The 57280-nt window shown below is 55.8% G+C and carries 58 protein-coding genes (2 of these 58 running past the window's edge); 12 read left to right on the top strand and 46 right to left on the bottom strand.

The window, feature by feature from the left end; all coding sequences use genetic code 11:
- Both fabA and fabB read left to right on the top strand, forming a co-directional pair.
- Nucleotides 1–69, top strand: partial view of a 3-hydroxyacyl-[acyl-carrier-protein] dehydratase FabA gene (gene fabA, locus J1C54_RS02195; protein WP_229144334.1) — the end only. The gene continues 486 nt to the left of window position 1, outside the view; the window shows 69 of its 555 coding nt (coding positions 487–555); its start codon lies beyond the left edge, outside the window; it ends in the stop codon at nt 67–69.
- A gap of 12 nt (nt 70–81) precedes the next feature.
- A complete protein-coding gene (gene fabB / locus J1C54_RS02190) occupies nt 82–1296 on the top strand; it encodes a beta-ketoacyl-ACP synthase I (protein WP_229144192.1) in 1215 nt (404 codons plus the stop codon).
- Nucleotides 1297–1358: 62 nt separating this feature from the next.
- On the opposite strand, the gene J1C54_RS02185 is transcribed toward fabB, so the two are convergent.
- From J1C54_RS02185 to cysM, 7 genes are all read right to left on the bottom strand, one after another.
- A complete protein-coding gene (locus J1C54_RS02185) occupies nt 1359–2075 on the bottom strand; it encodes a putative porin (RefSeq protein ID WP_229144191.1) in 717 nt (238 codons plus the stop codon).
- Nucleotides 2076–2356: 281 nt separating this feature from the next.
- Nucleotides 2357–3358 carry a porin gene (locus tag J1C54_RS02180; protein WP_229144190.1) on the bottom strand — a complete coding sequence of 334 codons (1002 nt, stop codon included), beginning with the start codon at nt 3356–3358 and terminating at the stop codon, nt 2357–2359.
- 172 nt (nt 3359–3530) lie between these two features.
- Complete coding sequence (mazG, locus tag J1C54_RS02175) at nt 3531–4307, bottom strand: nucleoside triphosphate pyrophosphohydrolase (protein WP_229144189.1); 777 nt, start codon at nt 4305–4307, stop codon at nt 3531–3533.
- A gap of 17 nt (nt 4308–4324) precedes the next feature.
- Nucleotides 4325–6571 carry a GTP diphosphokinase gene (relA, locus tag J1C54_RS02170; RefSeq protein ID WP_229144188.1) on the bottom strand — a complete coding sequence of 749 codons (2247 nt, stop codon included), beginning with the start codon at nt 6569–6571 and terminating at the stop codon, nt 4325–4327.
- A complete protein-coding gene (rlmD, locus tag J1C54_RS02165; protein ID WP_229144333.1) occupies nt 6571–7893 on the bottom strand; it encodes a 23S rRNA (uracil(1939)-C(5))-methyltransferase RlmD in 1323 nt (440 codons plus the stop codon). Before rlmD ends, relA begins: the two co-directional genes overlap by 1 nt.
- Nucleotides 7890–8666 carry a 3'-5' exonuclease gene (locus tag J1C54_RS02160; RefSeq protein ID WP_229144187.1) on the bottom strand — a complete coding sequence of 259 codons (777 nt, stop codon included), beginning with the start codon at nt 8664–8666 and terminating at the stop codon, nt 7890–7892. Before J1C54_RS02160 ends, rlmD begins: the two co-directional genes overlap by 4 nt.
- A gap of 64 nt (nt 8667–8730) precedes the next feature.
- Complete coding sequence (gene cysM, locus J1C54_RS02155) at nt 8731–9624, bottom strand: cysteine synthase CysM (RefSeq protein WP_229144186.1); 894 nt, start codon at nt 9622–9624, stop codon at nt 8731–8733.
- Between the two features lie 89 nt (nt 9625–9713).
- On the opposite strand from cysM, the gene J1C54_RS02150 reads away from it, so the two are divergent.
- Nucleotides 9714–12407, top strand: a complete 2694-nt coding sequence (locus J1C54_RS02150) for a response regulator (protein ID WP_229144185.1) — start codon at nt 9714–9716, stop codon at nt 12405–12407.
- Here J1C54_RS02150 and acpS read toward each other — a convergent pair.
- The 13 genes from acpS to rpoE form a co-directional block, all read right to left on the bottom strand.
- Entirely contained in the window at nt 12368–12742 is a 375-nt protein-coding gene (gene acpS / locus J1C54_RS02145; RefSeq protein WP_229144184.1) for a holo-ACP synthase, read from the bottom strand. The genes J1C54_RS02150 and acpS overlap by 40 nt on opposite strands.
- A complete protein-coding gene (pdxJ, locus tag J1C54_RS02140; RefSeq protein ID WP_229144183.1) occupies nt 12739–13479 on the bottom strand; it encodes a pyridoxine 5'-phosphate synthase in 741 nt (246 codons plus the stop codon). Before pdxJ ends, acpS begins: the two co-directional genes overlap by 4 nt.
- On the bottom strand, nt 13479–14174 hold the full coding sequence (recO, locus tag J1C54_RS02135; RefSeq protein WP_229144182.1) for a DNA repair protein RecO: 696 nt from the start codon (nt 14172–14174) through the stop codon (nt 13479–13481). The genes pdxJ and recO overlap by 1 nt, the downstream gene beginning before the upstream one ends.
- Nucleotides 14161–15063: a GTPase Era gene (era, locus tag J1C54_RS02130; protein WP_229144181.1), complete on the bottom strand. Its 903-nt coding sequence runs from the start codon at nt 15061–15063 to the stop codon at nt 14161–14163. Before era ends, recO begins: the two co-directional genes overlap by 14 nt.
- Nucleotides 15053–15742 carry a ribonuclease III gene (rnc, locus tag J1C54_RS02125; RefSeq protein ID WP_229144180.1) on the bottom strand — a complete coding sequence of 230 codons (690 nt, stop codon included), beginning with the start codon at nt 15740–15742 and terminating at the stop codon, nt 15053–15055. Before rnc ends, era begins: the two co-directional genes overlap by 11 nt.
- The gene (locus J1C54_RS02120; RefSeq protein WP_229144179.1) at nt 15739–16125 is read right to left on the bottom strand and encodes a DUF4845 domain-containing protein; all 387 of its coding nucleotides are present in this window, start codon (nt 16123–16125) and stop codon (nt 15739–15741) included. Before J1C54_RS02120 ends, rnc begins: the two co-directional genes overlap by 4 nt.
- Nucleotides 16122–16973: a signal peptidase I gene (gene lepB / locus J1C54_RS02115; RefSeq protein ID WP_229144178.1), complete on the bottom strand. Its 852-nt coding sequence runs from the start codon at nt 16971–16973 to the stop codon at nt 16122–16124. The genes J1C54_RS02120 and lepB overlap by 4 nt, the downstream gene beginning before the upstream one ends.
- Nucleotides 16974–16975: 2 nt before the next feature.
- A complete protein-coding gene (lepA, locus tag J1C54_RS02110; RefSeq protein WP_229144177.1) occupies nt 16976–18772 on the bottom strand; it encodes a translation elongation factor 4 in 1797 nt (598 codons plus the stop codon).
- Between the two features lie 124 nt (nt 18773–18896).
- Nucleotides 18897–20252 (bottom strand): DegQ family serine endoprotease, encoded by a 1356-nt coding sequence (locus tag J1C54_RS02105; RefSeq protein WP_229144176.1) that lies wholly within the window; start codon nt 20250–20252, stop codon nt 18897–18899.
- 19 nt (nt 20253–20271) lie between these two features.
- Nucleotides 20272–20721: a SoxR reducing system RseC family protein gene (locus J1C54_RS02100; protein WP_229144175.1), complete on the bottom strand. Its 450-nt coding sequence runs from the start codon at nt 20719–20721 to the stop codon at nt 20272–20274.
- Between the two features lie 16 nt (nt 20722–20737).
- A complete protein-coding gene (locus J1C54_RS02095) occupies nt 20738–21712 on the bottom strand; it encodes a MucB/RseB C-terminal domain-containing protein (protein ID WP_229144174.1) in 975 nt (324 codons plus the stop codon).
- Nucleotides 21712–22275: a sigma-E factor negative regulatory protein gene (locus tag J1C54_RS02090; RefSeq protein WP_229144173.1), complete on the bottom strand. Its 564-nt coding sequence runs from the start codon at nt 22273–22275 to the stop codon at nt 21712–21714. The genes J1C54_RS02095 and J1C54_RS02090 overlap by 1 nt, the downstream gene beginning before the upstream one ends.
- Before the next feature lie 56 nt (nt 22276–22331).
- Nucleotides 22332–22913: an RNA polymerase sigma factor RpoE gene (gene rpoE / locus J1C54_RS02085; protein ID WP_229144172.1), complete on the bottom strand. Its 582-nt coding sequence runs from the start codon at nt 22911–22913 to the stop codon at nt 22332–22334.
- A 137-nt stretch (nt 22914–23050) separates the two neighbouring features.
- On the opposite strand from rpoE, the gene nadB reads away from it, so the two are divergent.
- Entirely contained in the window at nt 23051–24658 is a 1608-nt protein-coding gene (gene nadB, locus J1C54_RS02080) for an L-aspartate oxidase (protein WP_229144171.1), read from the top strand.
- Here nadB and J1C54_RS02075 read toward each other — a convergent pair.
- Nucleotides 24642–25031, bottom strand: a complete 390-nt coding sequence (locus J1C54_RS02075) for a hypothetical protein (RefSeq protein ID WP_229144170.1) — start codon at nt 25029–25031, stop codon at nt 24642–24644. The genes nadB and J1C54_RS02075 overlap by 17 nt on opposite strands.
- Entirely contained in the window at nt 25015–25272 is a 258-nt protein-coding gene (locus J1C54_RS02070; RefSeq protein ID WP_229144169.1) for a succinate dehydrogenase assembly factor 2, read from the bottom strand. Before J1C54_RS02070 ends, J1C54_RS02075 begins: the two co-directional genes overlap by 17 nt.
- Before the next feature lie 77 nt (nt 25273–25349).
- Here J1C54_RS02070 and J1C54_RS02065 point away from each other — a divergent pair, with 77 nt between their 5' ends.
- A complete protein-coding gene (locus tag J1C54_RS02065; RefSeq protein WP_229144168.1) occupies nt 25350–26321 on the top strand; it encodes a folate-binding protein YgfZ in 972 nt (323 codons plus the stop codon).
- Between the two features lie 11 nt (nt 26322–26332).
- Here J1C54_RS02065 and mmsB read toward each other — a convergent pair whose 3' ends face one another.
- The 4 genes from mmsB to J1C54_RS02045 all read right to left on the bottom strand — a co-directional run bounded on the left by mmsB (nt 26333) and on the right by J1C54_RS02045 (nt 31108).
- Nucleotides 26333–27220 (bottom strand): 3-hydroxyisobutyrate dehydrogenase, encoded by an 888-nt coding sequence (mmsB, locus tag J1C54_RS02060; protein WP_229144167.1) that lies wholly within the window; start codon nt 27218–27220, stop codon nt 26333–26335.
- On the bottom strand, nt 27217–28314 hold the full coding sequence (locus J1C54_RS02055; RefSeq protein WP_229144166.1) for an enoyl-CoA hydratase/isomerase family protein: 1098 nt from the start codon (nt 28312–28314) through the stop codon (nt 27217–27219). The genes mmsB and J1C54_RS02055 overlap by 4 nt, the downstream gene beginning before the upstream one ends.
- Before the next feature lie 88 nt (nt 28315–28402).
- Nucleotides 28403–29542, bottom strand: coding sequence for an acyl-CoA dehydrogenase family protein (locus tag J1C54_RS02050; RefSeq protein WP_229144165.1), 1140 nt, complete (start codon nt 29540–29542; stop codon nt 28403–28405).
- Between the two features lie 78 nt (nt 29543–29620).
- A complete protein-coding gene (locus J1C54_RS02045) occupies nt 29621–31108 on the bottom strand; it encodes a CoA-acylating methylmalonate-semialdehyde dehydrogenase (protein ID WP_229144164.1) in 1488 nt (495 codons plus the stop codon).
- Between the two features lie 92 nt (nt 31109–31200).
- Here J1C54_RS02045 and J1C54_RS02040 point away from each other — a divergent pair, with 92 nt between their 5' ends.
- A complete protein-coding gene (locus J1C54_RS02040) occupies nt 31201–32109 on the top strand; it encodes an AraC family transcriptional regulator (RefSeq protein ID WP_229144163.1) in 909 nt (302 codons plus the stop codon).
- Here the strand turns inward: J1C54_RS02040 and J1C54_RS02035 are convergent.
- Nucleotides 32101–33345: a diguanylate cyclase gene (locus J1C54_RS02035; protein WP_229144162.1), complete on the bottom strand. Its 1245-nt coding sequence runs from the start codon at nt 33343–33345 to the stop codon at nt 32101–32103. The two genes, J1C54_RS02040 and J1C54_RS02035, sit on opposite strands and share 9 nt — an antisense overlap.
- A gap of 156 nt (nt 33346–33501) precedes the next feature.
- Between J1C54_RS02035 and J1C54_RS02030 the strand changes: the two genes are divergently transcribed.
- Nucleotides 33502–34278 (top strand): TenA family transcriptional regulator, encoded by a 777-nt coding sequence (locus tag J1C54_RS02030; RefSeq protein ID WP_229144161.1) that lies wholly within the window; start codon nt 33502–33504, stop codon nt 34276–34278.
- A gap of 6 nt (nt 34279–34284) precedes the next feature.
- On the opposite strand, the gene pap is transcribed toward J1C54_RS02030, so the two are convergent.
- Complete coding sequence (gene pap, locus J1C54_RS02025) at nt 34285–35766, bottom strand: polyphosphate:AMP phosphotransferase (protein WP_229144160.1); 1482 nt, start codon at nt 35764–35766, stop codon at nt 34285–34287.
- 60 nt (nt 35767–35826) lie between these two features.
- On the bottom strand, nt 35827–36273 hold the full coding sequence (locus tag J1C54_RS02020) for a BLUF domain-containing protein (protein WP_229144159.1): 447 nt from the start codon (nt 36271–36273) through the stop codon (nt 35827–35829).
- 153 nt (nt 36274–36426) lie between these two features.
- Between J1C54_RS02020 and J1C54_RS02015 the strand changes: the two genes are divergently transcribed.
- The gene (locus tag J1C54_RS02015) at nt 36427–36750 is read left to right on the top strand and encodes a hypothetical protein (protein ID WP_229144158.1); all 324 of its coding nucleotides are present in this window, start codon (nt 36427–36429) and stop codon (nt 36748–36750) included.
- 111 nt (nt 36751–36861) lie between these two features.
- On the opposite strand, the gene J1C54_RS02010 is transcribed toward J1C54_RS02015, so the two are convergent.
- Nucleotides 36862–37182 (bottom strand): hypothetical protein, encoded by a 321-nt coding sequence (locus tag J1C54_RS02010; protein WP_229144157.1) that lies wholly within the window; start codon nt 37180–37182, stop codon nt 36862–36864.
- A gap of 116 nt (nt 37183–37298) precedes the next feature.
- Here J1C54_RS02010 and yegQ point away from each other — a divergent pair, with 116 nt between their 5' ends.
- Together yegQ and J1C54_RS02000 are read left to right on the top strand one after the other, a co-directional pair.
- Entirely contained in the window at nt 37299–38627 is a 1329-nt protein-coding gene (gene yegQ / locus J1C54_RS02005; RefSeq protein ID WP_229144156.1) for a tRNA 5-hydroxyuridine modification protein YegQ, read from the top strand.
- A gap of 76 nt (nt 38628–38703) precedes the next feature.
- Nucleotides 38704–39510: an SDR family NAD(P)-dependent oxidoreductase gene (locus tag J1C54_RS02000; RefSeq protein ID WP_229144155.1), complete on the top strand. Its 807-nt coding sequence runs from the start codon at nt 38704–38706 to the stop codon at nt 39508–39510.
- A 48-nt stretch (nt 39511–39558) separates the two neighbouring features.
- On the opposite strand, the gene J1C54_RS01995 is transcribed toward J1C54_RS02000, so the two are convergent.
- The 4 genes from J1C54_RS01995 to J1C54_RS01980 form a co-directional block, all read right to left on the bottom strand.
- A complete protein-coding gene (locus J1C54_RS01995; protein WP_229144154.1) occupies nt 39559–40557 on the bottom strand; it encodes a cytochrome d ubiquinol oxidase subunit II in 999 nt (332 codons plus the stop codon).
- On the bottom strand, nt 40557–41927 hold the full coding sequence (locus J1C54_RS01990) for a cytochrome ubiquinol oxidase subunit I (protein ID WP_229144153.1): 1371 nt from the start codon (nt 41925–41927) through the stop codon (nt 40557–40559). The genes J1C54_RS01995 and J1C54_RS01990 overlap by 1 nt, the downstream gene beginning before the upstream one ends.
- A 289-nt stretch (nt 41928–42216) precedes the next feature.
- Complete coding sequence (locus tag J1C54_RS01985; RefSeq protein ID WP_229144152.1) at nt 42217–42639, bottom strand: hypothetical protein; 423 nt, start codon at nt 42637–42639, stop codon at nt 42217–42219.
- Between the two features lie 148 nt (nt 42640–42787).
- Nucleotides 42788–43816, bottom strand: coding sequence for an AraC family transcriptional regulator (locus J1C54_RS01980; protein WP_229144151.1), 1029 nt, complete (start codon nt 43814–43816; stop codon nt 42788–42790).
- Nucleotides 43817–43945: 129 nt separating this feature from the next.
- Here J1C54_RS01980 and J1C54_RS01975 point away from each other — a divergent pair, with 129 nt between their 5' ends.
- The gene (locus J1C54_RS01975) at nt 43946–44377 is read left to right on the top strand and encodes an SRPBCC family protein (RefSeq protein WP_229144150.1); all 432 of its coding nucleotides are present in this window, start codon (nt 43946–43948) and stop codon (nt 44375–44377) included.
- A 68-nt stretch (nt 44378–44445) separates the two neighbouring features.
- Nucleotides 44446–47016 carry an RND family transporter gene (locus tag J1C54_RS01970; protein ID WP_229144149.1) on the top strand — a complete coding sequence of 857 codons (2571 nt, stop codon included), beginning with the start codon at nt 44446–44448 and terminating at the stop codon, nt 47014–47016.
- A gap of 133 nt (nt 47017–47149) precedes the next feature.
- Here J1C54_RS01970 and J1C54_RS01965 read toward each other — a convergent pair whose 3' ends face one another.
- The 12 genes in view from J1C54_RS01965 to J1C54_RS01910 are tightly spaced (at most 51 nt apart) and all read right to left on the bottom strand, a layout consistent with a single transcriptional unit that may run on beyond the window.
- Nucleotides 47150–48052: a cation diffusion facilitator family transporter gene (locus J1C54_RS01965; RefSeq protein WP_229144148.1), complete on the bottom strand. Its 903-nt coding sequence runs from the start codon at nt 48050–48052 to the stop codon at nt 47150–47152.
- The gene (locus J1C54_RS01960) at nt 48052–48807 is read right to left on the bottom strand and encodes a peptidoglycan DD-metalloendopeptidase family protein (protein WP_229144147.1); all 756 of its coding nucleotides are present in this window, start codon (nt 48805–48807) and stop codon (nt 48052–48054) included. The genes J1C54_RS01965 and J1C54_RS01960 overlap by 1 nt, the downstream gene beginning before the upstream one ends.
- Nucleotides 48808–48856: 49 nt before the next feature.
- Nucleotides 48857–49750 carry a DUF368 domain-containing protein gene (locus tag J1C54_RS01955; protein ID WP_229144146.1) on the bottom strand — a complete coding sequence of 298 codons (894 nt, stop codon included), beginning with the start codon at nt 49748–49750 and terminating at the stop codon, nt 48857–48859.
- On the bottom strand, nt 49747–50418 hold the full coding sequence (locus tag J1C54_RS01950) for a protein-L-isoaspartate(D-aspartate) O-methyltransferase (protein WP_229144145.1): 672 nt from the start codon (nt 50416–50418) through the stop codon (nt 49747–49749). The genes J1C54_RS01955 and J1C54_RS01950 overlap by 4 nt, the downstream gene beginning before the upstream one ends.
- A gap of 51 nt (nt 50419–50469) precedes the next feature.
- Nucleotides 50470–51219 (bottom strand): 5'/3'-nucleotidase SurE, encoded by a 750-nt coding sequence (surE, locus tag J1C54_RS01945; RefSeq protein WP_229144144.1) that lies wholly within the window; start codon nt 51217–51219, stop codon nt 50470–50472.
- Complete coding sequence (gene truD, locus J1C54_RS01940) at nt 51197–52204, bottom strand: tRNA pseudouridine(13) synthase TruD (RefSeq protein WP_229144143.1); 1008 nt, start codon at nt 52202–52204, stop codon at nt 51197–51199. Before truD ends, surE begins: the two co-directional genes overlap by 23 nt.
- Nucleotides 52197–52673: a 2-C-methyl-D-erythritol 2,4-cyclodiphosphate synthase gene (gene ispF / locus J1C54_RS01935; protein ID WP_229144332.1), complete on the bottom strand. Its 477-nt coding sequence runs from the start codon at nt 52671–52673 to the stop codon at nt 52197–52199. The genes truD and ispF overlap by 8 nt, the downstream gene beginning before the upstream one ends.
- A 2-nt stretch (nt 52674–52675) precedes the next feature.
- Nucleotides 52676–53389, bottom strand: a complete 714-nt coding sequence (gene ispD, locus J1C54_RS01930; protein WP_229144142.1) for a 2-C-methyl-D-erythritol 4-phosphate cytidylyltransferase — start codon at nt 53387–53389, stop codon at nt 52676–52678.
- Nucleotides 53373–53684: a septum formation initiator family protein gene (locus J1C54_RS01925; protein WP_304504396.1), complete on the bottom strand. Its 312-nt coding sequence runs from the start codon at nt 53682–53684 to the stop codon at nt 53373–53375. Before J1C54_RS01925 ends, ispD begins: the two co-directional genes overlap by 17 nt.
- A 36-nt stretch (nt 53685–53720) precedes the next feature.
- Nucleotides 53721–55013 (bottom strand): phosphopyruvate hydratase, encoded by a 1293-nt coding sequence (gene eno / locus J1C54_RS01920; protein ID WP_229144140.1) that lies wholly within the window; start codon nt 55011–55013, stop codon nt 53721–53723.
- A gap of 24 nt (nt 55014–55037) precedes the next feature.
- Complete coding sequence (kdsA, locus tag J1C54_RS01915; protein WP_370635597.1) at nt 55038–55886, bottom strand: 3-deoxy-8-phosphooctulonate synthase; 849 nt, start codon at nt 55884–55886, stop codon at nt 55038–55040.
- Nucleotides 55879–57280, bottom strand: the 3' portion of a protein-coding gene (locus J1C54_RS01910) for a CTP synthase (protein ID WP_229144139.1). 227 nt of this gene lie beyond the right edge of the window; the window shows 1402 of its 1629 coding nt (coding positions 228–1629); its start codon lies beyond the right edge, outside the window; it ends in the stop codon at nt 55879–55881. The genes kdsA and J1C54_RS01910 overlap by 8 nt, the downstream gene beginning before the upstream one ends.

Here is a 57280-nt window from a genome sequence, read left to right as displayed (position 1 = left end):
GACGGCCGTGACATCTATCATGCCGAAGACCTGCGGGTAGGCCTGTTCACCTCCACTGACGGATTCTGACGGAGTAGCTCCATGCGCAGAGTAGTAATCACTGGTTTCGGCATCGTTTCGTGCCTCGGCAATGACGCTGACAGCGTAACCCGCGCCCTCAAAGAGAGCATCTCTGGCATTCGTTTCCGTGAACCCTACAAAGAGATCGGTATGCGCAGTCAGGTAGCCGGTATACCGACTATTGATCTGGACGAGCGCATTGACCGCAAGGCCCGCCGCTTTATGGGCGACTCTGCAGCATTTGCCTATGTTGCTATGGATGAGGCCATTCGTAACGCCGGGCTCAGCCCCGAGCAGGTCAGCAACGAACGTACTGGCTTGATCGCCGGCTCGGGTGGTCACTCTTCCATGAATCAGGTTGAGGCCGCCGATATCGCCCGTGAAAAAGGTGTTAAACGGGTGGGCCCCTACATGGTGCCGCGGGTTATGGCGAGCACGGTTTCCGCCTGTTTGGCGACACCGTTCAAGATCAAGGGCGTGAACTACTCAATTGCCTCTGCCTGTGCTACCAGCGCTCATTGTATCGGCAATGCCATGGAGCTGATTCAGCTTGGCAAACAGGACATCGTATTTGCCGGTGGCGGCGAAGAAGAACACTGGACACTGAGCATCCTTTTCGATGCCATGGGCGCCCTGTCAAGCAAGTACAACGACACCCCGGAAAAGGCTTCCCGCGCCTATGACGCTGACCGGGACGGCTTTGTCATAGCCGGTGGCGGCGGCATGCTTGTGGTGGAAGAGCTGGAACACGCCAAGGCTCGTGGCGCTAATATTCTCGCCGAGATCGTCGGCTACGGCGCCACCTCGGACGGCCATGATATGGTCGCCCCCAGTGGTGAAGGTGCGGCGCGCTGCATGCGTCAGGCCATGGCCACCGTGGATACGCCAATCGATTACATCAACACCCACGGCACTAGCACACCAGTGGGTGATGTGGCCGAACTACGAGCCATTCGTGAAGTGTTCGGCAGCAACATTCCGCCGTTCAGCTCCACTAAATCGCTGTCCGGACATTCGCTTGGCGCCGCCGGTGTCCAGGAGGCAATTTACTCGCTGCTGATGATACAAAACGGTTTTATTGCAGGCTCCGCCAATGTCGCCAATCTGGACCCGGAGGCAGAAGGCTGCCCGGTGGTTACTAAAAGCCGCGACGCCACTGTGAATACGGTAATGTCTAATAGCTTTGGCTTTGGTGGCACCAACGCAACCCTTGTTTTGCGCCGTTATCAGGCCTAGAGCGGCTGCCACGCAGACAAAAAAATGCCCGCTTTCGCGGGCATTTTTTTTAACTGGAACAATCAGAAGCGATAAGCCACACGAGCAGAGATCAGATCATCTGGATTGCTTTCGGTCTTCTCATAGCCAACTTCACCACTAAATACCGGGGTAAAGAAGTAGCGAGACTGAACACCAAAGGTGCTAGCACCACGCTCTGCCTTATCTACGGAAGCACCAACGCTGAAGCTGTTGTTGATGTAGTAATCAGCCAACGCGCTAACAGCAACGGTATCATTCACGTCGTCGGACTGGCTCACTTCCACTTCTACGTTAAGACTATCGGCAACGTACTTGGTACCAAGCAGGATAGTGCTCAAAGCTGCCGCATCGTCATCGTTGTAGCCGGCATAGATAAGGAAGCCATCTTGCAGCATATAGCCCAAGCGGAGAGTCATGTCCTTGTCGCCGTCATTGTCGCTGACATCGGCCGCAGCGTAGATGTCTTCGAACCACCACTCAACACCCAGTCCCATGGTGTCTTCAAGGGTGTCATCATCCGGGGTGTAATAGAACGCCGAAATATTGCTGTTGCGACCCAAAAATGCGGCCTCCGCCAGAGGACGATCTGCGGTGGTTACCGTGTCGATGTGATAGGTGAAGTCTACGGCCATATCGCTGACGGTATTGCCATCATCGAAGTAGTTCAGCCCGGCTTCCATCTGATAGTCCTGTGCCTGAGCAGCACCGGCAACGGAGAATGCTGCTGCGATGGCCGCTGCAAGATAGGTCTTTTTCATTCTGAGATCTCCCTGTTCCATATGTTGTCATCGAACGTTCGAACCGACGTCTTATTTCATCGGTGTGTCGAATATATGACGATAACTTGAACATGAAAAGACCTGTTTTGGTGCAATTGTCACAATATGCACCATTACAGACCGGAAACCGCACCATAATAAGGCGAAATTAGTAGGTGGAAAATGACACAAAAAAGGCCCGCTACGCGGGCCCATGAGGGGGTGCCAAGGACATCCCATGGCACAGGCAGCATCCTTGCTGCCAAGTTTTGGGGCTTAACTCAGAACTTGTGCTCGAGGCCCACTGCCAGGAAGGTTTCTTCGGTATCGGCCAGGTCTGCCTGATTAACCGTGTAGTAAGCAAAAACCTTGCTCGCCTTGGCCAGCTTGTAGTCAGCCCCGAAAGACAGTGAGGTCAGCTCTTCGTCAGACTGGTCGCCGTCGGTCATACCATACTGAAGCTTCAGCTTGACGCGATCCATTTTGAAAGCACCACTAACCAGAATGGAGGTTTCTTTACCGTTGCTCTCGGTATCTTCCGCCATTTGGTAAATTGCGCCCAGTTCCAACGCGTCGATCTTATAAGCACCGGTCAGGCGGGTGATATCGATCGGGCCAACGCTCGGGTCTGCATCCAGACCTTCATAGTCGTTGTCAATATCCTGAGCGAGCGCGGCGTACAAAGAATCGGTTTCATACACTACGGACACGGAGATAGTGTCGGTCAGGCCGTTTTCATTTTCACCGTTACCATCGAAGTCACTTTGATCTTCGTTCGGAATGAAAGCAGCATTGATGGTAATCGCATCTGCCAACTTCGGAGAAGTATATTGCACGATGTTGTTGGCCCGTTCGTCACCGGTCATGAACGAGGAAATGTCACCGTCCAGATCGTTAAACTGGTCAACTTTGCCCTGGGAAGTCTTCATTGGGGTGTCGAACTTACCAGCCTTGATCGTACCGAAGCCGCCTTTCAGGCCAGCAAAGATGTTTCTTTGGCTGAATGGACCCGCACCATCGTCAACGTTCATGCCGAACTCAGCCTGATAAATAGCGGACAGACCGCCGACTTCGAGATCGTAGTCACCCTTGACACCAAGGCGTGACGAGTTGCTGTCCAGTACCCAAGCGCTGTCATTATCCGGGGCAGCCGGGGCTGGATCAACGGTGTTCATTTCCAGCGTGATGTTCATCTTGCCGTATACAGTCGGGCCTTCGGCCAAAGCAACGGCGGGAAATGCAACAGCAGCACCTACGGCGATGGCAAGCAGCTTCTTGTTCATTCGAACTTCTCCTAATTCAGGCAACGTTATATGCAGGTAACAGTGTTGGCGGAACCTCTATCACCAGTTCCTGACTGCTGAGGCGCAGTATGCGGAGGACGAATGACGGCAAAGTTTCACCAATGTGAAGTTTATGTGACACACGAGGAAATAAGGAACTATTTGAGGCGGGTCAGATATCCGACAGGTGAGCCTTGGCCCGGCGCCACAGATCTTCCAGCTCTTCACTATCAAGACTGGCAAGATCCGCCAGCCCCTCCATATGCCGAAAGCGCCGACTGAACTTGTCGCTGGCGCGGCGCAGGGTCAGGTCAGGATCGAGCTTCAGCTTGCGAGCAAGGTTAACCACGCTGAACAACAGGTCGCCCAGCTCCTCTTCAATATGTGCTCGGTCATCAGCCATCATCGCCTCGGCAAGCTCATCCAGTTCGGACTGCACTTGCGGCAAAACCGCAGCCGCATCTGGCCAGTCAAAGCCCACCACCGCTGCCTTCTTCTGGATCTTGGCAGCACGCTGTAATGCCGGCAGTCCCTCAGGCACCCCATCAAGCGCACTGATATGGTGCCGTCCCTTGCTGGCTCTCTCAGACTGCTTGATCTGTTCCCAGGCCTGTTTGATTTCGGCAACATCACGAGTCGCGGTTTCACCGAAGACATGGGGGTGGCGACGCACTAACTTGTCATTCAAGGTGGCCACCACATCGGCAAAACAGAACAGCGCCTGCTCCTCTGCCATGCGCGAATGAAATACCACCTGCAGCAACAGATCGCCCAGCTCCTCACGCAGCTCCGGCCAGTCACGCTCGGCAATCGCCTGGGCCACTTCAAAGGCTTCCTCAATGGTGTAAGGGGCGATGCTGTCAAAGTTCTGCTTCACATCCCAGGCACAGCCGCGCTCTGGGTCGCGCAGGGTCGCCATAATAGTAAGCAGCTCATCAATTGCAGACATGAAAGGCTCCCGAAACCCTACTTCTTGTAGCGCCGCACTTCCAGCACACCCGGCAGTTGATCCAGCTTGGCCAGCACCTTCCCCAGATTACCCAGCGTGGAAATCTCCATCGTCAGTAGCATGGTGGCAGTATTGTCGTGCGGGTGTGACTCGGTATGCGCTGCGGTAACGTTAACCCGCTCATTGGCCAGCACCGACAGCAGATCCCGCAGCAGTCCCTGACGATCCCATGCCCGGACAAACACATCCACCGGATAGTAAATCCGGTCGGCTTGCCCCCAGCTGACTTCTATCACTCGCTCGGGATCCTCTGCCTGCATCGACAACAGGTTGGCGCAGTTTGCCCTGTGCACAGTCACGCCACGGCCCTGAGTGATATAGCCCATCACCTGATCGCCAGGCACCGGCTGGCAACAGGCTGCAATATGGGTCATCAGATTACCCACGCCCTGAATGGTAATGTCAGCCTCACCGCTTGCGCGGGATTTTGCTGGCACAAACAGGTCATGCTGACGCTGGTCAGTGCTAAACAGCTCCTGAGCCTGATTGACCACCTGAGTAATACCCAGATCACCGGCGCCAAGTGCCGCCAACACATCTTCACCGGTTTTCAGGTTCAATTCCGGAGCAAGCTTTTGCAGATCCACTTTGCCCAGCGCCAGACGGGATAGCTCCTTATCCAGAATCTGCCGGCCCTGAACAATATGGGAGCCACGATCCTGACGCTTGAACCACTGATGTATCCGGGCCCGTGCTGAAGCTGTCTTGATATAACCCAAAGAGGGCGTCAGCCAATCACGACTTGGCCCCCCTTCCTTGGCTGTCAGAATTTCAATCTGCTCGCCGGTTTTCAATTCATAGTTAAGCGGCACGATATGGCCATTAACCTTGGCTCCGCGGCACCGGTGCCCCACTTCAGTGTGTACCTGATAGGCAAAGTCCACTGGCGTAGAGCCAGCTTCCATATCCAGAACATGCCCTTCCGGGGTAAACACATAGATGCGCTGACCGCCCTCATTACCGCGCAAGTCCGCTACTACGTTATCGAGGCCAGACTCCCCGAGTTCGTCATGCCACTCCAGCACCTGACGCAACCAGGCAATTTTATGCTCGTAGTCCGCGCCGCGCTTGTCCCGCTTACTTCCTTCTTTGTAGCGCCAATGGGCACAGACACCCAACTCAGCATCGTCATGCATATCGAAGGTGCGGATCTGCACTTCCAGCATCTTTCGCTCAGGCCCCACCACCGCGGTATGCAGGCTTTGGTATCCGTTTTCCTTGGGGTTGGCGATGTAATCATCAAACTCCTTCGGTACGTGCTGCCAAAGCGAGTGCACCACACCAAGAGCGGCATAACAGTCACGCAAACTCTCGACCATGATGCGCACGGCACGCACGTCATACACCTCGTAGAAATCGAGATGCTTTTTTTGCATTTTTCGCCAGATGCTATAGATGTGCTTGGCCCTGCCCTGCACCTCGGCATTTTCAATACCAAACTTTTCCAGCTGGGCTTTTAATTGCGCCAACACACTATCGATATAGGTTTCCCGGTCCAGTCGCTTCTCATCAAGCAGCTTGGCAATTTTCTTATAGGCACCGGGCTGCAGGTAACGAAACGAAAGATCCTCCAGCTCCCACTTGAGCTGGCCGACACCGAGGCGATGGGCTAGCGGCGCGTAGATGTCAAACACTTCGCGCGCGACTTTCTGGCGGCGATCCTCGTCCGCATTCTTGACCGCTCGGATAATAACCGTCCGCTCAGCCAGCTTAAGCATGGCAACGCGGACGTCATCGACCATCGCCACCAACATCTTACGAACATTATCTAACTGACCATCATGCTGCCCCAGCACTGCCTTGCGAGTTGGGTTGAGCACAGCACCGATGGCGGCCATACGCAGCACGCCCTCAATCAGGGTGGCTGTTTCGGTGCCGAACTCCCGCTCCACCTCAAGCAGGGAAATATGACCCTCGCGAACGGACCGGTACAACACCGCGGCCGGCAACATGGCGCCATCGGCACGCAGCTCGGCCAGAATATCCACCATCTGCAGGCCAATACGATAACAACCAATCACATAGGGCCAGATCCGCCCCGCACGCTCGCCTGCATCCTCACTCTGCCGGGCACGCTCGCAGGCCCGGGCAAACAAATCCCGGTCTGGCACATGGCAGGCTTCACTGACCCGATCGAGCCACTGATCAAAGCTGCCATCAAGATCGGCCTCATGGGCCTGCTGTTGACGTCGTACCGTAACCATCAGCGCTCAAACAGGGCAATGGATTCAACATGGGTGGTATGCGGGAACATATCCATGACCCCCGCTGCCACCAACCGGTAACCGTGTTTCACCAACTCACCGGCATCCCTCGCCAGGGTTGCCGGATTACAGGACACATAAACCACTTTCTGTGCTCCTGTTTTTGCCAGAACAGGCATCATCTCTAACGCACCTGTGCGTGGCGGATCGACCAGCACCCGGTCATAGCGGGCGGTGGCCCAACTCTGCCCGGCAACATCCTTGGTCAAATCAAAAGCATAGAAATCCACATTCGACAAACTGTTGCGCCGGGCATTTTCATAGCCTCGCTCAACCATGGCCTGACTTCCTTCAACGCCGCTGACATGGGCCGCTCGACGGGCCAGCGGAAGAGTGAAATTGCCCAGCCCGCAAAACAGGTCGAGTACCCGGTGCTCTGCTTGAACATCAAGCAATTCTAATGCCAGTGGCACCATGGCCCGATTGATTTCTCCGTTCACTTGGGTGAAGTCAGTAGGATGAAACGCCATTTCAAGGTCTGCAGAGGGGTGCTCATAGGTCAGACGCTGTTCGCCATCGGTAGGCCATACCCGGTGTACCGACTGCTCATTACCCGGCTGCAGATAACAGTGCCAGCCTCGCGACTGGCAAAATCCAACCAACTTGTCCTGATCAGCCCCGGAAAGAGGGTCAAGATGACGAAAGATCAGGGCCACGTCTTCATCGCCAGCAGCCACTTCGATCTGCGGGATACGCCGTTTACCATCGAGAGTGGCCATCAGCTCCGCCAACACCCGAAGCGACTTGCCCACAGATGGGACCAGTACGGAACATTGATCCAGCGCAGCAATAAAACTGTTCCGCTTTTCCCGAAAGCCCACTAATACCTGCTCGCGGGCCTCGACGTATTTGACACCTAACCGTGCCTTACTGCGGTAGCCAGTCACCGGGCCACGCAATGGCTCAAGCCAGCGCTGTGGTGCCAGCCCGCCGAAATGACGCAATTGCTCTTCCAGCATGCTCTGCTTCAGGTGCACCTGCTCATCACTATCCAGGTGTTGCAGACTACAACCGCCACAACGATCCGCATGGCTGCAGGGTGGCGTAACCCGGTGCTCGGAGGCAACTTTGACCTCCAGCGTGCGCGCCTCATCAAACTTGCCGCGCTGCATGGTGTACTTGCATAGCACGGTTTCGCCAGGTAACGCACCGTCAATGAAGGTGGTCTTGCCGTCCGGTCGCGCAATGCCCCGGCCATCATGGCTAAGGGTTTCAACCACTAGCTCACGGGAAGGTGGTAAAGGTTTACGACGGGGCATCAGACGTTCTCCGGCCAGACCGCAAGAAACTCAGTAAAGTGGGGTTGGTTCTCTGCTTTCAGCCAATCGCGAAGGAGCGCTGTTTCATTTTCATATCCAGTCTCATCCAAATGGCCGCGCATCAGTTGAAAACGTAGAAATACCAACCAGGTGTTGAGCACATCTGTTTCACAGTAGTCGCGAATACCTTTCAGATTACCTGCCTGGAATTCATCAAACACGCGGCCACCGCTCATGCCCATTTTCCCCGGGAAGCCAAGCAAAGTAGCAATCTGATCCAGCGGCGCGTTAGCCCGTGCATTGTACAGCGCCAACATGTCCATCAAGTCCAGATGGCGGGTGTGGTACCGACTCAAGTAATTGTTGTAGCGAAAGCTGGTGTCATTTTCACCGGTTTCCCAGTAGCGCGGCGCACTGACGCCATGGCGCAGTGCCCGGTAGTGCAGTACAGGTAGATCAAAACCACCACCGTTCCAGCTAACCAGTTGTGGCGAAAACTTTTCCATGCCCTCGAAAAAGCGCTCAATCAGCTCTTTCTCGGTACTTGTTTCATCCCCTAAAGACCATACTTTGACCCCTTTGGCGGAGCGCAGCACCACTGAGATAGCAACGATCCTCTGTAAATGCAGGCGAAGAAACTCATTGCCGGTTTCCTGCCGACGAATATTGAACAGGGCACTAGCGGTATCTTTATCATCCAACCCATCAAGGTCATAGATGCGACGACCACCCTCCAGATCAGGGATGGTTTCAATATCGAATACCAGAACGTTCATGAAATCTCCATGGGGATCACTGCACGGGGCGCTATCTTCGCGCCAGCGAAGTGCTCAAAAAATGTCAGGCGCCGTTAAAGACACCCGTCGAAAGATAACGGTCGCCACGATCACAAACGATGGCAACGATCACCGCATTGCTCAGGCTGGCGCTCAAGCGCAGCGCTCCGGCAACCGAGCCACCGGAAGAGACACCGCAGAAAATGCCCTCCTCCCGCGCCAGACGGCGCATGGTCGACTCAGCTGTTGCCTGATCCATGTCCATAACCTGATCGACACGGCTTGCATCAAAAATGGACGGCAGATACTCCTGTGGCCAACGTCTGATGCCGGGAATCTGGGAACCATCAGTAGGCTGCAAGCCAATGATCTGCACGGCCGGGTTTTTCTCTTTCAAATATTTCGACACTCCCATGATGGTGCCGGTGGTCCCCATGGAACTAACAAAGTGAGTGATCTTGCCGTCGGTATCGCGCCAAATTTCAGGCCCGGTGGTTTCATAGTGCGCCAGCGGGTTATCCGGGTTGGCAAACTGGTCCAATACCCGACCCTCGCCTCTTGCCGCCATGGTCTGTGCCAGATCACGGGCTCCCTCCATGCCCTGCTGCTGGGTCACTTCGATCAACTCAGCGCCATAGGCACGCATGGCGTCCTTGCGCTCCTGACTCTGATTGGCTGGCATGATCAGCTTCATTCGGTAACCGCGCATAGCCGCAGCCATCGCCAAAGCGATACCGGTATTGCCGCTGGTTGCCTCAATCAACACATCGCCGGGACGGATCTCGCCACGCTCCTCGGCTCTGCGGATCATATTAAGGGCCGGACGGTCCTTGACTGAGCCGGCGGGATTATTGCCCTCCAGCTTGACCAGTAGAGTATTGCTGGTATCCCCCGGCAGGCGTTTGAGGCGCACCAGAGGGGTATTCCCAACTGTCTGTTCGATCGTAAGTATGCTCATGGAAGCGGATTGTACCTGTCCCCGGCCCGACTGGCACCGGGTCCAAGGTGACCGCATAATGCCAGCGTCGATAGCAGGAAAGAGCCTCCGTGGAACAAAGTCTGCGCAGCCGTATCCAGTTTATATCTGCCCTGCCAGCACTGCTGGCAGTGATTGCTATGGGCAGCTATGTACTGTTCAGCCGGGTTAGCGACATCGAAAGCCACAGTCAGAGCCTGCAGCGGCTAGTGGTGGACAGCTATCGTGCCCAGCTCAGCGCTGTGCCAGCAGACCATCCGGGCGAGCAGGAGCTGGTTCTACGGGCCATTCTCAATGAACCGGATGTCCGTGCCGCGACACTACACCACCCACAGCAAACGCGGTCGCTGCATGTGGGTCCACGGATGCATGACCTGCCTCAGGATCACACCGGCAACACTGGCGTCAGCTACACCGGCGAGAGCTGGTTATGGCGCTCTCTCGTTTCCGCAGATGGCCGGGTTCTGGTGGTAGAGTTCTCCAATCAGCGACAGCAGATCGAGATTCTGCAGACCTTGCTGGCACTGCTGGCTGGCGGGGTACTTATGGTGTTGCTGGCCTTGCTGGCCACTGCCCGACTAAGCCGCTCGGTCACCGCACCATTACAGGCCCTGATCAACGGCATTGGCCAGATTCGTGATGGACGCCTGGATACCCGCATTCAGACCCGAGCACCCGGCGAGCTGGCCCAGTTGCGTGACGCCCTGAACACCATGGCCAGATCACTGGAAGATGCGCAAACCGAGCTGCAACACAACGTCGATCAGGCAACGGAGGATTTGCGCGAAACCCTGGAAACCATCGAGATTCAGAACATCGAGCTGGACATGGCGCGTAAGGAAGCCCTCAAAGCCAGCCAGATCAAGTCTGAGTTTCTTGCCAATATGAGCCATGAAATCCGTACCCCGCTCAACGGTATTATCGGCTTCACCAGACTATTGCTACGCTCGGGGCTGAACCCTCGGCAGCGCGATTACATGAATACCATCCGCAAATCTTCGGAGTCGCTGCTAGCAATCATCAACGACATCCTCGACTTTTCCAAAATCGAAGCTGGCAAACTGAGCCTGGAACAGGCCCCTCTCAGCTTGCATGACCTGATCGAGGAAGTGCAGACCATGCTGGCGCCATTAGCTCAGGAAAAAGGTATTGAACAGGCAGCCATTATCTACAGCGACCTGCCCAGCCGAATACTTGGGGACTCCCTGCGCATCCGGCAGGTTCTGATCAACCTGATCAACAACGCGATAAAATTCACCGACCAGGGTTCAGTGGTAGTTCGCGCCATGCTTGAAGAAGAACGCAACCATACTGCAACCATTAAAATTACCGTCACTGATACCGGATCAGGCCTGACCGAGGTGATGCAGCGAGATCTTTTCAATGCCTTCACACAGGCGGATCAAAGCGTGACGCGGCAGGCTGGCGGCACCGGACTTGGTCTGGCGATCTCCAAGCGTCTGGCCCAGGAAATGGGAGGTGAAATCGGCCTCGAGTCCATCTGGGGAAAAGGCTCTACCTTCTGGTTTACTCTTAAAGCGGAAATTGATGAACAAGATAGTAACGACTCATTCCGTGCCTTTCGCGACCAGCAGGTGACACTCATCGAAGCTGATGAACATGCCCGTTTAGGCTTGCATCACATGCTGGCCGACTGGGGCATGAAAATCAGCGAGTCGCAAAGTGCCGATACCCTGCAGCTTGTGCCAGGGCGCAATAATCTGGTGATAATCGGCATCCCTGCAGCATCCGCCCCGGATGATGGTCTGGCCCGCCAACTTGAGTCCCTGCTGCGACAAGATGCCAGACTGGTCATTCTCACTGCTCATGCAGACCGCCTGCAGAAACAGCTGCAGGGTAGCCCGGGGCGTTATCGCCTACTTGGCAAACCTGCCACTCGAATGCGCCTCTATGACGCCATGCTGGAAGTGTGTGGCGAGAGCAAAGCGGACGAGGAAAGCCGCTACCCCGAGCAACGATTTAATCACATCCGGGCCCTGGTGGTGGATGACCATGAAGGCAACCTGAAACTGGCGGAAGTGTTTCTGTCAGAATTGGGCGTTGAGGTGCGGCCCTGCAGCAGCGGTAGTGAAGCCGTAAAAACATTTGCCGAACAACCCTTTGATATCGTCTTCATGGATATCCAGATGCCCGGCATGGATGGCATCGAAACCACCCGCCAGATTCGCCTTCAGGAAACCAGTGGCAAGCATGTCCCGATTATCGCTCTTACTGCCCATGCGCTTGCCAGTGAACAACAGCAACTGCTGCGATCAGGAATGGATGACTATCTGACCAAGCCCCTTAATGAGAAGCACCTTAGCCATATTCTGCAGCGTTGGACTAATGCAAATACAACAATTAAAACAACAGACTCGCAAGCAGAAAACAGCTCCACGGAGGAGAATAGGCTACTCAGTCTTGACCTGACACTGGCACTGCAACGCTGCGCAGGCAAAAAAGATCTGGTGGAAGACATGCATAGCCGCCTGTTCGCTCAACTTCCGCAGGAGGCAGCTGATCTTGCCGAACTGGGAAAAATGACGGATCGCCAGCAACTACTGGAGCAAGTCCACCGGCTGCATGGTGCTACGAGGTACTGCGGCACTCCAAAACTTGAGTATTGTGCCGGAGCTTTGGAGACACTTCTGAAACACCATGCCACGGATCAAGAAATCCATCAGGCTCTGGGTGCTTTACTAGAGGAAATGAATGTCCTGTCGAGTCAGGATTCGCTTTCAATAATGACAAATGCCAGCGCGTAATCCTGCTCGTCGCTAATCGACAGGTGGCAACGATTGGCGACCATAATTTTCCCCGCAACGCCTGAGAAAGTCAGTGACGGCTTGCCGTTCCCATCATTGGTGACAGCAACGTCATGCCAGCGAATACCTTGGCGAAGACCAGTGCCCAGTGCTTTCAAGGCTGCCTCCTTGGCAGCGAAACGTTTACCAAGAAAGCGCACCGGGTCCGAGTGGGTCTGGTAACGCTGCCACTCACTATCCGCCAACAGCCGGCGCGCCAACGAATCACCGCGACGAGCAAGCGCTGAAGCTATCCTGCTTAACTGAACAATATCAGTACCTATACCGGTTATCATGACGCCAGCGCTGCGCCCTGATCGACCACAGCGCGCATACTCTGCACGGCTTCGTGTAGGCCAGTGAGCACCGCTCTGGCAATAATGCTATGGCCTATATTCAGCTCATTAATTCCGGGGATAGCAGCGATTTCTATAGTGTTATGGTAGTGCAGACCATGGCCAGCATTGACTACCAAACCGGCAGCGCGCCCCTGCTCAACGGCACGACGAATACGCTGCAACTCACGCTGCCGTATGGCTTCTTCCTCGGCATCTGCATAGACACCGGTGTGTATCTCAATAGCAGCAGCACCACAGCGCTGGGCAGCCTCAATCTGTCGACCATCGGCATCAATAAAAAGAGACACTTCAATGCCCGCGTCATTGAGCCGCGAGCAAGCATCGCGCAGCTGTGATTCGTTGGAAACCACATCAAGGCCACCTTCAGTTGTCAATTCGGCCCGCTTTTCCGGTACCAGACAGCAGTGTGGAGGACGCAGCCTGGTAGCAATGGCGATCATTTCGGCAGTCGCCGCCATCTCCAGATTCACCCGCGTCTGGCAAGTCTGCATCAGCAGCTCAACATCGCGATCCTGAATATGTCGGCGGTCCTCGCGCAAGTGAACAGTAATGCCATCAGCGCCCGCCTGCTCCGCCAGCAGAGCAGCCTGAACCGGCTCTGGATAACGGCTACCGCGGGCTTGCCGCAATGTCGCCACATGATCAATATTGACGCCAAGATAAACCCGCTGCATTACGATGCTCCTTTACCGGCGTTACGAAAAAGACTTCTGCTGACCAAAGGCCGACCTCCCAGATGCGGCGACAGCGCTTCACGCATCAGGTCCCGGGCCAGCCGACGGGCTTCATCATGCCAGTGGCCAGCGGCAATGTCGTTGAGAATTTCTCCAGAGAACGGCCCAGAAACATCCAGCAGCAGCCCCTGCCCCGGCGACAGCCTGTAACGTAAACCGGAAAGCAATGGCTGGCCATTGGCATCCTGATCCAGAGACAGGCCATAGCCAATTAAATCCAGCAGGCGCAGTTCGAAATGCCGCAGAATGATATCTACCGGAAGCTCTTTGGCCGCCAATGCCGCCAGCGTTGCCGCATAGACTTCCTGCAGTTCAGGGTGAGCATCATCACGATGCAGCAAACGCACCAGCATTTCATTCAGATACAGACCGCAGTAAAGCGCCTCTCCCTGCAAGGCAAAAGCAACACCAGCGGGCTCTATGGCACCAAGACTGCGCAGCTCACCGCGGCCGCGCCACTCGACCCATAGCGGCCGAAAAGGCTGCAGCAAAGGCTGCCGCTGTCCGCCACGGGCTATGGCGGCAACGCGGCCGCTGTCGGCACTAAGCAGGTCTACAATCACGCTGGTATTGCGATATGGGCGCCTGTGCAGCACCCAGCAAAGAAACGGAGCAAACTTCTCAGAGGTCGCCATAGCCCAGAGATCGCAAGGCTCGCAGATCATCGGACCAGCCCGAACGCACCTTAACCCAAAGGTTAAGCATCACCTTCCGTTCAACCAACCGTTCGATATCGATTCGAGCCTGAGTGCCGATACTCTTGATTCGCTCACCGCCGGCACCGATCAGGATACGCTTTTGACCAGGTCTCTCGACCAAAATACAGGCAGCAATTTCGGTGACTTTAGGTCCATCCTGCCACATTTCGATTTCGACAGTCACTTGATGCGGCACCTCGTCGCCGAGCTGCCGAACAACTTTTTCGCGGATAATTTCAGCGACCATGAAGCGGACACTACGGTCAGTAATCTGATCCTCTTCAAACCAGAAGGGAGCCTCAGGCAAGCGCTTGGCCAATGCCTGCTCCAGAGCATCCAGATTATGCCCTTGCAGTGCTGACACCGGAATAACTTCGTCGAAGTGACGCTCAGCGCAGAGCTGCTGGATGTGTGGCAATAGCACCTCCTTATCATCCAGCTTGTCTACCTTATTAATGAGTAGAATCACCGGCGTACCATCGGTAGGCAGCAGTTTCAGAACATGCTCATCGGCCGGCGTCCACTTCATACCGTCGACCATAAAACAGACCACATCAACGCCACCTAGTGCAGACAGGGCTGCCTGATTCATATAACGGTTGAGAGCCCGCTCCTCACCACTATGAATGCCTGGCGTATCGGCAAAAATTATCTGATAGTCGTCCCGGGTAAGAATTCCATGAATACGATGACGGGTAGTCTGAGGCTTGCGTGAGGTAATGCTCACCTTTTGCCCCAAAAGATGGTTCATCAAAGTGGATTTGCCCACATTTGGACGACCGACAATGGCCACCATTCCACACCGTTGGACTGTCTCATCTGCCATGTTGTTGCTCCAGCCAGCTCATTGCGGCACGGGCTGCGGCCTGCTCGGCCTTACGCCGGCTAGCGCCGGTGGCCACAAACGCTTTGTCGCCCTCTTGCAACCGACATTCAACATCAAACTGCTGTTTCGGCGCCTGACCATGCACCTCCAGCACCTGATACTCCGGTAACGGCAGTTGGCGACCCTGCAACCACTCCTGCAGCGCCGTTTTCGGATCCTTATCAGCAGAGTCCGGGGACACCTCAGCGAGCCGTCCAGCAAACCAATGCAGCACACATTGCTCGCAGGCCCGCTGCCCGGCATCCAGATAGATCGCACCAATCAGTGCTTCGACCGCATCCGCAAGAATAGACTCGCGGCGAAAGCCACCACTTTTTAGCTCACCACCACCCAATGCCAAACAATTTCCCACCCCAAGCTCACTGCCAAGCTCGGCCAGCGTGACACCGCGAACCAGCGACGCACGCATGCGCGTCAGCTGCCCTTCAGTGGCGGCCGGGTGCATTTTAAACAAGGCTACAGAGATGAACTCACTAAGCAGGGAATCTCCGAGAAACTCGAGTCTCTCGTTATTCTGACGACGGCTTGCACTGCGATGGGTCAGCGCCAAAGTCAACAAATCACGATTGGAGAACCGGTGTCCAAGGCGATCCTCCAACCTCTCCAGATCTACACTCACTGGCGACCGTCTTTATTAAACTTACCCGAGAATGTCATCGCCAAGTCCAAATTACCAAACAGGTTCTCGCGGACCTCATAGTCAACAATGGCACTGACACCACCAGCATCTTTCACAAACCCGACTTCAGAGACAGTGATCGCTTTGACATTGTTGATCATAAATCGCTTATCAAGCTCACCACGCAGCTCACTTTCCGATTTTAACGATACTTTGGAATCCTGCAGGATGCTGACGATGGCCCCCTTAATAGTGTTGAACTCCAGGTATGCAGGAATCGTCTTCATTCCAGCAGAACCGAAAACCACCACCACTGCTCCAATCAGCAACCAGCCGACCATGGAAACACCACGCATCTTTGACGGAAGAGTAATTGTTTTCATTGTTTTTTCTCCACCTTATCAATCGCACCATTGCGGGAAAAATCCGGAATCGAAAGCAACGACGGCCAATGCATCCAGATCAGCACCGCCTCTCCAGCCACATGACTTTCCGGGACAAATCCCCAGAAACGACTGTCCTTGCTATTATCCCGATTATCACCCATTACGAAATAGCTGCCATCCGGTACCTGCCACTCTCCCTCTGGAGAGCGACTGACCAACTGCCCGGTATATGGATTCAGAAGCCAGTCATGACGAATAAGATGCTCTGCCTCGCCCAGCGACTCAACATAGACCGACTCCTGACCTCGCTGGCTGTCTGACCGGGAAACCAGCCGACGCTCTACCTTGACGTCATTTATGAAAAGCTCAGCGCCTCGAATCCTTATCCGGTCTCCGGGCAAACCAACCACACGCTTGATATAGCTCTGTGAGGGCATCTCTGGATAACGGAACACCATGACATCACCGCGCTCAGGCGTGCCTGTTTCCAGTATCTTGGTGTGGATTGCCGGTAATCGAACCCCATAGGCAAACTTATTCACTAAAATAAAATCATGCACCTTGAGTGTTGGCAACATGGACCCGGACGGAATGGTAAACGGCTCAAACAGGAAGGACCGAACCACCAGAACCACTAACAGCACCGGCAGTATGGAGTTAAAAAACTCGACAAGCTCCACCACAGGACGCGGATAGCTGGAGGCAGCTCGCTCAACTCCAGCCTGTTCAGACTGCCCCTTTTGCTGCATAGAGGTCGGGGTAATCTTCAGCACACGGTCAGCAACCCACAATGCAACGCTCAGCAGAACAATAACGGTGAGCCAGAAACCAATATCAATATCCATACTCAATCAACCTTCAGAACTGCAAGGAACGCAGACTGCGGAATCTCAACATTTCCTACCTGCTTCATGCGCTTTTTGCCTTCCTTTTGCTTCTCAAGAAGCTTCTTCTTACGGCTAACATCACCGCCATAACACTTGGCGAGTACATTTTTACGCAACGCCTTGACGGTCTGCCGAGCGATAATCTTTGCGCCTATCGACGCCTGAATCGCCACGTCGAACATCTGCCGCGGCACCAACTCCTTCATCTTTTCGGTCAGCACACGACCGCGATAAAGCGCCTGATCGGCATGGCAGATAATAGCCAAGGCATCAACCCTGTCGCCATTGATAAGCACATCAACACGCACCAGACGAGCAGCCTCAAACCGATCGAACGCGTAATCCAGTGAAGCGTAGCCGCGGCTGGTCGACTTCAGTCTATCAAAGAAGTCCAACACCACTTCCGCCAGGGGAATGTCATAGGTCAGCTGAACCTGCTTGCCCATATACTGCAGATTCTTCTGAACACCACGGCGCTCGATGCACAACGTAATAACATTACCGAGGTATTCCTGCGGCACCAGAATATTGACCCGCGCAATCGGCTCACGGAACTCTGCCACCTTGTTTGTTTCCGGTAACTTCGACGGGTTATCCACATACAGCATGGAGCCATCATTTAGCTGCAGCTCATAAACCACCGTCGGTGCGGTGGTGATCAAGTCGAGGTCATATTCCCGCTCAAGCCGCTCCTGAATAATCTCCATATGCAGCATGCCAAGAAAGCCCACCCGGAAGCCGAAGCCAAGGGCATCGGAAGTTTCTGGCTCATAGAACAATGATGCATCGTTCAGGGATAGCTTTGCCAGAGCGTCGCGGAAGTCCTCATAGACATCAGAGTTGACCGGGAACATCCCGGCATAGACCTGTGGCTTGACTCGCTTGAAGCCCGGCAGAGCCGGAACCTCAGGTGTTTTCGCATGGGTCAGGGTATCGCCCACCGGGGCACCATGAATATTTTTGATACTGGCGGATATCCAGCCCACTTCACCAGCTTCCAGTGCCGGGCGATCGGTACGCTTGGGCGTAAATACCCCGAGCGCATCCACCACATGAGTCTGCCCGGTGGATTTGACCAGAATCTTGTCACCTTTCTTCAGGCGACCATCCATCACTCTTACCAGTGACACGACCCCCAGATAATTATCGAACCACGAGTCAATAATCAGCGCCTGAAACTTGCTCTCACGATCACCTTTCGGTGCCGGAATGCGCTCAACCAGCTGCTCAAGCAGATCTTCAATACCGACCCCGGTCTTGGCACTGACTCGACAGGCGTCATGGGCATCAAGGCCAATAATTTCCTCGATCTCATCACAAACACGGTCTGGCTCGGCCTGCGGTAAATCGACCTTGTTCAACACCGGCAGCACTTCAAGGTCCTGCTCGATGGCGGTGTAGCAGTTTGCTACCGACTGGGCCTCAACGCCCTGAGCGGCATCGACAACCAGCAGCGCACCTTCGCAGGCGGACAAAGAGCGGGATACCTCATAGGAAAAGTCCACATGCCCTGGTGTGTCGATAAAGTTAAGCTGATATTCCTCACCATTGCGCGCCTTGTACATCAAGGTAACGCTCTGCGCCTTGATGGTGATACCCCGCTCACGCTCGATATCCATGGAATCAAGCACCTGAGCAGACATTTCGCGGTTGCTCAAACCACCACAAAGCTGAATAAACCGATCTGCGAGAGTCGATTTTCCATGGTCGATGTGGGCGATGATGGAGAAATTTCGTATATGGCTGATGTCGGTCACAACAGAGAACTACCAGAGGAATGAGGCCGCCGATTCTAGCGGATTGCACAGGGGCCTGTCGCCCCATGGCTGACGGCTGGATGCTGGATTGGCGCTATCTCGGGCACCAATCCAGCGGAGTCACTCAATCCAGCCTGAGAGCAAGAAATCTTGGGCTGCCATCACGGTGCAGCAAAACCGGCACCACCGCGCCCTCTGGCAGGTCAGCAACCACGCTGGCCAGTGCCTGGGGGTTCTTGAGCGGCTGGTTATTCAGGCTGACCAGCACGTCACCGCGGCGGATTCCAGCCTTGAGCGCAGCGCCCTCGGCAACCTCGACCACCTGAACTCCGTGTTCCAGCCCAAGTGCTGTCAGCTGTTCTTCGGACATTGCCTCCACACTGAGGCCAAGGGTAGAAGCGCCAGGTGCCTTCGGGTTGGATGCAGGCTGGCCGGCAAGGTCCTCCGGCAACTCTTCAACGGTGACTTTGAGGGTCTTACGCTTGCCATCACGCACCACAACAGCCTCAGCCCGGGTTCCGGGTGCCAGCAAGCCAACCACCTGAGGCAGTTGGCCGGAATGGCCAATCTCCTGGCCATTGAACTCGACCACCACGTCACCAACCTGGAAGCCGGCCTTTTCCGCGGGAGAGCCAGCCATAACCTGACTAACCAGAGCACCCGCCGGCTTTTCCAGACCAAAGGACTGTGCCAGCTCACGGTCCACCGGCTGGATCAGCACACCTAGCCAGCCACGACTTACCCGTCCCTTATCTTTGAGTTGGGCAACCACTTCCATCGCCATATCAATGGGGATAGCAAAGGACAGGCCCATAAAGCCGCCATTACGACTGACTATTTGCGAGTTGATGCCAATTACCTCGCCCTCCAGATTAAACAGCGGGCCGCCACTATTACCTGGATTGATAGCGACATCAGTCTGAATAAACGGCACATAGTTCTCGCTCGGCAGGCTGCGTCCCTTGGCACTGACAATACCGGCAGTCACGGTACTCTCGAAGCCAAATGGTGCGCCAATGGCCAACACCCACTCTCCTACTTTGAGGTTTTTTGAAGAGCCGATTTTCACACTTGGCAGATCTTTACCGTCAATCTGCAACAGGGCCAAATCACTGCGAGGGTCAGAACCGACCAGAGTCGCTTCCTTCTCGCTACCATCCTGCAGCCGCACAATAATGCGGCTGGCGTCCGCCACCACATGATGATTCGTCAATATGAACCCATCGGCGGAAATCAGGAATCCAGAGCCCAGTGATTCACCCTCGGATTCCGGCATGGGCAATTGATCCTCCATACCATCAAAGAAACGTCGGAACATTTCAGGTATCTGAGGTCTGGCCGACTTAACCTTCTGCTCAGTACTGATATTGACTACCGCCGGCGCATTGTCTTCAACCAACTGGGTGAAATCAGGAAGAGTACTGGCCTGCGGCTGACAACCGGCCATCAAATATAAAACGAAAAACAGGACAACACGCATTAGCTTCCTCCGCGAAAATTCAGATCGGATCACGCAACTGCACACAGGAAAGGGGGCTGCTGGCCTGACGGCGCAACACCTGAGGGTGCATCGCCGGATCACGACGATGCCGAACACTGTACCAGCGATTAATCAGAAAACCGCCAGCCAAACCTAGCAGTCCTCCTACCGCAGCAGGATCAGCAAAAGTGACTGCGAACTGCTCGCCGATTAACGCGCCGGCAAACAACAGAAGTAAGGGCACCAGGTAAACCAGCACCGCACCACGCATCAACAAACCTTCAGGAATGCCGACCACAACCAGGTCATCGACACGAAAAGTATCCGGACTCAACGCCCGCACGGTCGCCCGGGCACCAGCCCTCTGACCATCAAGAAGCGCATGGCCACACCCCTTACTGGCGGCACAACTTTGGCAAGATGTATGGCGAACGGTTTCCACCCAGACCGCCCCGGTTTCGACAGCCACGACTCTGCCCGGCTCTTCAATCACTGTTGGCCTCAAGGGACAAATCCGCCAGAACACGCTCACCGGTCAACTGGGGCACTTCCCCAACCAGAGTCACTAACCAGTCCCCACCGGCAGAGCCGATCACCCGGCTAATCGCTATGGTCGGTCCGATCTTACTGACTCCTTCCGGTTTGCCTTCGCCCGGCTCTTCAACAAACAAGGTAAAGGCAGCCAGCCCATCACTGAAGGTGGCAGCAGCTACAGGCCTGCGCTCACCACCGCTAAGGCGCACATCACGATCCGCCTCCATGAATCCTTCAGGCAGCCAGCCAGTAACAACCTGAACCCTGCCATGGGCAGGCTCACTGGCGTCAAGACTATCCAGAGCACGCTCCTTGAGCGCCGCAGGCACAACAAAATCATCAACCGTCAGGCCCGGCTCAAGATCCAGACTGACAAACTCAATACGCTCAAGCGCTCTGCCAGAAAGGTCCACTAACTCAGATTTAAGCAGCAGATGACTGGCCTGATCTGTCCACAAGCGGTAGCCGTAGCGGAACTGATCCATTGGCAGAAGCTGCATCCGATAAGCCGCTCTACCAGCAACCCGGTCTTCACCGTCTAGCTGCAGCCGGTACTGCACAGGCAGGGAGTTGCTCAGCCGCTCATGCAAGCCAAGCGGCGTTACCGAACTTCGATTTACCAGTCTGGTAATACTTTGATCTGCATGTACACAGACAACGTGCTCGCCACGCCGAATAACTTCAGCAAGGGCTCCTTCAAGCTGTGTCAGGCGCTCGTGTTCACGATCATCAATACGGGCATGCAGCAACTCCAGCGTGGTCACCTCACTGCCATGCATATATAACAGGCGCCCGCGGTACTCCAGCAGCCGGGCCGCATCAGCCATCTGCTTGAGCAGATGCGGTGCCGATATCTCCTCAGCTCTAACCGGGGCCAACTGCACGGCCAGACAAAGTAGCGCTGCCCCCAGAGACCGCAACCACATTATTGCTGTTCCTTCTGCGCTTCCAGACTGATAAAGCGAGCATAAGGCGCCAAACCCTGAGAGCCATGCCGGGCAGCAAAGTCACTGTGGCGAACGATCATGTCGTCGATACGCTGATGTCCGGACACCAGTGCTGCCGGCTGGGCCTGCTCACGCAGTGAGCGTGACACCAACTCCCCTTCGCCAAGCAGCAACGGACGCTGCTGCGACGAAGCCAGAGCCGGCGCCGTATTTGCTGCGTTGCTGTCCCAGTACTGCCAACCGACCACGGTGGCCAAAGCCACTGATGCAGCCACCGCAACTCGGGCTAACGGCAGAGCCCACTGCCTGGGCTGTTTCTCGTCAGCCACGGCGGCCGAGATACGGGCACTAAAGTCCTCCGGAACTGGAGCCACGGCATGGCGCTGCATAACATCGCGGGCCAACTGCCAATGCCCCAGGCGGGTAGCATCATGATCCGTCATGTCGCGCAACAGACGACGCGCCTCCAGCTCATTGACTTCGTTATCAAACAAAGCGGACAGAGCTTCTTCCCGTGGTGCTGTTTGCGATTGCTGTTTCATTTTGCCACCTGTGGGCTGTGGGCTAGGGTTAACTGCATCGTTTACCAGTTCCTGCTTCAGCGCATAACGCTGTCCTGATCCATTATTGGCCGCATGGCCTGTTCGATAGCCTCACGGGCACGAAAAATACGCGACCTGACTGTGCCAACCGGACACTCCATAATTGCCGCAATATCCTCGTAGCTCAGACCATCGAATTCACGCAGTGTCACCGCTGTGCGCAGTTCGTGAGGCAGAGCCTCAATCGCCTTGGCAATAACACCCGCTAACTCCTGCGACATCAGTATCGACTCTGGAGTTCCAGAGTCATGCAAACCGTCTGCACCGATAAACTGTTCTGCCTCATCAGCATCGATATCCGAGCCTGGTGGACGACGACCACGGGCCACCAGATAGTTCTTGGCCGTATTCACGGCAATGCGGTACAGCCAAGTGTAAAACTGGCTATCACCACGAAACCGGGGCAGCGCCCGCCATGCCTTGATAAAGGCCTCCTGAGCGACGTCCTGCACCTCATCCTGATCACGCACATAACGGCTGATCAGGGCAAAAATTCTATGCTGATACTTACGCACCAGCAGATCAAAAGCGCGCTGATCACCTTTACCGGCGCGTTTGACCAGTTCTTCGTCGGTCACCCGGGTCTCCCCCTGCTCACCCCATGCTGGGCTGAGACGCTAAAAATGGCTGCCGGTTCCCCGGCGGATGACGAATTCTAGCAAAGTCCGGCCATGCCTTTGCTAGAATTCGCAGTCAATCGACCCAGAGACGGAATATGGCCACCTACACACATGATGTGCTGATCATCGGCAGCGGCGCCGCCGGACTCACCGTGGCGCTCAACTTGCCGGATACCTGCCGGGTGGCACTGCTATCCAAAGGGCAGCTGACCAGCGCAAGCACCTGGTATGCCCAGGGCGGAATTGCTGCGGTACTGGACGAAACTGACTCGATGGACTATCACATCACCGATACCCATATCGCTGGTGCGGGGCTGTGCCACGACGATGCCGTGCGCAAAACCGTGGAAAATGGTCCTGAAGCTATCCGCTGGCTAATTGAGCAGGGGGTTGATTTCACCCGTTTTGACAGTGGTGATGGCGGCACCCAGGAGTACCACCTGACCCGAGAGGGTGGCCACAGCCATAGACGCATCATCCATGCCGCCGACGCCACGGGCGTAGCCATTTCCAGTGCCCTGATCCGTCAGGTGGAGAAGCGCGCCAATGTGGAGCGCTTTGAGCACCGTGTCGCCGTAGACCTGATCAGCGAGCAGCACAACGGTACTCGCCGCTGCACTGGCGCCTATATTCACCACATCGAAAAAGGCGACACCGACGTCTTTCTGGCTCGATCTGTGGTCCTTGCCACCGGCGGTGCCAGCAAGGTTTATCTGTACACATCGAACCCGGACGTGGCCACTGGCGACGGCATTGCCATGGCCTGGCGAGCAGGCTGCCGGGTAGCCAATATGGAATTTATGCAGTTCCATCCGACCTGCCTTTACCACCCGAAAGCAAAATCCTTTCTGATTACCGAGGCAATTCGCGGCGAAGGCGGTCATCTACTGCTACCGGATGGCGAGCGATTTATGCAGCGCTTTGATGAGCGCGGCGAACTGGCGCCCCGTGATATCGTCGCCCGCGCCATCGATCATGAAATGAAACGGCTTGGTGCCGACTGTTTATATCTGGATATCAGTCACCGTCCTGCGGATTTCATAATCAATCACTTCCCAACTGTCTACGCCAAGTGTCTACAGCTGGGAATCGACATCACCCGCGACCCGATTCCTGTAGTGCCGGCAGCTCATTACACCTGTGGCGGAGTAATGACTGACCTCAATGGGCAAACCGACCTGCCCGGCCTGTATGCCATAGGCGAAACCTCTTTCACAGGCCTGCACGGCGCCAATCGCATGGCCAGCAACTCACTGCTCGAATGTTTTGTCTTTGGCCGCGCCGCCAGCGAGCACATTGCCAGCCAAATCAATGAAGTGCCGCCTCCGGCAGCAGTACCGGAATGGGATGAGTCAAAAGTAACGGAAGCCGATGAAGATGTGGTGATCGCCCATAACTGGGACGAACTGCGCCGGTTTATGTGGGATTACGTGGGCATCGTACGCACTGTGAAGCGCCTGCAGCGAGCAAACCACCGCGTGCAGATGCTTAAAAAGGAAATAGCTGACTTTTACTCCAACTACCAGATCAGCAATGACCTGCTGGAACTGCGCAACCTTGTGGTCATTGCCGAGTTGATCATCCGTTCAGCCATGGAACGCAAAGAATCCCGCGGCCTGCACTACATGCTTGATCATCCGGATGCAGCAGATGAAATTCGCGATACGGTCCTGACCCCGGAAAATATCAGCGACCCATCATGACACGCAGATGGCGAAAGTCAGCGGCCGAAAGTTGATCATGGTACACCGTCAGCCAGACTCGTCCCCCGACACGCGCTGGCAGGCCAAAACTGACCCAATAGCGGTTAGCCATGCCTGGTAATGGCCACCTCGCTTGCAGCTTTTCCCCACCGCGAAGGACGCAGCAAATGATCTGGGTGGAAAACTGCAGTGAGCGCACCCGCCGCTGCTGGCGCCACTCCAACAGGCCAACACACAGTAGTAACAGACTGGCAGCCACCTGCCCGGTCAAACTCAAGCCACTTAATAGCAGCGCCGTAAAAACCAGTAAACCGGCCAGCCCCCAAAGTAGCCAGGGCCAACGGGACGGTGTCAGCTCAATGGGCTGATTCACGAAGAGTAAGGATATGCTCGACATAGTCACGCAGCTGCAGGTCCTGCGGCTGTGATCGGCGGGTAAACCACTCAAATAGCTCCGCATCCTGCTGCGCCAGCAAGTCGGCAAATAGCAGCTGGCGCACCTCGCTCTCCTGATCGAAAAAACGTTCCATGTAGTCGTTCAGCACTAAATCGACCTCCAGCAGGCCACGACGGCACTGCCATTGGTAACGACGTTTCAGATCAGAATCAGGCATATCACTTTCACCACTGACAACCGGGGCGAACATTATCTATCATCAAGCTCACTTTCGGCACTTCGGATTTTATCACTATGTCCTGGCAGCAGTTTCTTGATGACCTAGGCGCGCAACGTAATTCAAATGGCGAAGTCAGCCATTTTTCAGCTGGCTCCGCCGCCTCGTTGATTGTTGGCGACCATCTGGCGGTCATCAGTGTACGTGGCCCGGAAACGGAGAAGTTCCTTCAGGGCCAGCTCACCTGTGAGCTAAGAGAGGTCAGTACCGGGCAGTGGCATCTGGCCATGCACCTGGACCTGAAGGGACGCGGCCAGCACAGTTATATGGTATTACCGGCCACAGATGGGATCGATCTACTGACATCCAGGCGGCGTGTCGACGACGCTCTGACTGCGCTGAAAAAGTACGCCATGTTCAGCAAAGTCACCCTGAGCGTGCAACCCCAAATCCCCCTGCTGCTGGATCAGGCGGCCGCTAAAGATATCCTGCAGGGCATACCTGTGCCGGCTGTGGGCCATTGCAGTCAGGGCAACAGCAGCACGCTGGCCCGAATCAGCGTCAATACCCTGCTACTGCTCACTCCGGAGGATGGGGCTCGCAATCTTTTAAACCACTACACCGTGGCGGAACTGGGCGGCGTGGACGACTGGCTGCGCATTGAAATAGATGCAGGCATTGGCCATATCCTGCCCGGCGGCGAGGCCCTATGGCTGCCACAAGCATTGAATTACGACCTGCTCGACGGGGTTAACTTCAAAAAGGGCTGCTACCTTGGTCAGGAGGTGGTAGCGCGGATGCACTTCAAGGGCAAGATGAAACAGCGTATGCAACACCTGCGCTGGCAAGCTGGTGTCACAGCTGCCGCCGGCAGCGTGCTACGTGGCGCAGAGGGACAATCCGTTGGCGAACTGGTCAGTGCCGTCAGTGGCACACAACACACCGATGCGCTGGTGGTACTGCGTCTCGATCATCAGGGCGCGCTGCTACTGAATGACCAGCCGCTGGATTGGCAGACCATCGACCTGCCCTACCCGCTACCATCCTGAGCGACAGCCAGTCAGCTATCGCGGGCAAACATTTGCTGGATACTGGAGAAGTCCAACTGGCCACTTCCCTCGCTGGCATGCAGTGCATAAAGACTTTTTGCCAGCGCACCTAATGGGGTATTGGTGCCACTATCCATGGCTGCCTCAACTGCCAAACCGAGATCCTTGTTCATCAGGTTGACCGCAAAACCGCCAGCATAGCCACGCGATGCAGGGGCATTTTCCATCACCCCCGGCCACGGGTTATATAGCTCCAATGACCAGTTACGGCCAGAGCTTGCCAGCATGATTTCCGATAGCACTTTCGGATCCAGACCGTGATCTGCACCCAGCTGTAACGCCTCGCAGGTACCAATCATGTGAATGGCCAGCAACATGTTGTTGCATAGCTTTGCGGTCTGACCGGCACCGTGATCACCAGCGCGAAAGACCTTTTTGCCCATCTGCAGCAGCACAGGCTCAGCCTGTGCAACTTGCTCCTCACTGCCGCCGCAGATAAAGGTCAGAGTACCTGCCGCTGCACCGGCAACCCCACCGGATACCGGCGCGTCAATCATGGAAATACCGGCCTGCTGCGCCTGCCGGGAAACGTGTTTTGCGGTTGCCGCATCAATGGTGGAGCAATCGATAACCAGAGCCGATGACGCAATGTGCCGGAGGATGCCCTGCTCACCAAGATAGAGTGATGACACCGCTTTTCCGGAAGGTAACATGCTAATCACCACGTCCGCGTCGATCACCGCGTCTGCCGGCTGCTGCACGGCGATGGCGCCCTGAGCCGCCAGCCCATCCACCAGTGCGGACTGCAAGTCAAATACGGTCAGCTCATGGCCAGCCTTGAGCAGATTCGTCGCCATTGGCCCACCCATGTGACCCAAACCAAAGAATGCAATTTTCATAAAGCCTCCAAAGGATGCGGTACCACCGGACTGACGAAAAACTCGTTCAGCAGCTGCTCAGGGAAATCCTCCACTTTGCTATAACGGAACGCTGGGCTGCCGTCCTTGTCGATCAGTAGTGCCCGTACGCCTTCGCGAAAATCGTCATGCAGGGCGCATTGCACTGACATGCTCCACTCCATGCGAAATGCCTCTGCCAGCGACATCTGTCGCACCCGGCGTTGCGACTCCCACACCAGCCAGGCGGTCTGCACACAACCTTTTGCCAGTGTCGCTGCGGCCTTCTGCAGCAGCGGGTCATCTGCTTGATAACCTGTAATCTGACTATGCAGCTGAGCCAAAGAGTCTGCGTCACACAAGTTATTGATCTGATCGAAATGATCACGCAGTGCACTGCCTGGCAAGGTATCAGCAGCCATTTGCTGTCGACGAAGTACCGAAGAAACTGCGGCATGACCGAGCTGCGCACAATTACACAGCTCAGCAATAACAGCCTTCTTCTGCTGGTGACTGATGGCGCGATCAGCAAGACCAACGAACAGGGCGTCGGCCGCATTGATATTGGCACCGGTCAGGCCAAGGAATAGACCAAGTCGACCGGGCATTCGACTCAAAAACCAGCTACCGCCCACATCAGGATGCAGGCCGATAGTGATCTCCGGCATGGCAATACGGCTTTTTTCCGTAACCACGCGATGTGAGCAGCCGGACATCAGCCCCAAACCGCCCCCCATGACAATACCGTGGCCCCAGCAAATAACCGGCTTGGCAAAAGTGTGAAGCAGATAATCGAGGCGGTATTCACGGGCGAAGAAATCCTCCGCATACTGGTTGCGCTGCCCTTTAGGAGTGTCAACCATGCTTTGGTACAGACGAACGATATCGCCGCCGGCACAGAAAGCCTTTTCACCTTCAGCATCCAGCCAAACAGCAGCGATGGTGTCATCCTGTTGCCATTCGGTTAGCTGGGCATAAAGCAAGTCGATCATTTCCAGCGACAGGGAATTCAGCGCCTTTGGCACGTTCAAGGTAGCGAAGCCAATCTTCTTACCAGACTGTGTTGATTCTGTGCGGAACAGGACGGGTTGATGCATGGTGCGTTTTTCTCCTGTCAGGGTGGCGTTTGGTGACATCCCCTGATTGGGGCGTGGTTATCCGCTACAACATTTACAGTTTTCTGTTTTAGACCTGCAAAAGCTTTCGGGCAATAATCACGCGCATGATTTCATTAGTGCCTTCCAGAATCTGGTGTACTCGAGCATCACGCAGGTATCGCTCTAAGGGATACTCGCGAATATAGCCGTACCCGCCATGCAGCTGCAGCGCTTCGTTGCAGATATTGAAACAAAGATCAGTGGCCAATCGTTTTGCCATGGCGCACATCATGGTGCGATCTTCATCCTGACGATCCAGCTTCCAGGCCGCAAGGCGAACCATCTGCTGAGCAGCCGTAAGCTCCGTGGCCATATCCGCGAGGCGAAACTGAACGGTCTGAAACTCGGACAATGCCTGACCAAACTGACGGCGCTCCTGAGCATAACCGAGGGCCTGATCCAGTGCCGCGCGAGCCGTGCCCAGTGAGCAGCTGGCGATATTGATACGGCCACCATCCAACCCTGCCATGGCAATACGAAAACCTTCGCCTTCCCTGCCAAGCAGGTAATGCGCCGGTATGCGCACATTATCAAGCACCACCTGCCGGGTGGGCTGCGACTTCCAGCCCATCTTGTCCTCATTGCGACCATAGCTCACTCCGGGCGCATTGGCGGGCACCAGAAAGCAGGAAATCCCCTTGGCACCCTCTCCGCCAGTACGAGCCATCAGCACCAGCGCATCAGTACTGCCGGCCCCGGAGATAAACGCCTTGCTGCCATTCAACAGGTAATCGTCTCCATCACGACGGGCCTCGGTTTTCAACGATGCCGCATCGGAACCAGCATTGGGCTCGGTCAGACAGTAGGAAGCCAGCTTCTCCCCACTGGTGAGTGCGGCTGCCCATTCGCCGCGCACAGCATCGTTGCCGTAGCGACACAGCATCCACGTGGCCATGTTATGGATGGTGATATAGGCGGTGGTGGAGGTGCAGCCTTGCGAGAGGACTTCGAAGATCAGTGCTGCATCAAGCCGCGACAAGCCCATGCCACCATGTTCTTCCGGGCAGTACAGGCTCATAAAGCCCAGTTCGCCAGCGGCCTGCAGCGTGTCCACCGGGAAATGGCTATTTGCGTCCCATTCGGCGGCAAACGGTGCCAGCTCCTTTTCCATGAACTGACGTGCGGTGTCGCAGTAGGCGTGCTGTTCTTCCGTCAGTGAAAAATCCATGGTTTACCTCAAAGTTGAATTCTTCTGTTCAGGATGGCCTGTCAGTGAAATTCTCTGCCACACCAAATACACACCAGACTATTTCAAAGAAATAGTCATATTCGTCTCAACAATCTCATCCTCCGGCCAGCGGGAAGTCACCGTCTTGGTCTCGGTATAAAACCGCACGCCCTGTTTGCCATACGCATGCAGGTCACCGTAGAACGATCCTTTCCAGCCAGTAAATGAGAAGAACGGCAACGGCACCGGAATCGGAATATTGATACCGACCTGCCCCACTTCTACTTCATGCTGATACTTGCGTGCCGCCGCACCGCTCCTGGTGAAAATCGAGGTGCCATTACCATATGGATTGGCGTTCACCAGCTGTAACGCCTCATCCAGCGACTCAACCTCAACACAGCACAGCACCGGACCAAAAATTTCCTCTTTATAGATAGTCATCTCCGCCGTCACGCCGCGAAACAGCGTCGGCCCGACCCAATTGCCATCCGGATAACCCGGCACCATGCAATCACTGCCATCAAGCAGACACTCGGCCTCCTGCTTGCCAGCTTCAATCAGCTTCAGAACCCGCGCCTTGGCCTGCGGACTGATCAGCGGGCCATAGGCCGCGGCCGCATTGCTGTGATGACCCGGCACTACCTTCGCCAGCTCATCACGCAACGCCGGAATCATTTCACGGGCGTTACCGACAAATACCGCCACGCTAATCGCCATGCAACGCTGACCGGCAGCGCCAACACTGGCGCCCACCAGCTGACTGACCACCTGCTGCGGATTGGCATCGGGCATGATCACCATATGATTCTTGGCGCCAGCAAAACATTGGGCACGCTTCATATGATCGGTGGCAGTACGATAAATATGTTGGCCCACTGGCACCGATCCTACGAACGACACCGCCTTTACGTCCGGATGGGTGATCAGTTGATCGACCTGCTCCTTGCGGCCATGAACAATCTGCAGGATGTCCTTGGGGGCTCCGGCCTCAAGCAGTAGCTCACCAAGACGTACGGCGGTCATAGGGTCTTGCTCGGACGGCTTGAGAATAAAGGCATTTCCGCACGCCAGTGCCATCGGGAACATCCATAACGGAATCATCGCCGGGAAGTTAAATGGAGTAATGCCGACACACACGCCTAGTGGTTGCACCCATGAGTGCGTGTCTACACCGCGGGCCACGTTCTCGACAGTCTCACCCATCATCAACGCGGCAACATTGGCGGCCTGCTCGGCCACTTCGATACCGCGCCAAACATCGCCCTTGGCGTCCGCAATGGTCTTGCCGGTCTCCTGTGCCACCAGCGCACCAAGCTCGTCATGGTGCTGCTTGAGCAAATGCTGATAACGCAGCATCAGTCGAGCTCGCTCCGGAACAGGCACCTCGCGCCAGGCCTGAAACGCCTGCTTGGCTGACGCCACCGCCTGGTTGATTTCATCGGCGCTGGCCGACGCCACTTCCCAGAGAGGCTGATTACTGGTCGGATCGGTGACGGGAAATGGCGCACTGCCGGCGTCATGACGCCATGCGCCGTTAATCAGATGAGGGACACGGGTAGCCATGTTATTGCTCCGGATTAGAGGACTTGCCACTTTGTACCACAGTGGCGCCCCGGGATAAGATAGCCTCAATTGCACTTGATGGACTTTATTGCATGAACCGGACTTCAGACTGGCCACTGCGGGAAAGCGCTGAGCGAGTCCTGCTACCACAGCCGCCAGTGCAGGAGATGGGCCTAAACCCCCTTACTTCAGGGTGCTACCCGCTGGCCTTTGGTTACTATCCGCGGGCCGCCGGCCACCATATGGCACGACCGGACCCACAGGACTATCTGGTGATTTATTGCGTGGAGGGCTGTGCCACTCTGGAATACTTCAAGGCCGCCCCGGAGGCCGACAGTCAGCGCATTCAGGTGCAGCGCGGCGATCTGGTGTTGCTACCACCAGGCGCCGCTCACCGCTATCGAGCCGACAGCCAGCACCCCTGGAGTCTGTACTGGATGCATCTGGATGGACATCAGCTGGCCAGCCTGTTCCATCTGCTTGATCCGCATCATCACCGATGCCTGAAGCTCGGCCTGCATGAACACCTGATCAGTGATTTCCGCGCGCTACTTAGCGTGGTGGCCTCCGGCTACCAAAGCGCCAGCTTGCTGCACGCCACCAGCTTGTGCCGCAGTATTCTTACCTATGCCGTGATGCTCGCTGGTCGCGTGCAAAAGTCATCCGCAAGCCTTGATATCGAAGCACTGCATCACATGATGCAGCAGCACCTTGATCAGCGTCTGACGGTGGCACAACTGGCCGCCGCCGCTGGAGAAAGCTCTCGCTGGCAATTCATCCGCCGCTATCGAGCCGCTACCGGACAGACACCCATGCAAGCTTTTCTGCACCGCAAAATTGCTCGAGCGTGCTATTTGCTGGAGGTGAGTAATGCACCGGTGGCGGAAATAGCCCGACAATTCGGCTTCGAGGATCCCTATTATTTTTCTCGGCTATTCAAAAAAATTACCGGCACTAGTCCAGCGCACTATCGCCAGCAGGGGGGCAAACCATCAAGTTAACCGGCTGTTCTGGCCAACCATGGATAAAGGCGGCGCCTGAGCAACAACCCTATCGCGGCCTTGCTGCTTGGCCTGATACAGAGCCTCATCCGCCTGATGAAGTAAAGCGTCAACACCGATACTCTCCGCCGGCACAACCGCAGCAACACCAATGCTCACAGATATACAGTTTTTCTCATCTGGCATTGGCACGGCAAGCTCGCGCACTGCCTCCAATACTCGTTGGGCGATGTGCTGTGCTGCTTGCAGATCCGCCCCGCCAAGCACTAGCAAGAACTCCTCACCACCATAGCGCACGGCAAGATCATCAGGACGGCCCGCAAAGTCCGACAGCACGGCAGAAATCTTGCGCAGGCATTGGTCCCCGGCAAGATGGCCAAAATGATCGTTATAGGGTTTGAAATGATCTACGTCGATCATCAACGCAGCCACACAGAATTGTTCACGGCGAGCGCGCCGCCACAGCACATCCATTACCTCATCCATATGCCGCCGGTTGGATAGCCCGGTAAGAGGGTCCGTACGCGAAAGGTGCGCAACCTGCCGGGCATATTGCTCGGTGCGCTGCCCAGTCAGAGTGAGCAAACGGGCCTGCAGATAAGCGCGCCGATGGCCGTGCTCTATCAAATAGCAAATCAGCATGCCCATCAGACTGCTACCCGTGTAGGTGCGATGCGCCACGTCCCAGTCCACCGCCCCGCCCATCATGTGCGCAATCACGATACCCAGAGCGCCGCCACTCCACCCGGCAAGGGTGGCAGTACGCAAATTCAAACCAACAATGCTGTAAATAATCACCACCGCATACATAATCGCCGCATGGGTCAGCTGATTGGCCACCTGATTATGGGTAAAGCCGGTAATGGCCACCGAAAACGCCACTGCCAGCATGCTGCCGAGGCCGGCATACAGTGAAAACCAGCGATCCATCGCAGGAACCCGTGACAGCACACTGGCAACAACAATAATCACGCCCACCCAGCTGTACCAACTGACCCAGGCAAAGCGCTCGCTCTCCGGCATCAATGCATAGATGCCGGAACTGAGCAGCAGATAGAGAAACAGAATAAACAGGGAGCGATAACGAAACGCTCGCGCTGCCTCGTTGCGATAATCCTCGCGGTAGCGCCGCTCCAGATCTGCCGGAAACGAAAGCCACAGAAATCCCCGGCCAAGTGCTTTCTCAGCCTCTTCTATCCTTGCGCTGTACTCGCAGTCATCGCCCTGCGGGCTCATTGCCCCTCTCCCTGAAGCAGCACTAATGGCAATATCAGATTGGCACCATAGTCTAAGTAAATATCCGTAGATTCATGTCTACAACATCACGCTACTATGTGCCAATAAATTTTTTATGCATTTACACGAATGTGCCGGAACCAACCGGGGATAGCCATGAAAAAACAACAACAAGATTACGACACTCTGACCCTGACTGAACACCCACCATGGGCTCAGACCTTCTGGAACTCACTGGAGCCTATCAAGGCAAAAGTGGCCGACCACGCATTTTTCAATGAAATGGCCGCCGGCACCCTCAATGTAGACTGCTTCCGCCATGCATTGTTGAATTTCTATCCGCTGGTTGCCAACTTCCCCCATTACATGGGCCTGACTCTGTCACGCACCACGGATATACGCGCTCCGGGCATGCTTGCTGCTCGCGACTGGTTAATTGGCAATATCCGCATCGAGCAACGCCACCTGTTCTGGTATCGAGATTGGGCCAAGGGGTTCGGCATCAGCGATGAACAGCTGGACAATGTGCAACCACCCGCTGCCATGGATGCCGTTAATCATTATCTTTGGAATATGAACGGCAAAGGCTCGGTAGCAGAAGCCATTGCTGCCACTAATCTGGCCATTGAGTGGGCCACCGGCGAGTGGAGCCGCAAAGTCGTCAGCGGCATGCGTGAGTACGCTAAAACCGGACAAGCGGTGATTGATCGTCGCACCATGGCATGGCTAAGAGCCCACGCTCACTATGATGACCATCATCCCCATGAAGCCATGGAGCTGATCAAGATGCTGTGTACCGATGACGCCTCGCGAGAAGCTGCTCGGCTCGCTGCTCAGCGTGGCATGGAATATTACCTGATGGCGCTGGATGACTGCTTTAGCCTGCATCAACCCGTCAAAATCAAGCCTGCAGCGAGACAGGAAATAGCCTGACCGCGCCTACAGACTTTCTTCCAGCTTTTCGCACAAGGTGCGCAGCACCTTGATGCGAGCATGGCGCTTGTCGTTTGCTTCCACCAATGTCCATGGCGCGTACTCTGTGCTGGTTCGGTCAACCATGTCGCATACGGCGCGCTCATAATCCGGCCAGCGCGCACGATTACGCCAGTCATCCTCGGTAATTTTGAAGCGCTTGTAGCCAGTCTCCTCACGGGCCTGAAACCGGCTCAATTGTTCTTCCGGGGTAATCGCCAGCCAGAACTTGGCAAAAATAATACCGTGATCGGTCAACTGCTCTTCAAACTCATTGATTTCTGTATAAGCGCGCATCCAGTCATGCTCCGAACACAACTCCTCAACCCGCTCCACCAACACACGCCCATACCAACTGCGGTCAAACAGCGTAAAGCGACCCCTCCTGGGAAGGTGACGCCAGAAACGCCATAGATAGGGCTGGGCGCGCTCCTCTTCCGACGGCGCCGCAACTGGAATGACCCGATAGAAACGAGCATCAAGAGAGCGAGTTATACGGCGAATTGCTCCGCCCTTACCAGCCGCGTCGTTACCCTCAAACACACAAATACAGCTACGCTCCCGGAATCGCTTGTCACGGCTCAGCAAATTCAGTTCACGCTGCCAATGGGCCAGCTCATCACTGTAATGCTTCTTCGACAACGACAAGGAGTAGTCCAGCTGGTTAAGAACGTTGCGCTGATCCAGCTCCTCTTGATCCAGCAACGGAGCGGGCGCGGGAGGAGATGCAGTACTGCCCTTATCAAGCTTGCCGCGCATAGTGCTAAGCAATAGCTCGCCAGCAGTAAGGCTGCGATATCGATCATCTGAGCCATCGATAACTACCCAAGGCGCGTCACCACTACTGGTCTCCCGTAACACCTGCTCACTGACTGCGGAAAACCGGTCATAGTGCTTGATAAACTTGCGCTCGGTGGGGGTCACCCGCCAGGCGGTCGCCGGATCATCTGCCAGTTTTGCAAAACGCTTTTTCTGCTGCTTTTTAGTGAGGTGAAACCAGAGTTTTACTAACAGGACGTTTTCCTGTGCCAGCATTCGCTCGAAGTGGCGGATTCGCTTGACCTGTTGATCCAGCTCCGCAGCAGAACTATCGCCCAGCACCCTGTCGACAATTGGCTGGGTGTACCAGGAACCAAACAGGATGCCGATCTTGCCGCGCGCGGGCAGGGACATCCAGTAACGCCACATGTAGGGGTGTTGGCGCTCCTCTTCACTCAACGGGCCAAAGGCCTCCGTGCGAATATGGCGAGGATCCATCCACTCATTGAGCGCATTTACCACCTCGCCCTTGCCTGCGCCTTCAACCCCGCCAATCAACACCACTACCGCCGTATGGCCACTCTCCAGAAGATCAAACTGAGCCCCCAGAAGTGCCTGACGCAGTTCCGGTAAACGCTTCTTCCAAGTCTCCTTACCGACCCGGTGCCCTAGCTCCGCGGATTCGAACATTGTGCCAGCTCCTTATGGTCTGGCTTCAGTCTGCCCCCATCCTGCGGTGCTGAACAGTCCTCAAAAAGTTATCCGGCCACCCGGCAAAACGGTATCGCGGAAGCCAGCGATCAGATCAAGGGCATCACTGGTGACTTCACCGCCATCCCCCAAACGCTGATCATGGCCGGATTTAAGCAGTTCACTAAAGCCGTCCAGGGCCACCGCCTCCCGCTGTGATACCTGATTGAACGCCATGGACCAATCCGGCAAATCACGGCTTTCCACCTCCTGCTCGAGTAGCACCATTACGCCGTAGTGGCGTTTGTCCTTAGCCACTCGCTCCATGACTGCCTCCACCTTGTCGCGTTCTCCCTCCAGCATCTGGAAAAACGTACCACCGTGATAACAGAGCATGCCGGTGACACCATCGAGGCTATTGTTCTTGCGGGACACGGCCAGAATCCTTTCCAGCTCATCACGGTCATACTCCCTGGTTGCGGTAGACACGTAGACGATCTGATACATCTCTCTGACTCCCAAAATTGATATCACATTGTTTACCGGCAGCCGTGACACCCCGGTGAAGTCTATTCACACAAGTAACTGGCCTGACCCTGGCTGAATAACTCACGCATATGATGTAGGCTGTGCCACTCGCAACTGACTTGGAGAACTGTTATGCGCTTGATTGCCATCCCCACCGTACTACTGCTTACCCTTGGTGTTGTTGGTTGCAGCGACTCTGCAGACAAGGAAGCGTCGGTTACCGAAAAAGCAGAACAGATTGCCGAAGACGTAGGCACCGCCACCGAGCAAGCTTATGAAGATGCGGTAGACAGCTCCGAAGAGGCCATGGAAGAAGCCTCCAACGCCGCTGACGAATTGGCAGATGCCACGGAAGAGGCAGCGGATGACGCAGCCGAAGCAGCCAAGAAAGCCGCTATCGAGCTGGAAGAAGCTGCGGTAGAAGCCGCCGAAAAAGCCGGCGAGTTGGTTCACTAATAGTCAAGATGTGCCGGGTTTTTCCTACGGACTGACCCGGCACACACTTTGGCGCAATCTTTTGACAATGCCTTTTGGCACCTTCCTTTGGTACTACCCGCGCAACTGACACTACCTGAGCAACGCCACTAGCAGCGCCGCTAGGCCCATGGCAAAGGACGCGGCACTGAAAAGATGGGCGCGCCTTAAACCGCGCAGGTTATTCTCCCCGGCCAGCTCAATCACCTCTAACGCCTTCTGCATCTGATCCGCCAGCACCTTGACCGACTCCGCATTGTGACCAGCCGCCTGCTGCAGCTCGGCTATCTGCTGGGCCATCAACTCAATGGACTTGTCGCCCTCACGGCGCTGGGTAAAGGCAGGAATCGCCGCCGTTGCCACGGTAGCCACATAGGGCAGAATTACTTTCAGAGCGGGTAACCAGACCGGCATAAACACCTCGATAGCAGCATCAGACCGTCAGTGTAGCGGGAAACCCCGGTGCCCGCCCGACTGGCCATCGCCGCCGCCACGGGGGATAATTCACGCATCCCAACCAAGAGCCCAACATGATCCCGGAACTGCTTTCCCCCGCCGGCACCCTGACCCATCTGCGCTACGCCTTTGCCTATGGCGCCGACGCCGTATATGCGGGCCAGCCACGTTACTCCCTGCGGGTGCGCAACAATAGTTTCCGAGATGTGGCCGCACTTGCCGAAGGCATCGACGAAGCTCGCCGGCAGGGCAAGAAGTTCTATCTGGCCTCCAATATCGCCGCCCACAACGACAAGGTACGCAGCTATCTGCGCGATCTCGAACCGGTAATCGAGCTGCAACCGGACGCTCTGATTATGTCCGACCCGGGCCTGATCATGCTGGTGCGCGAACGCTGGCCGGATCAGGAAGTGCATCTTTCGGTGCAGGCAAACGCAGTGAACTGGGCAGCGGTGGAGTTCTGGCGCCGCCAGGGTATTCGTCGGGTAATTCTGTCGCGGGAATTATCACTGGAAGAGATCGCTGAAATCCGTCGGCAAGTACCGGACGTCGAGCTGGAAGTGTTTGTTCATGGCGCCCTGTGCATGGCCTACTCCGGCCGCTGTCTGCTGTCCGGTTATATGAATCACCGCGACGCCAATCAGGGCGCCTGCACCAACGCCTGTCGCTGGGATTACAAGACTGTGGAGCATGGCACGGATGCGGCGGGTAAAATGGTGCCGCTGAAACAGCCCATCGCGGTAACCAACGAACCGCTGGTGCAGCAGTACGACCCGTTTGCCGTGCGCGAACTGCTGCTGCAGGATCCCAAACAACCGGATGAATTCGTTCCCGTTTACGAAGATGAACACGGCACCTACATCATGAACTCCCGTGATCTGCGCGCCGTGCAGCATGTCGGCGAGCTAATCAACATGGGCGTGCATTCGCTGAAGATTGAAGGCCGTACCAAGAGCCCCTACTACGCGGCCCGCACCGCTCAGGTATATCGCCGCGCCATTGACGATGCATTGGCCGGCAAACCCTTTGACATGCAACTGATGGACGAACTGGAGGCCATGTCCAGCCGTGGCTTCACTGAAGGTTTTTACCGTCGTCATCCGCCCCAGGAATATCAGCAGTACGAACAGGGCACCTCACAACTGGGCAGCGAGCAACTGGTGGGCGATATTATCGATGCCGACGACCACTGGCTGACCATTGATGTGAAAAACCGCTTTCGCCGCGGCGACCATCTCTGCCTGATGTCCCCCAAGGGCAATATATCCCTGACCCTGGAGGCACTGGAAAACCGTCATGGTGAAGCCATGGATACCGCGCCGGGCAGTGGTCATGTGGTGCGCATTCCGCGCCCCGCAGATTTGACCGACACGGCCTATTGCATGATTACCCGGCAACTGTAAAAACAGGATTATGAGCAACCCACAATCCCGGCGCAGACCCCGGCAGTATTAAGCCAGCGACAGGCAGAGGATCACAATGAAACTGAATAACCAGACCATTGTTTTGACCGGCGCCTCCAGTGGCATTGGCGCCGAAGCGGCGAAAATCATGGCACGCCGTGGCGCCACCGTGTGTCTGGTAGCGCGCCGCGAGGAACAACTGCGCGAAGTGCAGCAAGCCATCGAAATGAACGGCGGCCGCGCTTTTATCTATCCCTGTGATCTTAGCGATAACGATGCCATTGAGGCCTGTGCCGCTCGCATTCTGGCTGAGCAGCCGCGCATTGATGCGCTGGTCAATAACGCCGCTCATTCCATTCGTCGCCCGATTGAGCAGTCTCTGGATCGCCTGCACGATTACCAGCGCACTGTGCAGCTTAATTACATCGGCGCGGTGGCCATAACCTTGAAACTACTTCCCCGCTTTCTGGAGCAGGGAATCGGCCATGTGGTGAACATTTCCAGCCTCTCCACCCAAGTGCCTATCCCGCTGTTTTCCGCCTATCTGGCCAGCAAGAGCGCACTGGAATCCTTCACCCGCTCGCTACAGGCAGAGATGGGCCATCAGGGTATCAGCACCACCGTGGTGTACTTCCCCATGGTGCGCACGCCCATGTCATCGCGCACGGACATCTACAAATACATGCCGATGATGCACGTTAAAAAAGCGGCAGGCTGGATTGTCGAAGCCTGCGAAAAACGCCCGGCCCGTATCGCCCGGCCGCTGGGCACACTGGGCAGCGTCCTGCTAGCAGCCGTTCCCGGCCCTGCTACTCGACTGCCACAGCCGCTATTTCGTGGCATGGATAGACTGTTGGCCAGCCAGCTGAAGAAAAAGGGGTGACTGCGCCCCCCCACAATTCAGACCTCAGCTGAAGTTGCCAGCAAGTGGTCAGTCGTAACTCAGCGCCGTCGCCTTGCCGCGAAACACCCGATAGATAAAGAACGTGTAGCCAAGAATCGCCGGCAAGGTAATCACCGTGCCCCAGAAAATAAACAGCAGCGATTCGGTGGCTGCCGCCGCCTCCCACAGATCCAGACGACCGATAATAATTTCCGGGAACAGGCTGTAGCCCAAACCGATACTGGCCATCACGCAGATCACTGTGAGTGCGGCAAAAATCAACCAGCCATAACCACTGCGCAAAATCACCGGGCTATTGAACAGCCACACCAAGCCCGCATACGCCGTAGCAGTAATCAGCGGAATCGGCAGCAGGCCGATGGCATTGGGCAGGGTGAACCATTTATCGGCAATTACGCTGCTAACCAGCGGCGTTGCTACCGATACCAGAAGCAGACACAGGCCCATCGGCAGCAGAGCATTACGGCCCCAGCGAATCGCCTTCTCAAACAAGACGCCGTCAGTCTTGATCAATAGCCAGGCGGAACCCAGCAGCACATACAGCGCCGGCAGCGTCACGGCGATCAAGGCAGAGAACAGCAGCCCGGTGGTGTCGTCGCGCAGGCCGGTGATATAGGCACCAAGCATCCAGCCCTGTGCCGCAGAAGCAATCAGCGAACCGGCAGCAAACAACGCATTCCACATACCCTTGCGTGCATCACCGGCCTTGACCCGAAAATCGAACGCCACACCGCGCAGAATCAACCCCATCAGCATGATGGTCACCGGCAGATACAGCGCCGTCAGAACAATGCCGTGGGCTTGCGGAAAAGCAATCAGCAGAATGCCGACACCGAGCACGATCCAGGTTTCATTGGCATCCCAGAACGGGCCGATGGAACCGATCATCAGATCCTTTTCATCATCACTGGCAAACGGCAGCAAAACGCCGATACCAAGATCGTAACCATCGAGCAGCACATAAATCAGCAGCGCGAGGCCCATGGCCCCGGCAAAAAACAGCGGCAACCAGAATGACAGATCCATCACGCACCCTCCTCTTCCGCTTTGTGAAAACGCTGCGCCTGTGGCAACAGGGACAACGAGCGCGCCGGCTTGGTGGCGAGATAACGCAGCGCCGCGATATAGGATATCAGCAGAAAAATATACAAACCGACGTATCCGAGCAGCGTGCCCATCAGGGTGGCAGCAGCATGATCTGCCACCACTTCCGAGGTACGCAGCAGGCCGTTGACGACCCACGGCTGGCGACCGATCTCGGTGACATACCAGCCGGCCAGCACCGCGATCCAGCCGGAGAAGGTCATCGCTGATAACGCCCGCATCAACCACGGATGTTCGCCGCGACTTTCCTGTGGCTGCCGGAATAACACAAAGCTGGCCCACCAACCAACCAGCACCATCAGCACACCGATACCGACCATCACCCGGAACGCCCAGAACACCGGCGCCACTGGCGGCGTGGTGCCCTCAAACTCGTTCAGGCCTTTCACTTCGCCGTCCCACTCATGGGTGAGGATCAGGCTGGCCAGCTTCGGCACCTTAATGGCGAAGTGCGTAGTCTTTGCTTCCTCATCGGGAAAACCAAACAGCGTCAGCGGCGCGCCGTTTTCCGTTTCCCAGATGCCCTCCATCGCCGCCACCTTGGCCGGCTGATGCTCAAGTGTGTTCAGGCCATGCAAGTCACCGATCCAGATCTGCAGCGGCGCCAGCAGCGTAGCCATGGCCGCGCCGGTGCGCATCACCCGCCAGGTGGCCGGGCCATCCACCTGCTTCAACGCCCGCCAGGCACTGATGCCCATAATCAGAAACGCCGCCGTGAGCAGCGAAGCATTAAGCATATGAAAGAAGCGATACGGGAAGGACGGGTTGAAGATTACTTCCCACCAGCTCTCAACAAAGAACACGCCGTCCTCGATCCGATAACCGGCCGGGGTCTGCATCCACGAATTCAGACTCAGAATCCAGAAAGCCGAGAATGTCGTACCAATCGCCACCAGCGCCGTGGCAATCAGATGCATGCGGTTCGACACCCGCTCCTTGCCAAACAGCATGATGCCGAGGAACGAGGCCTCCAGAAAAAACGCCGTCAGCACCTCATAGCCAAGCAGCGGCCCGGCAATATTCCCGGCCCGTTCCATAAACCCGGGCCAGTTGGTGCCAAACTGGAAACTCATGGTGATGCCGGACACCACTCCCAGCGCAAAGCTCAGGGCAAAGATCTTCACCCAGAACGAATAGGCATATTCCCAAGCCTTGTCCCCGGACAGGGTAAAGCGCACCCGGAAATACAGCAGGATCCAGCACAAACCGATGGTGATGGTGGGAAACAGGATATGAAAACTGATATTGGCGGCGAACTGCATCCGCGCCAGCATAAACGGATCAAGTTCCATGGCGGACAGTCCTCCGGGGGGCATCTAGGGCGGGAGGGATAATAGCATATGGCGACAGACATCCGATGCGGCAGAATGCCCGCGGCCAGCCTGAGAAGTCACGCACCACGATGCCTCGCGCAAGGCTGGGCAGCGCCACGGAAACACCCACTACCGACAGCTAGAGCCCTGAGGAATATCCCCGCTCGCCGAATGCGTTCGTGCAGATCTTCTTTAACCCGCATTATCCACAACATGGTACTCAAGCCGCCAGCTACCGCTCCTTCAGAAATCACCAGGGAGCATATTATTAGTAATCAACTGGGCCAATGAGGTGAAAATAGTGATCATCTGCAACCCCGAAAAAGTCATACTGCATCCGACCAATCTCAATACCGGCTACCGGCTGTTGCTCAGGAGCCTTATCAGATAAACAATAATTTACACCACTCAAAAATCCCTTTTTATTAGAAATAACCTTCTCGCGAACATCAATAACTTCGCCGAACCCCCTCAACACCAACACGTATGAAATGCAAAACACAACATCTCGAACCCTCTTTGGAGATAGTTCATCCAAATCATTCTCATAGACACGAAACTCAACGGGTAAAATTCTTTTTTCCACGATTTCGCGATGGATAAAACTCCAAGTTTCATCCGCCAACACTAAACCGGAAGAAAATACCCAGAGACAAATAGTCATCGCTGATTGCATTGAAGTCTTGAGCATTGCGATCTCCTCTTGCTTTGGTTGCCATGGAGTCTCACCGCCAAGGCAGCCACCCTATATTAATTCAGCCCGGCGCATCAGCAACCATCCAGGCAGGCAGGCAGGACAATCAATATGCCGAAAACCACTTGAGGCCAATGCTTGCCTTTCATAGTAAATGCCTCCGACCCTGCTGTCGGCGTCGATATTCCCCCGGCGCACACCCCTCCCAGCGTTTGAACGCATGATAGAAGTTAGCCACATCAGCAAAGCCAAGTTGTTCAGCAATCAACGCAAATGGAATTTCATGCTGACTAAGTAATTCACAGGCGCGCTGGTGTCGAACCCGTTCTCGCAGCTCGACAAAACGCACCTTTTCATCGGCAAGATGGCGCTGCAAGGTGCGTGGCGTCATGTTCAGTGCTGCCGCAATCGACTCAATGCCCGCCTCTGGCTGGCCCAGGCGTTGCTCCAGCAGACTCTGCACTCTACCGACCAGACCACTAGCTCGGGACAGGCTGGCCAACTGCTGCTCTGCCAGCCGGCGCAAACGCTGATGATATTTTGGATAGGCGGTGGCAAGCGGCACTTGCAGCGCAGCGGGATCCATCTCCATCTCGTTGCGCCAGTGATCGAAGGTCAGCGGCGCGGCAAAGAATTCCTGATACTGGTCCAGCTCCGGCGGCTGCGGGTGACGAAGGCGAACCGCGCGGATGGCCAGATCCCCTCCCGTCAACGACCGGCCAATAGCCACCATGGTGGCAACCACCAGCTCATTGTGGGTGCGGGTGCGGGTAAACTTGAGGCTTTCATCTGAACTCACTGCCAACAGACAGCGCTGCTTATCACTGGTCAGTTCGAAGGTCAGATAGGGCACCAGCAAGTTTTTAAACAGCAACAGGCAATGGATGGCCTGCTCCAGCGTGTCACTGGTGGCCATCAGATTACCCAGCAGATCCATATTGCCGTAGTGACTATCGCGACCCACGGTGAGGCCAAAGCAGGGATCCTCCGCTTGGGCGAAGGCACTACTAAGCAGGTCATCAAGCTGCTCAATGCGGATAAAGTGCTCCGCAGAGCCCACCGCATCGGCATCAATGCCAGCCTGCTCAAATAGCGCCTGTATATTCAGCCGCCCCTTCAGGGCGATTTCCAGTAAGCCCGGCAATATGGATGCCGGCAGCAGGATATCGGTCATCAGCACTTCCTGACTGCAGTATGGCGTCAACATACGGTGAAGCTGCACACAGGTAAATGACCCATGGGGACTGGCCCCGGTGGCCACCTACCGCTACCCTTGGCCGGTCATGAACCGGAGTCATCTTCCATGCTGAAACGTTACTACACTGATCTTGTTACGGAGGCGCCCGTGTCGGCGCGTCAAGCCTATCGCTTCTTCTGCAATATCGACGATTGGGCCGACTGGTCCGGCGCCATCGACAAAGCCAGATTATTCGGCGGGGAGTGGCGTAAGGGTTCGTTCCTGATGTTCGCACCGAAGGTCGATAACCTGCCAGCACCACCGCTGGTTGTGCGTCTGCTTGACGTCCAGCCAGAGCGCAGCATCACCTGGGGCCTGGAGCTACCCGGCGCCAGCATCAAACATCGTTTCTCGTTCATCCCGGTTGGCGACGACCAGTGCCGGATTCACCATGAAGAATGGTCTGAAGGCCTCATGACCCTGCTGGTCTGGCCTGCAGCGGGCCTGATTCGCCGCTTCAACGACCGCTTCGCCCGCGAACTGGCGGCCATGTTCTAAGCCCATGGGCGGAGGCCCACTCCGCCCTTCTCTCCTCCTGACACCCGCCTACCGCCACGGAGTGCTTGATGCTGTCTCATCGTCTATTTGGTCTCTACCAGCGCTGGGTGCTGAACCATCCAAAGATCTGGCTTGTGCTGCTGGTACTGATCAGTGTTGCAGCCGCTTTTCAGGTGCGCCACTTTCGTCTGGATGCTTCAGCGGACTCCCTGGTACTGGAGCACGACAAGGCGCTGGAATTCTATCGGGAAATATCAAAGCGCTATGGCGGCAGTGATTTTCTGATTGTCACCTATACACCGAAGAATCAGCCCCTATTCGCCCGTCAGACCCTCGACGATCTCGACAGCCTGCATCACAAGCTCTCTGCAGTGGACCGGGTAAAGGCGGTGTACTCCGTGCTGGATGTGCCGCTGCTATTTAGCCCGGCGGTGAAGTTTTCCGAACTGGCCAACAACTATCGCACCCTGCGCGATGACGGCGTTGACCTGTCTCTGGCTGAAAAGGAGTTCGTTAGCGAAAACCCAGCCTATCGCGACATGTTGGTCAGCCGCGATGCGCGCACCACCGCCCTGCTGGTGAGCTTCGAAAGGGATCAGCGCTATTTCGATCTGCTCTACCAGCGCAACGATCTAAGCCTGCTGGAGGAGCGTGGCGAACTGGATAAAAGCGGCCAGCAGAAGCTGGCTGAGTTACGCCGCCAGTTCAGTGATTACAGCGCGGCCCAACAAAAACGCACCGCTAAAAGTATCGCCACCTTCCGCTCCATTCTGGACGGCCATCGTGATCAGGCCGACCTGTTTCTCGGTGGCGTACCGATGATTACCACCGACATGGTTCAGTTTATCCGTAATGACCTGAGCACCTTTGGTGTGGGTGTGCTGCTGTTTATTTTGCTCAGCCTGCTAATCATTTTCCGCCAGCCACGCTGGGCCGCCATCTCACTGGCCTGCTGTGGTCTTGCCAGTCTTTGGCTGACCGGCCTGCTCAGCACCCTCGACTGGAAAGTAACCGTGATCAGCTCGAACTACATTTCCTTGCTGCTGATCATCACCATGTCGATCACCATCCATCTGATTGTGCGCTACCGGGAGTTTCAGCAAAGTAATCCACTGGCTGAGCCCCGCTGGCTGGTACAACAGACCACCCTGCATATGATGCGCCCTTCCGTATACATGATTCTGACCACCATGGTCGGCTTTGCGTCGCTGGTGATCAGCGATATTCGCCCGGTGATGGATTTCGGCTGGATGATGACCTTTGGCATCGGCATGGCATTGCTGATCTGTTATCTGCTGATGCCGGTACTGTTGACCTTGCTGCCGGCTGGTAAAACGGATCATTCCCACGACTACACGCGCAACATGACTTTATGGTTGGCAGGGATCACCGCCCGCTTCCGCCTGCCAGTACTGATAGTGGCGATGCTGGTGCTGGTGGGGTCGGCCGTTGGCATTAGCCGGCTTACCGTTGAGAATCGCTTTATTGATTACTTTCACGATGATACCGAGATCCATCAGGGCATGCTGCTTATTGATCGCAAGCTGGGCGGCACCACCCCTCTGGATATCATTATTGATGCACCCGCATCAGCGTCAGAAAGCACACCGATGGAGCAGGATCCGTTTGCAGATCCGTTTGCTGATCCGTTCGCCGACGCCGGCCCGGCAGCACCGGCAGATCCATTTGACGACCCCTTTGCAGACCCCTTTGCAGACCCGTCACCCAGCGCGAGCACCGGTCAGGATCTTAGCAATGCCTACTGGTTTACCCCGCAACGGCTGAAGGAACTCACCGAAATACAGCAGTGGCTTTCCGCCTTTCCGGAAACGGGTAAGGTGCTGTCGCTGGCAACGACCTACGAAACCGCAGAGAAACTTAACGGCGGGCCACTCAGTTATGTCCAGCTAATGCTGCTATCCAGCTTCGTGCCAGAAAATCTGCGCAGCCAGCTGATCAAGCCCTATCTGTCAGCCGACGGCAATCAATTACGCATCTCCATTCGGGTAATCGATTCTGACCCCACACTACAGCGCAATGAGCTGATCGAGCGAATCGGCACTGGGCTGATAGAGAAGTTTGACCTGACCCCGGAGCAGGTCACCCTGACCGGTGCGCTGGTGATGTACAACAACATGCTGCAGAGCCTGTTCAACTCGCAGATCAAAACCCTGGGGCTGGTTTTTGCGGCGATCTTCGTCATGCTGGTGCTGCTGTTTAGAAAGCCGCTACTGGCCGCCATCGCGTTGGTGCCGAGCCTGCTAAGTGCCGGTGCGGTACTGGGATTGATGGGCTGGATCGGCTTGCCGCTGGATTTGATGACCATCACCATCGCCGCCATTACGGTGGGCATTGCGGTGGATGATTCGATTCATTACATCCATCGCTTTGGCGAAGAGTTGCCACAGGATCAAAACTATATTGAGGCGATGAAGCGCAGTCACAGTTCCATCGGCCGAGCCATGTACTACACCTCAATCACCATCATTGCCGGCTTCTCGATTCTGACCCTGTCGAATTTCGTGCCCACGGCCTACTTCGGCCTCCTGACCGGCTTCTCCATGGCGGTTGCACTGCTGTGCAATCTGACCGTGCTACCGGCATTGCTAACTACCTTGAAGCCGCAGCTACCAGAGTAATACCCGACATTGCCTCTCCCCTGCCCCTCACCCGGCTCGGTGTCTCCCTTAGGCGTGAACGCCGCCCGGGCACGGTGGTTAAGCTGGCAAGTTTGGTTTTGATTCAAAAAAATCGCAACTTAAGAAGCCGCTTCTACAGAGGACCCTGCAGAGGCACCTTCGGCGACACCCTAACCGGATCCTGATGAATCAGAACATCGGCTTCAGGGAAGTGCTCGTGAATGCGACGCTCAATACTTTCGACCAAATCATGGGCATCACGCAGCGTCAAATTTTCATCCATATCCACATGCATCTGAATAAAACAGGTGCGCCCGGACTCGCGAGTACGTAACTGGTGGAAGCCCAACGCCAGAGGATGCTCAGCCACGATACTGGCAATTACCTGCCGCACATCCGCGGACATTTCCCGATCAAGCAATAACTGAGAGGAATGATGTCCGACCTGCCAGGCCGCGCGCAGTACATACAAACCAATCAGCACACCCGCCAGACCATCAAGCCAAAGCAGACCAAAACTGGCACCAATCAATGCCAACAAAATGCCGCCGTTCATAGCCAGATCAGAAAGATAGTGCAGTGAGTCCGCTTCCACCGCCGTGGAACCAGTCCGCTTAACCGTATAACTCTGCAAGCGCAGCAGTGCCAGCGTCACTACAATGGAAAAAACCATCACCCCAACTGCCAACGTAGTCGCTTCCAGCGGCTGCGGAGAAAGCAGCCTGCCGACCGACTCGTTGAGCAAAAACAGTGCCGACAGTGTGATCAGCACAGCCTGTCCAAGCCCTGCCAAGGCCTCAGCCTTACCGTGACCGAAACGGTGCTCCGCATCTGCCGGAACCAGTGAATAGCGAATCGCTAGCAGGTTGACCAGGGATGCCGCTGCATCCATCAGCGAGTCGACCAGCGAGGCCAGCATGGCCACGGAATCTGACAGATACCAGGCCACCAACTTGACACTGATCAGCAACACAGCCGTCAGCACGGAAGCAACGCCAGTGAGCAGCATCAAGCGAGAATCAGATAGGTTTTTCATCAGCGTTTTGGCAACAAAGTCAAAGGATCTACCGGATTACCGTCACGGCGGATCTCGAAGTGTAACTGAGTTCTGAAGGTTCCGCTGTCTCCCATACTGGCAATCCTTTGACCGGCGCTCACCTTTGCCCCCTCGGCAACCAACATAGTGTCGTTGTGCGCATAGGCGCTCAACCAGCGATTATCATGTTTGATGATCAGCAAATTGCCATACCCTGTCAGGCCACTGCCCCGATAAACCACCACCCCGGCGGCGGCGGCTCGCACCGGATCACCTTTGCTACCGGCGATAACAATGCCTTTTGCGGAAACCGAGCCAGCTACGAAACGGTTCAATAGACTGCCATTTGCTGGCCACTGCCAGGCGATCACCCCTGCAGATGCGGGCACCGATGGCCGGGAAGCCGGAGGCTGTGCAGATGGTGGTGCCGCTGCAGGCCTGCTGGTGGATGGCTTGGTTGCCAGAGGTCTGCTTGGCTGGGCGGGAGGCCTTGCCACCGCACCATCCAAACGGATCTGCTGGCCCGGGTAAATTGTGTAGGGTGGCTTGATATTATTGGCCGCCGCCAACTGACGGAAATCCTTGCCATGTCGCCAGGCAATTGAATAGAGAGTGTCACCACGGCCGACAATATGCACGCCACGACTGGCACCAACACCAGCAGAGCCTGAGTTATAGCGATCCAACACCGGTACATGGCTGCTGTTGCCACAAGCAACCAGCCATAACAGCGGCATCAGCAACAGCAATCTCAACAGGCTTTCCTCCGCAATCCGGGACCGGCGCCATGGAAAGTTGGCCACCTCAGTCGTTGCGATGATCAGCACGAAACAACACTACTACGACCAGCATACCGGCAAACAGTGCCATAAATGCCTGCGGCAACATGGCACTGCCCTGCTCAAGTGCGTACTGCGCCGGGGTAAGCCATTGCTCGCGGATGGCGCCCTCAGGAAGCACGCGCCATGGCCATAACTTGACCAGCGAACCAGCCATAAAACCGGCAAGAAGTGCCATCAAAGGGTCATGCCAACGCATCAGCATCCAGCGCAGCAGGTGAACGAAAGACAGCAGGCCAATTGCGCAGCCAGCGCAAAAAGCCCCGATACTCAGCCAATCGCCGCCGCGCACTGCGTTAAGCACCGGCACATACATGCCAAGCAGCAGTAAAATAAAGCTTCCCGAGATGCCCGGTAGAATCATGGCGCAGATTGCCAGCGCACCGGATAGCAGGAACACCAGAGGACTGAGGCTGATATTGCCCAACCCCGGTAGCACAGCAATGGCGGCTGCGGCACAGCATCCAAGGACAAAGGCCAAGCCCTCGCGCAGCTCTTTCTCCTTCAGTGAACGCCACACCGGGACAACACTAGCCGCAATAAGGCCACAAAAAAACGCCCATACGGGCACCGGATAGTTAGCCAACAGCCAGCCCATCACGCGAGCAAACAAAGCAATGCTGGACAAAATTCCGGCGAACAACGTCACGAGAAACGAGAAGTTGCCAGCCTGCCAAAAAGCGACAAAACCCTGCCGACGCCAGATCAACAGCAGACGCGGATGCATGGCTGCCAAGGAGCGAATCAGCTCTTCATAAATCCCGGTAATCAGCGCCAGCGTGCCACCTGAAACTCCGGGCACCACATCAGCAATACCCATGGCGATCCCTCGGGCATAAATTCCTGCCAATCGCTTCATTTCAGAATGCCACGCTGAAACGGTACAAAACGGACCATATCCAGCCGGGTCGTGGAAAACTCATTGCCCACACGATCCACCACCGTCAGCCACTGCTGGTCACGCTCTCCCACCGGCATCACCAGTCGACCACCATCCGCCAGCTGCTCAAGCAGCTCCTTGGGAATATCCGGACGACCACAGGCGGCAAGAATGCCGTCAAAAGGCGCTTCGCTTGTCCAGCCGTAACCGCCATCTGCATGCTTGAAATGAACCTTGGCAAAGCCCAGCGCCGCAATACGTTTACGAGCCTGATCCTGCAACGGCCGAATCCGCTCCATGGAGTAGACTTCGCCGCCGAACGCTGCCAGCACGGCCGTCTGATAGCCACACCCGGTACCGATCTCCAGAACCTTCTGGCGTGGCCCACTTTCCATCAGCAGCTCGGTCATACGCGCCACAACCCAGGGCTGGGATATGGTTTGCCCGTGACCGATGGGCAACGCCGTGTCGTCGTAGGCCTGATGAGCCAGCGCTTCATCGATAAAAAAATGACGCGGTGTTGAGCGCATCACGTCGATAACCGCCACATCGGTAATACCTGCTTCGCGCAGACGGCTCACCAGCCGCTCACGGGTGCGCGCCGAAGTCATGCCAATGCCATTGATATTGATTTCGCTGTCAGTCATTCGCCTTCTTTTTTCTTGTCTCAGGATTTTCTCTGGTTTGAGGAGCGCCTGTCAGAACCCCTTCAGCCAGGCATCCATGGTGGTAAAAGTATCATACCGGGTCATATCCGCATGCAGCGGAGTAATCGATACATGGTCATTAGCAATGGCATGGAAATCCGTGCCCTCACCCGAGTCCGCCGGATCCCCGGCCACGCCAATCCAGAAGGCACGGCGGCCACGCGGATCAATAGTCGGCTGCACATCAGAAGCACGTTGCCGATGACCCAATCGAGTCAGTCGAAAGCCGCGGATCTTCTCAATCGGCAGGTTGGGAATATTGACGTTCAGCACGGTGCGATCAGGGAGCGACAACGCCTCAAGACGGCTCAATACCTGATAGGCGATTTCCGCTGCATCGGCCCAGTAATCTGGCTGCCAACTGGTGACTGAAAAGGCCACTGCAGTATTCTTCAGAAAACGACCTTCCACTGCCGCAGCAAGGGTGCCGGAGTAAAGAGCATCATCACCCAAGTTGGCTCCGGCATTGATGCCACTTACCACCCGCTCAGGGTCCTCCGGCAACAAACCGTTGATGGCCAGATGAACACAATCTGTGGGAGTGCCATTAACCGCATAGCGGACGTCATCCACCTGCTCCACCCGTAGCGGCTTATCCAGCGTCAAGGCATTGGAATAACCGGAACGATTGCCGTCGGGCGCGACTACCACGAAGTCGGACAGACGCGATACAGCGCCCATCAGCGCCTTCAAACCTGGCGCATGAATCCCATCATCATTAGCGATCAGCCACATGCTCATTCCAATCCAGAAAATTAGCCAGTACGGTGGTAGCAAATGCACCGGCCGGCAAAGAGAACGACAGCCTCAGGGCATTACCTTCCAGCTGCCAGTAAAGATCAGTGACCGGCAAACGGGTGGACCGGCGAGCAGCCTCTACACCCTCCTTGGCCAGCGCCTCAATCAAAGCCTGATGAGGCTGCAAAACACGCAGCTCAAGTTCCGCACAGGCTGACGATGATGCCATGCCACCGGCACCGGGCAAAGGCGCCGTGGGATGCACCTCGCCGCTGGCAATACGCTGCGCTGCCTGCGGCTCATCTTCAGCCCGAAATAAACCGCGACTGCCTTCTGGCTGCAGCAGATCACCGTCAACAAGCTGATTCCATAACCCTAATCTGTGACGCTCGGCCAGCACTTCGTTAAATAGCTTGCTGCGCACTACCGACAACCACAGCCCACGCAAGGAAGATTTTCGCGGAGCCTCGCCCTCGCCATTCAGCCACGCTGCAGCACGACGAAAATTATTATCCTGATGACCAAATCGTTGCTCACCAAAATAATTGGGCACTCCATCACGACGAATCTGCTCAAGCTTCTCAGGCAGCGATTCCACCGCACCAGACAGCTCGCGCACAACGATGCTGAAGGCATTGCTACGATGGGTGCCACGATTGAGCTTGCGGCTATGGCGTACCGCCTGCAATAACTCAACGCCCGCAGGCAGCGCAGTCAGATCCGGGTCACTCTTGCCGGGCAGGTGCAGGCTAAACCACTGCTCGGTGACCGCATGACGATCCTTCAGGCCGCTATAGCCCACCGAGCGCACTGGCAGTCGCGCAAGTTTCGCCAGAGCCAACGCCAGATCCATGGTATTGACGCCGGTTTTACGTAGATGCAACCAAAGATGTTCACCACCTCCGCCGGGCTCGAAACCAAGTTGCTCACGAACCTGAAAGTCCTGCGGTGCTTGTCGCAAAATGCCCTGGCAGCAGACCTCAGTCATGACTCACCAGAAGCACCACAGCATTAACCGCAATGCCTTCCCCGCGGCCAGTGAAGCCGAGCTTCTCCGTGGTGGTTGCTTTAACCGAGATGCAGTCCGCTGACGTTTGCAGCAAAACCGCGATACGCTCGCGCATGGCACTCACATGAGGAGCGATCTTGGGCTGCTGGCAAATAATAGTGATATCTGCATTTCCCAGAGCGAACCCCAGCTCGCCCACCTTGCGATAAACTTCAAGCAGCAAGTCTGCGGAGTCGGCGCCCCGCCAGGCAGGGTCAGTATCTGGAAAAAAATGACCGATATCACCGAGCGCCAACGCTCCCAGCAATGCATCAGCCAGAGCGTGCAAAGCGACATCGCCATCGGAGTGGGCTTTCAGTCCCTTGTCGTGAGCAATGCGAATACCGCCAAGCATCAGGTGATCGCCTTCGCAGAAGGCATGGACATCAAATCCCTGACCAATGCGCATGGTCATGACAACCCTTCCTGACTTTGCCGATCAAGATAAAAAGCTGCCAACGGCAAGTCTGCCGGCACCGTAATCTTGATATTGTCCACATGCCCAGCCACCAATCTTGGCTGTACACCGGCGCGCTCCATGGCAGAGGCTTCATCCGTTATCTCGGCTCCAGTCGCCAAGGCCGACTGGAGAGCATCAAATAGCGGGTAGATCGGAAATAACTGCGGTGTCAGCGCGCGCCACAACTGCTGACGGGGCACCGTCGCCAGTATGCTGCCTTTATCGGCACGTTTGACCGTATCACTGATTGGCGTTGCCAGAATGGCCCCTTCATTTGCGCATTCACGAATAAGCATTTCGATATCGGACAGGCGCACACAGGGGCGAGCCATATCATGAACCAACACCCAGTCACGCTCGGATGCGGATTCCTTCAAAGCCATAAGCCCATTGAGCACAGAATGGGCACGAGTTTCCCCACCAAGTATCGACCGAATCCGTTTGCTATGAGCAATACCCAGCTGCGGCCACCACAGATCACTTGTCGACGTGGCGACAACGATCTGCTCGATTGGTGCAAACGACAGCAACCGGGATAGTGTGTGCTCCGCCACCGTGCGACCACGTAGCGTCAGATACTGCTTCGGCAGCGACGCTGCCATGCGCTCACCACTGCCAGCGGCAGGCACCAAAGCATACAGGCGTGCATCAACGGGCAGCGGCATCGTCTTCTCCGGTCTCTTCAATCATCAGGAAAAAAGTTTCACCGGCTCGGACCATGCCGAGATCACGACGGGCGATTTCTTCCACCGCATCAAGTCCGGATTTGAGATCATCCACATCAGCGGCCATTAGCCGGTTACGCTCAAACAGCAACTGATTTTCCGACTGCTTGGTGGCCACTGTCTGCTTCAGGCTAGCCACATGGCGCAAGCTGCCCTCTCCAGTCCACAGCCGCACCTGCAGACCAAGCAGTGCCAGTACCAGGATGGCAAGGACTACTTGTCTGCGCGGCGACATGGCCATGACACACCTTCCGGTTAGCAGCGACCAGGCTTATTTGAGGAAACGGAATTCCTTGCGGCCGTGATATGCGGCTCGGCCCAGTTCCTCTTCAATGCGGATCAAACGATTATATTTTGCCACCCGATCCGAGCGGCACAGGGAGCCAGTCTTGATCTGTCCGGCGGAGGTAGCTACGGCAAGATCAGCAATGGTGGTGTCGGCGGTTTCACCAGAACGATGGGAAATAACAGCGGTATAGCCCGCATCCTTCGCCATCTTGATGGCATCCAGAGTTTCCGACAGCGAACCAATCTGATTGAACTTGATGAGAATCGAATTGGCGATTCCTTCATTGATGCCGCGCTGCAAAATCCTGGTATTGGTAACAAACAGGTCATCACCTACCAACTGAACCTTTTGGCCCAGTCGATCTGTCAGAGTCTTCCAACCCGCCCAATCACTTTCATGCTGACCGTCTTCGATGGAGATAATCGGATAACGGTTGCACAACTCCGCCAGATAATCGACGAACTGCTCAGAACTCAGGCTGCGATTTTCGCCAGCCAGGACATACTTGCCATCGTGGTAGAACTCGGAAGCGGCGCAGTCCAGAGCCAGAGTAATTTCTTCTCCCAGCTTATAGCCGGTCAGACCGATCGCCTCGACAATAGCCTCCAGGGCAGCTTCATTAGAAGGCAGATCCGGGGCAAAGCCACCCTCATCACCTACCGCGGTGTTCAGGCCACGCTTTTTCAAAACGCTTTTTAGGGCATGGAACACTTCAGCACCGCAGCGAATCGCTTCAGCAATGCTAGGGGCGCCGACTGGCTGGATCATGAATTCCTGAATATCGACATTATTATCCGCATGCTCGCCACCGTTGATGATATTCATCATTGGCACCGGCAGGCTGTAAGCCTGATCGTCGTCCTGCATATCGGAAATATATTCGTACAGCGGCTTCTTTTGCTCAACAGCCGCGGCTTTGGCAGCCGCCAGGGAAACCGCCAGAATGGCGTTGGCACCAAGGCGGGATTTGCTTTCAGTGGCATCCAGATCAATCATGGCGTTATCCAGCGCGCGCTGATCGCAGCCTTCACGACCGAGAAGCAAATCGCGAATTTCTGAATTAACGTTACCTACTGCTTTCAACACCCCTTTACCCATATAGCGTGCTTTGTCGCCATCGCGCAGTTCCAACGCTTCGCGGGAACCCGTGGACGCTCCACTGGGTGCTGTTGCGCTACCGAAGGCGCCCGAGTCCAGAACAACATCCGCCTCAATGGTCGGATTGCCTCGTGAGTCAAGAATCTCACGGGCTTTGATGTCAACGATTTTCGACATGGGAATTCTCCGCGCTTACACAGCTTATTGGTTATCGAATGCGGGCAGCGATTTGACCAACTGATCAACCGCCTGCATCTGGGAAAGAAACTGCTCAAGACGATCCAGACGCAACGCGCAGGGACCATCACATTTTGCCCTGTCCGGGTCCGGGTGGGATTCAAGGAACAGGCCGGCAATACCCTGGGACATGCCAGCACGACCAAGGTCAGCCACCTGACTACGGCGGCCATCGGCGGAATCCGCTCTACCTCCTGGCTTCTGCAGGGCATGGGTTACATCAAAGAACAGCGGGTAGCCGAACTGCTTCATAACACCAAAGCCAAGCATGTCGACCACCAGATTGTTATAACCGAAGCTTGAGCCTCGCTCACACAGGATCAGCTGATCATTTCCGGCCTCTTCACACTTGTGCAGGATATGGCCCATTTCCTGAGGCGCCAGAAACTGAGGCTTCTTGATATTGATGATGCGACCTGTCTTTGCCATGGCCACCACAAGATCAGTTTGCCGAGCCAGGAAAGCCGGCAACTGCAACACATCAATCACCTCAGCAGCCGGCAATGCCTGAGCAGGCTCATGGATATCTGTGAGCAGGGTACAGCCAAAGGTACTTTTTATTTCCTGAAAGATTTTCAGGCCTTCATCCAGTCCCGGGCCGCGATAGGAACTCAAAGAGGAACGGTTTGCCTTGTCAAAACTGGCCTTGAAAACCCAGGGGATACCCAGCTTCTGAGTAACCTGTGCATAGTGCTCGGCCACTTGCATGGCCATATCCCGCGATTCGAGCACATTCATGCCACCAAACAGCACAAACGGCAGCTGGTTACCGATACGAATGTCGGCCAGCGAAATAATCTTCTGCTCAGCCACCTTTGCTCACCTTATGCTTCAAGGCTGCAGCCACATAACAGCTGAACAGACCGTGGCCATCGCGCGGCGTGGAGGTAAACTCCGGATGGAACTGACAGGCCAAAAACCAGGGATGATCTGCCACTTCCACAACCTCAACCAGATCATCATGCGAGCGGCCGGTAATTTTCAGGCCAGCGGCCTCAAGCCTGGGAAGATAATTGTTGTTGACCTCATAGCGATGGCGGTGGCGCTCAACAATTTTCGTACTACCGTAGCATTGCGCCGCCAGCGAGCCTTCCGTCAACAAACATTCCTGACTGCCAAGGCGCATGGTGCCACCCATATCTGATCCTTCGCTACGCTGCTCAACGCGGCCATCCTCGACCCACTCAGTGATCAGCGCCACCAGTGGCTCTGGCGTGCCGGGCCGCAACTCAGTGGAGTTTGCCCCTTCAATACCTGCCACATTGCGGGCGAATTCAATCACCGCCAATTGCATACCAAGGCAGATGCCAAGGTAAGGAATCTTGCTCTCACGGGCATAGCGGATTGCCGCAATCTTTCCTTCGGTGCCACGATCACCAAAACCACCCGGCACCAAAATAGCGTCAAGATGCGCCAGCCGACCGATGCCATCGCGCTCTATTACCTCGGAATCGATATATTCGATATTGACCTTGCTCTTGTGAGCGATACCAGCGTGGGTCAAGGCCTCGTTCAGGGACTTGTAGGCATCAACCAGATCAATATATTTGCCAACCATGCCGATGGTTACTTCACCCTGCGGATTAAGCTGTGCTTCCACCACCCGGTCCCACTCAGAAAGATCTGGCGCCGGGCGACTAAGTCCAAACTTCTCCAGCACAATGTCGTCCATGCCCTGCTCATGCAAGACTCGCGGCACCTGATAGATGGTTTGGCAATCTGGCGCTGAAAACACTGCGCGCGCTTCAACATTAGTAAACAGTGCGATTTTTTCTCGCGCACCGCGAGGGATTTCGTGATCGGAGCGGCACACCAACATATCCGGCTGCAGACCAATGGAGCGCAGCTCTTTGACTGAATGCTGAGTTGGCTTGGTCTTGATCTCACCAGCTGAGGCGATATAAGGCACCAGCGTCAGGTGCACCAGCTGAGAGCGATTGGAGCCGAGTTGCACACGCAACTGGCGCACTGCTTCCAGAAACGGCAGAGACTCGATGTCACCAGCAGTACCGCCGATTTCAACAATGGCCACATCAAAACCGGCGGCGCCCTCAAAGATTTTCAGCTTTATCTCGTCAGTAATATGGGGGATCACCTGAACGGTAGCCCCCAGATATTCACCACGGCGCTCCTTGTCGAGCACATCCTGATAGACACGCCCGGCGCTGAAGCTGTTTTTACGTGTCAAACGGGTACGGATAAAGCGC

Origin of the sequence: Alcanivorax sp. 1008, assembly GCF_020667895.1 — a bacterium.
In the GTDB taxonomy this organism is placed as follows: Bacteria; Pseudomonadota; Gammaproteobacteria; order Pseudomonadales; family Alcanivoracaceae; genus PGZG01.
The sequence above is the reverse complement of the archived record's forward strand: the minus strand, read 5'-3'. Positions and strand labels throughout refer to the sequence as shown.

What these genes read in the sequence shown, in the direction of transcription:
- fabB (WP_229144192.1), top strand. Translation starts at nt 82, where the DNA reads ATGCGCAGAGTAGTAATCACTGGTTTCGGCATCGTTTCGTGCCTCGGC.
- J1C54_RS02185 (WP_229144191.1), bottom strand. Translation starts at nt 2,075, where the DNA reads ATGAAAAAGACCTATCTTGCAGCGGCCATCGCAGCAGCATTCTCCGTT.
- J1C54_RS02180 (WP_229144190.1), bottom strand. Translation starts at nt 3,358, where the DNA reads ATGAACAAGAAGCTGCTTGCCATCGCCGTAGGTGCTGCTGTTGCATTT.
- mazG (WP_229144189.1), bottom strand. Translation starts at nt 4,307, where the DNA reads ATGTCTGCAATTGATGAGCTGCTTACTATTATGGCGACCCTGCGCGAC.
- relA (WP_229144188.1), bottom strand. Translation starts at nt 6,571, where the DNA reads ATGGTTACGGTACGACGTCAACAGCAGGCCCATGAGGCCGATCTTGAT.
- J1C54_RS02160 (WP_229144187.1), bottom strand. Translation starts at nt 8,666, where the DNA reads ATGAACGTTCTGGTATTCGATATTGAAACCATCCCTGATCTGGAGGGT.
- cysM (WP_229144186.1), bottom strand. Translation starts at nt 9,624, where the DNA reads ATGAGCATACTTACGATCGAACAGACAGTTGGGAATACCCCTCTGGTG.
- acpS (WP_229144184.1), bottom strand. Translation starts at nt 12,742, where the DNA reads ATGATAACCGGTATAGGTACTGATATTGTTCAGTTAAGCAGGATAGCT.
- pdxJ (WP_229144183.1), bottom strand. Translation starts at nt 13,479, where the DNA reads ATGCAGCGGGTTTATCTTGGCGTCAATATTGATCATGTGGCGACATTG.
- recO (WP_229144182.1), bottom strand. Translation starts at nt 14,174, where the DNA reads ATGGCGACCTCTGAGAAGTTTGCTCCGTTTCTTTGCTGGGTGCTGCAC.
- era (WP_229144181.1), bottom strand. Translation starts at nt 15,063, where the DNA reads ATGGCAGATGAGACAGTCCAACGGTGTGGAATGGTGGCCATTGTCGGT.
- J1C54_RS02120 (WP_229144179.1), bottom strand. Translation starts at nt 16,125, where the DNA reads ATGAAAACAATTACTCTTCCGTCAAAGATGCGTGGTGTTTCCATGGTC.
- lepB (WP_229144178.1), bottom strand. Translation starts at nt 16,973, where the DNA reads ATGGATATTGATATTGGTTTCTGGCTCACCGTTATTGTTCTGCTGAGC.
- J1C54_RS02105 (WP_229144176.1), bottom strand. Translation starts at nt 20,252, where the DNA reads ATGCGTGTTGTCCTGTTTTTCGTTTTATATTTGATGGCCGGTTGTCAG.
- J1C54_RS02095 (WP_229144174.1), bottom strand. Translation starts at nt 21,712, where the DNA reads ATGTGGTTGCGGTCTCTGGGGGCAGCGCTACTTTGTCTGGCCGTGCAG.
- J1C54_RS02090 (WP_229144173.1), bottom strand. Translation starts at nt 22,275, where the DNA reads ATGAAACAGCAATCGCAAACAGCACCACGGGAAGAAGCTCTGTCCGCT.
- nadB (WP_229144171.1), top strand. Translation starts at nt 23,051, where the DNA reads ATGGCCACCTACACACATGATGTGCTGATCATCGGCAGCGGCGCCGCC.
- J1C54_RS02070 (WP_229144169.1), bottom strand. Translation starts at nt 25,272, where the DNA reads ATGCCTGATTCTGATCTGAAACGTCGTTACCAATGGCAGTGCCGTCGT.
- J1C54_RS02065 (WP_229144168.1), top strand. Translation starts at nt 25,350, where the DNA reads ATGTCCTGGCAGCAGTTTCTTGATGACCTAGGCGCGCAACGTAATTCA.
- mmsB (WP_229144167.1), bottom strand. Translation starts at nt 27,220, where the DNA reads ATGAAAATTGCATTCTTTGGTTTGGGTCACATGGGTGGGCCAATGGCG.
- J1C54_RS02055 (WP_229144166.1), bottom strand. Translation starts at nt 28,314, where the DNA reads ATGCATCAACCCGTCCTGTTCCGCACAGAATCAACACAGTCTGGTAAG.
- J1C54_RS02050 (WP_229144165.1), bottom strand. Translation starts at nt 29,542, where the DNA reads ATGGATTTTTCACTGACGGAAGAACAGCACGCCTACTGCGACACCGCA.
- J1C54_RS02045 (WP_229144164.1), bottom strand. Translation starts at nt 31,108, where the DNA reads ATGGCTACCCGTGTCCCTCATCTGATTAACGGCGCATGGCGTCATGAC.
- J1C54_RS02040 (WP_229144163.1), top strand. Translation starts at nt 31,201, where the DNA reads ATGAACCGGACTTCAGACTGGCCACTGCGGGAAAGCGCTGAGCGAGTC.
- J1C54_RS02035 (WP_229144162.1), bottom strand. Translation starts at nt 33,345, where the DNA reads ATGAGCCCGCAGGGCGATGACTGCGAGTACAGCGCAAGGATAGAAGAG.
- J1C54_RS02030 (WP_229144161.1), top strand. Translation starts at nt 33,502, where the DNA reads ATGAAAAAACAACAACAAGATTACGACACTCTGACCCTGACTGAACAC.
- pap (WP_229144160.1), bottom strand. Translation starts at nt 35,766, where the DNA reads ATGTTCGAATCCGCGGAGCTAGGGCACCGGGTCGGTAAGGAGACTTGG.
- J1C54_RS02020 (WP_229144159.1), bottom strand. Translation starts at nt 36,273, where the DNA reads ATGTATCAGATCGTCTACGTGTCTACCGCAACCAGGGAGTATGACCGT.
- J1C54_RS02015 (WP_229144158.1), top strand. Translation starts at nt 36,427, where the DNA reads ATGCGCTTGATTGCCATCCCCACCGTACTACTGCTTACCCTTGGTGTT.
- J1C54_RS02010 (WP_229144157.1), bottom strand. Translation starts at nt 37,182, where the DNA reads ATGCCGGTCTGGTTACCCGCTCTGAAAGTAATTCTGCCCTATGTGGCT.
- yegQ (WP_229144156.1), top strand. Translation starts at nt 37,299, where the DNA reads ATGATCCCGGAACTGCTTTCCCCCGCCGGCACCCTGACCCATCTGCGC.
- J1C54_RS02000 (WP_229144155.1), top strand. Translation starts at nt 38,704, where the DNA reads ATGAAACTGAATAACCAGACCATTGTTTTGACCGGCGCCTCCAGTGGC.
- J1C54_RS01995 (WP_229144154.1), bottom strand. Translation starts at nt 40,557, where the DNA reads ATGGATCTGTCATTCTGGTTGCCGCTGTTTTTTGCCGGGGCCATGGGC.
- J1C54_RS01990 (WP_229144153.1), bottom strand. Translation starts at nt 41,927, where the DNA reads ATGGAACTTGATCCGTTTATGCTGGCGCGGATGCAGTTCGCCGCCAAT.
- J1C54_RS01985 (WP_229144152.1), bottom strand. Translation starts at nt 42,639, where the DNA reads ATGCTCAAGACTTCAATGCAATCAGCGATGACTATTTGTCTCTGGGTA.
- J1C54_RS01980 (WP_229144151.1), bottom strand. Translation starts at nt 43,816, where the DNA reads ATGACCGATATCCTGCTGCCGGCATCCATATTGCCGGGCTTACTGGAA.
- J1C54_RS01975 (WP_229144150.1), top strand. Translation starts at nt 43,946, where the DNA reads ATGCTGAAACGTTACTACACTGATCTTGTTACGGAGGCGCCCGTGTCG.
- J1C54_RS01970 (WP_229144149.1), top strand. Translation starts at nt 44,446, where the DNA reads ATGCTGTCTCATCGTCTATTTGGTCTCTACCAGCGCTGGGTGCTGAAC.
- J1C54_RS01965 (WP_229144148.1), bottom strand. Translation starts at nt 48,052, where the DNA reads ATGAAAAACCTATCTGATTCTCGCTTGATGCTGCTCACTGGCGTTGCT.
- J1C54_RS01955 (WP_229144146.1), bottom strand. Translation starts at nt 49,750, where the DNA reads ATGAAGCGATTGGCAGGAATTTATGCCCGAGGGATCGCCATGGGTATT.
- J1C54_RS01950 (WP_229144145.1), bottom strand. Translation starts at nt 50,418, where the DNA reads ATGACTGACAGCGAAATCAATATCAATGGCATTGGCATGACTTCGGCG.
- surE (WP_229144144.1), bottom strand. Translation starts at nt 51,219, where the DNA reads ATGAGCATGTGGCTGATCGCTAATGATGATGGGATTCATGCGCCAGGT.
- truD (WP_229144143.1), bottom strand. Translation starts at nt 52,204, where the DNA reads ATGACTGAGGTCTGCTGCCAGGGCATTTTGCGACAAGCACCGCAGGAC.
- ispF (WP_229144332.1), bottom strand. Translation starts at nt 52,673, where the DNA reads ATGCGCATTGGTCAGGGATTTGATGTCCATGCCTTCTGCGAAGGCGAT.
- ispD (WP_229144142.1), bottom strand. Translation starts at nt 53,389, where the DNA reads ATGCCGCTGCCCGTTGATGCACGCCTGTATGCTTTGGTGCCTGCCGCT.
- J1C54_RS01925 (WP_304504396.1), bottom strand. Translation starts at nt 53,684, where the DNA reads ATGTCGCCGCGCAGACAAGTAGTCCTTGCCATCCTGGTACTGGCACTG.
- eno (WP_229144140.1), bottom strand. Translation starts at nt 55,013, where the DNA reads ATGTCGAAAATCGTTGACATCAAAGCCCGTGAGATTCTTGACTCACGA.